53 protein-coding genes (2 of these 53 cut by a window edge) are annotated in these 57671 nt (G+C 51.6%); 13 read left to right on the top strand and 40 right to left on the bottom strand.

Going from position 1 to position 57671, the window contains the following annotated elements; translation table 11 throughout:
• From BHAP_RS06655 to BHAP_RS06635, 5 genes are all read left to right on the top strand, one after another.
• A protein-coding gene (locus BHAP_RS06655; protein WP_094729951.1) for a helix-turn-helix transcriptional regulator crosses the window boundary here: on the top strand, positions 1 to 733 show its final stretch. The gene continues 1211 nt to the left of window position 1, outside the view; the window shows 733 of its 1944 coding nt (coding positions 1212–1944); its start codon lies off the left edge, out of view; it ends in the stop codon at positions 731 to 733.
• 50 nt (positions 734 to 783) lie between these two features.
• Positions 784 to 1101, top strand: coding sequence for a hypothetical protein (locus BHAP_RS06650; protein ID WP_094729950.1), 318 nt, complete (start codon positions 784 to 786; stop codon positions 1099 to 1101).
• Positions 1102 to 1108: 7 nt separating this feature from the next.
• Positions 1109 to 3739, top strand: a complete 2631-nt coding sequence (locus tag BHAP_RS06645) for a DEAD/DEAH box helicase (protein WP_094729949.1) — start codon at positions 1109 to 1111, stop codon at positions 3737 to 3739.
• 85 nt (positions 3740 to 3824) lie between these two features.
• Complete coding sequence (locus BHAP_RS06640; RefSeq protein WP_094729948.1) at positions 3825 to 4172, top strand: RNA polymerase-binding protein RbpA; 348 nt, start codon at positions 3825 to 3827, stop codon at positions 4170 to 4172.
• Positions 4173 to 4331: 159 nt separating this feature from the next.
• Complete coding sequence (locus tag BHAP_RS06635) at positions 4332 to 5051, top strand: HAD hydrolase-like protein (protein WP_094729947.1); 720 nt, start codon at positions 4332 to 4334, stop codon at positions 5049 to 5051.
• Between the two features lie 204 nt (positions 5052 to 5255).
• Here the strand turns inward: BHAP_RS06635 and BHAP_RS06630 are convergent, their stop codons facing one another.
• From BHAP_RS06630 to BHAP_RS06570, 13 genes are all read right to left on the bottom strand, one after another.
• Positions 5256 to 5627 carry a hypothetical protein gene (locus tag BHAP_RS06630; protein ID WP_094729946.1) on the bottom strand — a complete coding sequence of 124 codons (372 nt, stop codon included), beginning with the start codon at positions 5625 to 5627 and terminating at the stop codon, positions 5256 to 5258.
• Positions 5628 to 5650: 23 nt separating this feature from the next.
• On the bottom strand, positions 5651 to 6244 hold the full coding sequence (locus BHAP_RS06625) for a MerR family transcriptional regulator (protein ID WP_094729945.1): 594 nt from the start codon (positions 6242 to 6244) through the stop codon (positions 5651 to 5653).
• A gap of 52 nt (positions 6245 to 6296) precedes the next feature.
• A complete protein-coding gene (locus BHAP_RS06620) occupies positions 6297 to 6734 on the bottom strand; it encodes an FHA domain-containing protein (RefSeq protein WP_094729944.1) in 438 nt (145 codons plus the stop codon).
• Between the two features lie 15 nt (positions 6735 to 6749).
• Positions 6750 to 7583 (bottom strand): DUF881 domain-containing protein, encoded by an 834-nt coding sequence (locus tag BHAP_RS06615; protein ID WP_094729943.1) that lies wholly within the window; start codon positions 7581 to 7583, stop codon positions 6750 to 6752.
• A gap of 2 nt (positions 7584 to 7585) precedes the next feature.
• The gene (locus BHAP_RS06610; protein WP_094729942.1) at positions 7586 to 7918 is read right to left on the bottom strand and encodes a small basic family protein; all 333 of its coding nucleotides are present in this window, start codon (positions 7916 to 7918) and stop codon (positions 7586 to 7588) included.
• A gap of 2 nt (positions 7919 to 7920) precedes the next feature.
• Positions 7921 to 8961, bottom strand: a complete 1041-nt coding sequence (locus BHAP_RS06605) for a DUF881 domain-containing protein (protein WP_094729941.1) — start codon at positions 8959 to 8961, stop codon at positions 7921 to 7923.
• Between the two features lie 3 nt (positions 8962 to 8964).
• Positions 8965 to 9603 carry a CDP-alcohol phosphatidyltransferase family protein gene (locus BHAP_RS06600; RefSeq protein ID WP_094729940.1) on the bottom strand — a complete coding sequence of 213 codons (639 nt, stop codon included), beginning with the start codon at positions 9601 to 9603 and terminating at the stop codon, positions 8965 to 8967.
• Between the two features lie 13 nt (positions 9604 to 9616).
• Entirely contained in the window at positions 9617 to 10468 is an 852-nt protein-coding gene (gene hisG / locus BHAP_RS06595; protein WP_094729939.1) for an ATP phosphoribosyltransferase, read from the bottom strand.
• Positions 10469 to 10560: 92 nt separating this feature from the next.
• Positions 10561 to 10824 (bottom strand): phosphoribosyl-ATP diphosphatase, encoded by a 264-nt coding sequence (locus BHAP_RS06590; RefSeq protein ID WP_094729938.1) that lies wholly within the window; start codon positions 10822 to 10824, stop codon positions 10561 to 10563.
• 46 nt (positions 10825 to 10870) lie between these two features.
• Complete coding sequence (rpe, locus tag BHAP_RS06585) at positions 10871 to 11536, bottom strand: ribulose-phosphate 3-epimerase (RefSeq protein ID WP_094729937.1); 666 nt, start codon at positions 11534 to 11536, stop codon at positions 10871 to 10873.
• Between the two features lie 78 nt (positions 11537 to 11614).
• The gene (lgt, locus tag BHAP_RS06580; RefSeq protein ID WP_094729936.1) at positions 11615 to 12586 is read right to left on the bottom strand and encodes a prolipoprotein diacylglyceryl transferase; all 972 of its coding nucleotides are present in this window, start codon (positions 12584 to 12586) and stop codon (positions 11615 to 11617) included.
• A 10-nt stretch (positions 12587 to 12596) separates the two neighbouring features.
• On the bottom strand, positions 12597 to 13466 hold the full coding sequence (gene trpA / locus BHAP_RS06575; protein ID WP_094729935.1) for a tryptophan synthase subunit alpha: 870 nt from the start codon (positions 13464 to 13466) through the stop codon (positions 12597 to 12599).
• Between the two features lie 44 nt (positions 13467 to 13510).
• Positions 13511 to 15598: a bifunctional indole-3-glycerol phosphate synthase/tryptophan synthase subunit beta gene (locus BHAP_RS06570; protein ID WP_094729934.1), complete on the bottom strand. Its 2088-nt coding sequence runs from the start codon at positions 15596 to 15598 to the stop codon at positions 13511 to 13513.
• 537 nt (positions 15599 to 16135) lie between these two features.
• Here BHAP_RS06570 and BHAP_RS06565 point away from each other — a divergent pair.
• Positions 16136 to 17467 (top strand): MFS transporter, encoded by a 1332-nt coding sequence (locus BHAP_RS06565; protein WP_094729933.1) that lies wholly within the window; start codon positions 16136 to 16138, stop codon positions 17465 to 17467.
• Positions 17468 to 17542: 75 nt separating this feature from the next.
• Here the strand turns inward: BHAP_RS06565 and BHAP_RS06560 are convergent, their stop codons facing one another.
• Positions 17543 to 18871, bottom strand: a complete 1329-nt coding sequence (locus BHAP_RS06560) for a sensor histidine kinase (protein WP_094729932.1) — start codon at positions 18869 to 18871, stop codon at positions 17543 to 17545.
• Positions 18868 to 19560 (bottom strand): LuxR C-terminal-related transcriptional regulator, encoded by a 693-nt coding sequence (locus tag BHAP_RS06555; RefSeq protein WP_094729931.1) that lies wholly within the window; start codon positions 19558 to 19560, stop codon positions 18868 to 18870. Before BHAP_RS06555 ends, BHAP_RS06560 begins: the two co-directional genes overlap by 4 nt.
• A gap of 157 nt (positions 19561 to 19717) precedes the next feature.
• On the opposite strand from BHAP_RS06555, the gene BHAP_RS06550 reads away from it, so the two are divergent.
• From BHAP_RS06550 to BHAP_RS06535, 4 genes are all read left to right on the top strand, one after another.
• Entirely contained in the window at positions 19718 to 21679 is a 1962-nt protein-coding gene (locus BHAP_RS06550; RefSeq protein WP_143248753.1) for a hypothetical protein, read from the top strand.
• Between the two features lie 62 nt (positions 21680 to 21741).
• The gene (locus BHAP_RS06545; protein ID WP_094729929.1) at positions 21742 to 22395 is read left to right on the top strand and encodes an ABC transporter ATP-binding protein; all 654 of its coding nucleotides are present in this window, start codon (positions 21742 to 21744) and stop codon (positions 22393 to 22395) included.
• An 87-nt stretch (positions 22396 to 22482) separates the two neighbouring features.
• Positions 22483 to 22857 carry a hypothetical protein gene (locus BHAP_RS06540; RefSeq protein ID WP_094729928.1) on the top strand — a complete coding sequence of 125 codons (375 nt, stop codon included), beginning with the start codon at positions 22483 to 22485 and terminating at the stop codon, positions 22855 to 22857.
• Positions 22858 to 22896: 39 nt separating this feature from the next.
• On the top strand, positions 22897 to 23484 hold the full coding sequence (locus tag BHAP_RS06535; protein ID WP_169713179.1) for a GNAT family N-acetyltransferase: 588 nt from the start codon (positions 22897 to 22899) through the stop codon (positions 23482 to 23484).
• 132 nt (positions 23485 to 23616) lie between these two features.
• Here BHAP_RS06535 and BHAP_RS06530 read toward each other — a convergent pair whose 3' ends face one another.
• From BHAP_RS06530 to BHAP_RS06445, 19 genes are all read right to left on the bottom strand, one after another.
• Positions 23617 to 24045 (bottom strand): hypothetical protein, encoded by a 429-nt coding sequence (locus BHAP_RS06530; protein ID WP_094729927.1) that lies wholly within the window; start codon positions 24043 to 24045, stop codon positions 23617 to 23619.
• Between the two features lie 315 nt (positions 24046 to 24360).
• Positions 24361 to 24660: a hypothetical protein gene (locus BHAP_RS06525; protein ID WP_094729926.1), complete on the bottom strand. Its 300-nt coding sequence runs from the start codon at positions 24658 to 24660 to the stop codon at positions 24361 to 24363.
• On the bottom strand, positions 24647 to 26203 hold the full coding sequence (locus tag BHAP_RS06520) for a VG15 protein (RefSeq protein WP_476693339.1): 1557 nt from the start codon (positions 26201 to 26203) through the stop codon (positions 24647 to 24649). Before BHAP_RS06520 ends, BHAP_RS06525 begins: the two co-directional genes overlap by 14 nt.
• Positions 26204 to 26358: 155 nt before the next feature.
• Complete coding sequence (locus tag BHAP_RS06515) at positions 26359 to 26775, bottom strand: PIN domain-containing protein (RefSeq protein WP_143248752.1); 417 nt, start codon at positions 26773 to 26775, stop codon at positions 26359 to 26361.
• Positions 26768 to 26935 (bottom strand): hypothetical protein, encoded by a 168-nt coding sequence (locus BHAP_RS11640; RefSeq protein WP_158216446.1) that lies wholly within the window; start codon positions 26933 to 26935, stop codon positions 26768 to 26770. Before BHAP_RS11640 ends, BHAP_RS06515 begins: the two co-directional genes overlap by 8 nt.
• 311 nt (positions 26936 to 27246) lie before the next feature.
• Entirely contained in the window at positions 27247 to 30663 is a 3417-nt protein-coding gene (locus tag BHAP_RS06510; RefSeq protein WP_211279698.1) for a DEAD/DEAH box helicase family protein, read from the bottom strand.
• 73 nt (positions 30664 to 30736) lie between these two features.
• Positions 30737 to 30988 carry a DUF2442 domain-containing protein gene (locus tag BHAP_RS06505; protein ID WP_094729922.1) on the bottom strand — a complete coding sequence of 84 codons (252 nt, stop codon included), beginning with the start codon at positions 30986 to 30988 and terminating at the stop codon, positions 30737 to 30739.
• A gap of 10 nt (positions 30989 to 30998) precedes the next feature.
• On the bottom strand, positions 30999 to 31256 hold the full coding sequence (locus BHAP_RS06500) for a DUF4160 domain-containing protein (protein WP_094729921.1): 258 nt from the start codon (positions 31254 to 31256) through the stop codon (positions 30999 to 31001).
• 334 nt (positions 31257 to 31590) lie between these two features.
• Positions 31591 to 32718 carry a restriction endonuclease subunit S gene (locus BHAP_RS06495; RefSeq protein WP_094729920.1) on the bottom strand — a complete coding sequence of 376 codons (1128 nt, stop codon included), beginning with the start codon at positions 32716 to 32718 and terminating at the stop codon, positions 31591 to 31593.
• Complete coding sequence (locus BHAP_RS06490) at positions 32718 to 34202, bottom strand: type I restriction-modification system subunit M (RefSeq protein WP_094729919.1); 1485 nt, start codon at positions 34200 to 34202, stop codon at positions 32718 to 32720. Before BHAP_RS06490 ends, BHAP_RS06495 begins: the two co-directional genes overlap by 1 nt.
• Positions 34199 to 35644 (bottom strand): chloride channel protein, encoded by a 1446-nt coding sequence (locus tag BHAP_RS06485; RefSeq protein WP_094729918.1) that lies wholly within the window; start codon positions 35642 to 35644, stop codon positions 34199 to 34201. Before BHAP_RS06485 ends, BHAP_RS06490 begins: the two co-directional genes overlap by 4 nt.
• A 166-nt stretch (positions 35645 to 35810) precedes the next feature.
• A complete protein-coding gene (gene tig / locus BHAP_RS06480) occupies positions 35811 to 37211 on the bottom strand; it encodes a trigger factor (protein ID WP_094729917.1) in 1401 nt (466 codons plus the stop codon).
• Between the two features lie 55 nt (positions 37212 to 37266).
• Positions 37267 to 38601: an HRDC domain-containing protein gene (locus tag BHAP_RS06475; protein WP_169713178.1), complete on the bottom strand. Its 1335-nt coding sequence runs from the start codon at positions 38599 to 38601 to the stop codon at positions 37267 to 37269.
• Positions 38550 to 39194: a DUF3000 family protein gene (locus BHAP_RS06470; protein WP_244569324.1), complete on the bottom strand. Its 645-nt coding sequence runs from the start codon at positions 39192 to 39194 to the stop codon at positions 38550 to 38552. Before BHAP_RS06470 ends, BHAP_RS06475 begins: the two co-directional genes overlap by 52 nt.
• Before the next feature lie 300 nt (positions 39195 to 39494).
• Entirely contained in the window at positions 39495 to 40379 is an 885-nt protein-coding gene (pflA, locus tag BHAP_RS06465; RefSeq protein ID WP_094730018.1) for a pyruvate formate-lyase-activating protein, read from the bottom strand.
• Between the two features lie 140 nt (positions 40380 to 40519).
• Positions 40520 to 42892 carry a formate C-acetyltransferase gene (pflB, locus tag BHAP_RS06460; RefSeq protein ID WP_094729915.1) on the bottom strand — a complete coding sequence of 791 codons (2373 nt, stop codon included), beginning with the start codon at positions 42890 to 42892 and terminating at the stop codon, positions 40520 to 40522.
• A 185-nt stretch (positions 42893 to 43077) separates the two neighbouring features.
• Positions 43078 to 43299 carry a hypothetical protein gene (locus BHAP_RS06455; protein ID WP_094729914.1) on the bottom strand — a complete coding sequence of 74 codons (222 nt, stop codon included), beginning with the start codon at positions 43297 to 43299 and terminating at the stop codon, positions 43078 to 43080.
• 64 nt (positions 43300 to 43363) lie between these two features.
• Complete coding sequence (locus BHAP_RS06450; RefSeq protein WP_094729913.1) at positions 43364 to 45061, bottom strand: NAD+ synthase; 1698 nt, start codon at positions 45059 to 45061, stop codon at positions 43364 to 43366.
• Positions 45062 to 45151: 90 nt separating this feature from the next.
• A complete protein-coding gene (locus BHAP_RS06445; protein ID WP_094729912.1) occupies positions 45152 to 46300 on the bottom strand; it encodes a M20 metallopeptidase family protein in 1149 nt (382 codons plus the stop codon).
• 155 nt (positions 46301 to 46455) lie between these two features.
• On the opposite strand from BHAP_RS06445, the gene BHAP_RS06440 reads away from it, so the two are divergent.
• Positions 46456 to 47274: a Cof-type HAD-IIB family hydrolase gene (locus tag BHAP_RS06440; RefSeq protein ID WP_169713182.1), complete on the top strand. Its 819-nt coding sequence runs from the start codon at positions 46456 to 46458 to the stop codon at positions 47272 to 47274.
• A 91-nt stretch (positions 47275 to 47365) separates the two neighbouring features.
• Here BHAP_RS06440 and BHAP_RS06435 read toward each other — a convergent pair whose 3' ends face one another.
• The 5 genes from BHAP_RS06435 to BHAP_RS06415 all read right to left on the bottom strand — a co-directional run bounded on the left by BHAP_RS06435 (position 47366) and on the right by BHAP_RS06415 (position 52442).
• Positions 47366 to 48487 (bottom strand): CPBP family intramembrane glutamic endopeptidase, encoded by a 1122-nt coding sequence (locus BHAP_RS06435; protein WP_094729911.1) that lies wholly within the window; start codon positions 48485 to 48487, stop codon positions 47366 to 47368.
• A 165-nt stretch (positions 48488 to 48652) separates the two neighbouring features.
• A complete protein-coding gene (locus BHAP_RS06430) occupies positions 48653 to 49189 on the bottom strand; it encodes a peptidylprolyl isomerase (protein ID WP_094729910.1) in 537 nt (178 codons plus the stop codon).
• A 63-nt stretch (positions 49190 to 49252) separates the two neighbouring features.
• Entirely contained in the window at positions 49253 to 51595 is a 2343-nt protein-coding gene (locus BHAP_RS06425) for a RelA/SpoT family protein (RefSeq protein ID WP_094729909.1), read from the bottom strand.
• A 77-nt stretch (positions 51596 to 51672) separates the two neighbouring features.
• Positions 51673 to 52149 carry a dUTP diphosphatase gene (gene dut / locus BHAP_RS06420; RefSeq protein WP_094729908.1) on the bottom strand — a complete coding sequence of 159 codons (477 nt, stop codon included), beginning with the start codon at positions 52147 to 52149 and terminating at the stop codon, positions 51673 to 51675.
• Positions 52149 to 52442 carry a DUF4193 domain-containing protein gene (locus tag BHAP_RS06415; protein WP_094729907.1) on the bottom strand — a complete coding sequence of 98 codons (294 nt, stop codon included), beginning with the start codon at positions 52440 to 52442 and terminating at the stop codon, positions 52149 to 52151. The genes dut and BHAP_RS06415 overlap by 1 nt, the downstream gene beginning before the upstream one ends.
• Before the next feature lie 147 nt (positions 52443 to 52589).
• Between BHAP_RS06415 and sepH the strand changes: the two genes are divergently transcribed.
• On the top strand, positions 52590 to 53801 hold the full coding sequence (gene sepH, locus BHAP_RS06410; RefSeq protein WP_094729906.1) for a septation protein SepH: 1212 nt from the start codon (positions 52590 to 52592) through the stop codon (positions 53799 to 53801).
• A 31-nt stretch (positions 53802 to 53832) separates the two neighbouring features.
• On the opposite strand, the gene BHAP_RS06405 is transcribed toward sepH, so the two are convergent.
• Positions 53833 to 55113 carry an alkaline phosphatase family protein gene (locus BHAP_RS06405; protein WP_094729905.1) on the bottom strand — a complete coding sequence of 427 codons (1281 nt, stop codon included), beginning with the start codon at positions 55111 to 55113 and terminating at the stop codon, positions 53833 to 53835.
• Between the two features lie 154 nt (positions 55114 to 55267).
• Here BHAP_RS06405 and BHAP_RS06400 point away from each other — a divergent pair, with 154 nt between their 5' ends.
• A protein-coding gene (locus tag BHAP_RS06400; RefSeq protein WP_094729904.1) for a DNA gyrase/topoisomerase IV subunit A crosses the window boundary here: on the top strand, positions 55268 to 57671 show its 5' portion. The gene runs 329 nt beyond the window's last position; the window shows 2404 of its 2733 coding nt (coding positions 1–2404); it begins with the start codon at positions 55268 to 55270; its stop codon lies off the right edge, out of view.

Below are 57671 nucleotides of genomic sequence, written 5' to 3'. Positions count from 1 at the left end.
TCCATTGTTGCCTGAAGAGCAGCGAGATCAGGCTCGTTCACTCTATGAGCGTCTTCACGCGCATGTTGTGCCGGGGGAGACTCCGTGGTTGAGCTTGACCGGATATGAGCTTGAGCCGCGTAGTTTCTCTGCGGTGAAGCGTGCTATTGCTACTGACTCGTTACTCGATATGGAGTACACCGATGGTGCAGGCCGTACGCGTCGTAAGCTCGTTGCTCCCGCGAAGATTTTCGTGGATGAGGGCGTGTACTATGCGGCTGTGTGGACCGATGTGGCTGATGCGGCTCCGAAAGACAAACAGCATCTTGTGCAAAAGGATACGCGGATTAACAAGGCGAATGGCAAGCCACGCATTTGGCAAGTATTGCGTCTGGCCCGTATTGAGAAAACTGAGCTTGTCAAGCCACTCCAGCCGGTTGTCATACCTGATGTGCCAGTGAATGAACTGCGCAAGTGGAGTTTTGATAACGGTACGGCTGCTGTATTCATTACCGATGAGCCAGATTTGTCCTTCCCGAAGACGCTTTCAGGAGCAACTGTTGAGCCGTACGGAAACGGTCAGAAGGTGCATCTGACTGTATCGTCCGATTCGTGGTTTGTGGCATTCTGTATCGCGCATGCTCGGCATATTACCGCTGTTGCTCCAGAAACATTGCGTACCATGATTATTGCACGCGCGCAGCGTGAGCTGAGTATCAGCCAGCACGAAAATGGTACTGACAGCGAGGATTAAACACAGATTACTGGGCTGTAGACGAGAGTAGACAATAAAGGAGAATGGCTATGCCGTGGTGGATCTGGCTGTTGCTTGCATTGTTCATGATCGCCATGATCGTTGCAGGCGTGGCGTATGCCATTATCCATGCAATGCGCGGCCTGCGTAACGTTGCACCGCTTGGTGCACGGTTCAGTGAGCTGATGAACGCCATGCAGGATATCGGTTCTGTGGATGATAATGCAACGGATACGGTTCCATCATTCGTGGAACCGTTAACCGTGACTGCTGATCGATATGCCGAAGCTCATGCTCGTGTTATCGAACGCCAAGCTGCTACACGAGAACGTCACGTCCGTCAATGGGCCGAATGGAATAACAAGTAGTAGGATCATGCCCCGTCATCATCGCAATACTTCATCTGACGCATCAACGGTATCACTATCTGCGGCACAACGGTATGCTCACTTTCGTAAAAGTCAAGTACGAGCTCGATCATTAGCCGCACAGTTCGCCGCGACGCTACCGTTTGATATTGATGATTTTCAGCAGGAAGCTAACGACGCTCTTGAAGCAGGACGGAACGTGCTTGTTGCAGCGCCAACTGGTGCAGGCAAAACAGTTGTGGCTGATTTTGCCATGTTTCTTGCTCAGGAACGTAATGTTAAAGCGTTTTACACTACACCAATCAAAGCGCTGAGTAATCAGAAATATCATGATCTCGTCGCCATATACGGTTCAGACAAGGTTGGGCTTCTCACTGGCGACACGTCGGTAAACTCTGAAGCTGATATCGTCGTCATGACTACGGAAGTGTTGCGCAACATGCTCTATGAGCACTCGACAACGCTTACCGCACTCGGCTATGTGATTCTCGACGAAGTGCATTATCTCGCTGACCGATTCCGTGGCCCAGTGTGGGAAGAAGTGATTATTCATCTGCCGCAATCGGTGCGCATCATCGGATTGTCTGCGACTGTATCGAACGTTGAAGATTTCTCGCAGTGGATTACCTCAGTGCGTGGAGAGACAACACTGGTTGTTTCCGAGACACGACCAGTACCGCTCGAACAGCATGTACTGGTGCAGGCAGACGATCATACTGAACCAGAGCTTATTGATTTGTATCAACATGATGAGCACGGTCGACAAACGACCAAACTCAATGCTGAACTGGTGAGCCGTCTCGATCAGCTCGATCGGAAAGCAGCTCGGCGACGCGGTGAGGAAAGACCTTCTAAATACAGCAACAAGCATGGTCGCGGTCATGGTGGGCGTGTTCCAGAGCGGCAAGAGCGCAATAAACCGGAACGTCATACTCCGAAACGTTGGGCAGTTGTTGACGAGCTTCATTATCTCGATATGTTGCCCGGTATCTACTTTATTTTCTCGCGTAACGGGTGTGATCAAGCAGTTGAACAGTGCATTAATGCTGGTCTTGAGCTCACTACCGATGAAGAGGTACGTCGTATTCGTCATATTGTTGACGAAATGGTTGAAGGCGAACTGTCAACTACTGATCTTAAAGCGCTCGGTTTCTCCAAGTTCCGTTTCGCGCTCGAAGAAGGTTTCGCCTCGCATCATGCGGGCATGATCGCGCTCTTCCGGCAGATTGTCGAACGTCTGTTTGAAGAGGGACTCGTTAAGGTAGTGTTTGCCACTGAAACCTTGGCGCTTGGTATCAACATGCCTGCACGTTGTGTTGTAGTAGAAAAACTTGAGAAATTCGATGGTACGGGTCATGTACAGCTGACGCCGGGGGAGTTTACTCAACTCACTGGCCGAGCTGGTCGGCGTGGCATTGATACGATTGGTCATGCTGTTGTGGTTGATCATCGTGGTTTTCTACCGTCTACGGCTGCAGCGTTGTCTAGTAAGCGCGTGTACCCGCTTCATTCCAGTTTCCGGCCTACGTTTAATATGGCTGTTAATTTGCTGAACTCAAGTGATTACGAAACAGCTCGTATTACGCTTGATCATTCGTTCGCACAATGGGAAGCGAACGAATCCGCATGGCAGCTTGAATCGCAAATTGATACGCTTGAGAAAGCTCTTGCTGGATATGAGCGCGCGTTCGTGTGCGATCATGGTGATTTTCGCGAATTCATGACCATCCGCATGCGACTGTCTGATCTGGAGAAAACTGGCCGACGTAAACTTAAGCAGACTTCATTCCGCACTGATAAGCAGCGTAAGGCTGCATTCCTAGAGCTTGATCAGCAAATTGCTGAGCTCAAAGAGGCTGATCGTCAGCATCCTTGCCGTACTTGTCCAGATTTGCAGCAGCATCTTAAATGGGGTCATCGCTGGGCTCGTGAGACTCGTGAACTTGAACGGGTGCGGGATCGGTATGATTCGCGGACGGGTTCAGTGGCACGGCAGTTCGACCGCATTTGCGATATCCTGTACCGTCTCGGCTATCTTGAACACGATAATCACACTGATGGTATCGCTGAACAAACTGCAGAATCTGTAACGCGTACTGGATATCGGTTGACTGAACGCGGCCAGTTACTGCGACGACTCTACAGTGAACAAGATCTCGTGCTTGCACAAGCGATTTGTGCTGGTACGTTTGCTATGTTGCCGCCGCAGTGTTTAGCTTCGGTATTGTCTTCATTGATTTATGAAGCACGACGTGGTAGCGGGGGAGAACCGCGTCATTATCCGGGTGGTACGCAAGGGCCGGTAGCTTGGGCGGCTCAAGAGCTGCGTGGTATTCACGGTGAGATTCGCATTGAATGCGAAGATGCTGGCCTTGAAGCACCTGCTCAATTGGATTTCGGCATTGTCGACATCATGTACTCGTGGGCTGATGGTGAAGAACTGTCGACAATCTTACGTGGCACTGAACTGACTGGCGGTGACTTTGTTCGCAATGCCAAGCGCCTGGCTGATATGTTGCAGCAGATTGCTACAGCAGCACCATTGCTAGGGGAGTCTGGCGAGGCTCTGTCTCGTACTGCACGTGAGGCGGCCAATCAAGTTAACCGTGGTATTGTCGCGTATTCAGGCGTTGACTAACCGATGCACACTGATGAACTCGGGAATAGTGTGTGCGTCCCAACTGTTCGATAACGTAGTACGGATCGTGATCTAAGGAGGAATTATGGCGGAACGTAGCTTGAGAGGTATGAGTATTGGTGCGAAGTCGCTGGAGTCTGACGAGAATGTTGATTTCGCGGCGCGCACTGAGGTAGCTTATATCTGTCCGAAAGGTCACCGTACGATTCTGCCGTTCGCAGACGGTGCTGAGGTTCCTGAGGAATGGGAGTGCCGTTGTGGTGCCACTGCGCATCGCGAAGGCGAAGGTGATCAAGAGCCGGATGAGATTACTAAGCCGACTCGCACGCATTGGGATATGCTTCTTGAACGTCGTAGTGAAGAAGAGCTCAAGGCATTACTTGATAAGCGACTGCAAATGCATCGTGAAGGTTGGATTCCCGATTACGAGTGATCAGTGAACGTGCCGCTGTGCCTGTTCTGTGTTCACGTGAGCGCAAATAACGTGTGAACAACACATGAATCAATGCCCGGTCATGATGGCCGGGCATAATAGTAGCCGTTTGCAACCGTGGTGTTGCGCATTGTCCAATCCGAATAGGGGAGAGAACCAATGACTCAGAACCATCCGATGAATGTTGTGCTACTTGATTTGGACGGCACACTCACCCAGTCGCATTTTGGTATTATTGCATGTGTTGTTAAAGCGTTTGAAGAGCTCGGCATGCCTGTTCCAGATGATGCGGAACTTCATCGGTTTATCGGACCGGCAATTCAGGAGTCGATGGCTCGTAATGGGGTACCAGCGGATCGTCTTGACGAGGCGGTAACTATTTACCGCAGATATTACGCTGACGAGAACGTATTTGATGATCCCAATAATCCCGGTCATCTCGTTCCGGGACGTTTGTATAACCGCGTATATGACGGTATACCTGAGCAATTGGCTGCATTGCGCAAGGCTGGTTATTATCTTGCGGTTGCTACCTGCAAGCCTGAATATCAGGCGGTACCGATTTGTGACCATTTCCATTTAACTGACATGGTTGACGGTATTTATGGTGCCAGCCGTGACAATTCTCGTCTTGATAAAGATCAAGTTATCCGCTACGCATTTGAACGGATTGGATTCGACGCGGCAGCTGGCGATCGCGCGTTGATGGTCGGTGACCGTTGGACGGACGCCGATGGAGCTGCAGCGTGTGGACTCGATTGTCTCGGCTGTGGCTGGGGTTATTCCGAACCTGGCGAACTCAAGCAGCATGGATGTTATCGGATAATTGATCATGTTGACGAATTAACGGATGCTGTCAAACAATATTTTGCCCAGTAACATTGCATGAATCTTGTGATTGTGCGCTGTGTGCAGTTGTGATAACCATACAGCGCACAACTGGCATTTTCGTTGCGATAGATAATTGCTGATATTGAAGGCACAATACATATGGGATCAATGCATATCGGTTATTATCCGATAATGTACGTTATGTCAGATTTGATATAGAAGAACTCCATTACCACTTTTGCCTATACTCCTTCACCCACGCTTGCGTCGCAGCACTCGATCAACTTGCGTATGTTCAGCACGTTTGGACTGCACAAACATCAGCAGCCACTCGATAATAATCATGACAATGGAAATAATCGCACCAATGATCTGATACTGGTCGTACCACGCTAACATACGCGAATCAAGATCATCTTGCAGCAAGATCAGCACCATAAACGGCACTGCACAGAGCACGACGGAACATACCTGTGCATAGATTACGTTCCAACTCACCAGTTCAACGTCAGGATGCCGTTCTCGAGACAACAATCGCCCTCGAATCACACATAACACACACACTGCGCCAGCCCATAATAATGAACCTATCCACAGTATGAGCGGCAACAGGTCAACGATCATAGTGGTCTTCTCCCCCGCTGCCCTCAGATCTCTTGTCGTTCAGCACGTTGTGCTTTACGAGCCGCCAACTGTTTGCGCATACGCATCGCTGTTAACTCATCAATCGGACGACGTGCACTCATCGACATCGGCGTAGTGGTCAGATCAACATAGTCCTCATGTTCCAACGCGTTAGCGATCTGGTGCCATAACGAACTGACTGACACAGCAAATACTGCTGTACCGCTGCGTAGCAAATCGAGCATTTGTTCGCTGGTTGTACATTCGTGCACATGTTGGCCATCGCACATAATGGTCACATTCTCCAGCTGGCTTGTCGTGCGTTGAGACAGGAACCCAATTGCAGCCGTCACATTTTGTAAATTAACGCCTGCATCAAGTAACCGTTTTGACACCGCTAGAATTACCACATCTTTAAATGAATACAGTCGACGTGACCCGGAGCCGTGTGACGGTGTAATAGATGGTTCAACGATTTGTTTGCGTGCCCAATAGTCCAGTTGCCGGTACGTAATACCGGCAACCTTTGAGGCGACAGTTCCACGGTATCCGCGTGTTGCATCCTGCTCTTCTTGAGTGGCAAACAGCTCGCCCTGAATCGCCTGCCGTGCACCCATCGCCTGCTCCCCTTGCGAACGTTATCTTGACTATCGAACAAATAATCGCATGTCAGGCAATAACGGCCGATTTAGTGAAGAACACGAGACGGAATTTACCGATCATGATCTCATCGCCATTATGCAAGGTAGCTCGGTCCACACGCTGTCGATTGACATACGTTCCGTTCAAGCTGCCAGCATCGACAACCTCGAACGTGTTGCCTATACGCCGGAAAACTGCATGTGAACGAGACACGGTGGAATCGTCAAGTAGGATATCGGCGCGCGGATCGCGGCCAACCGTGATCTCATCCTCGTCAAGCAGGTAACGCGAACCAGATACCGCGCCACGCGTAGAAATAAGCAGTGCTGTACCATCAGACAGACGCGCGATCGTATCGAGATCTTCCTGCGTGAGCGGGCGATCCCCGGCGGTCGTAATCGGGATAGTAATAGCGGGTAGACCGATGATGGTCGTCTCGCCCGCGGTTGGAATCGGATTAGTCATAACTCCCCATTGTACCTATTCTGCTGGCGTTGCGTATTGATATTGCTGGGCCTGCCGAATTTCATCAATATGAATTTCGTCTTCAGTGGTCACTGTGACATCTGAACCATACTTGACTTTGAGGCGAGAACCAACACCACCTGCGATATTCACTGCGTTTGCCAACGCTTGTGGATCGCCGATTGCTTTGATGACATACGGCGTGTCTAATGCTGTGCCGTCGCAAATGAGACTGCCATCTGTTGACTCGCTAATGTATGTCGAGGTAACTACACGTACCGGGCCAATCGCAATCACTTCGGCGCCTGCGTTGCGTAATTCTTCGAGAAGTGTGAACATAGTAGATGCATCTACATCCGCCTTCGTACCTTGCGTAATGCGGATAGTAACGCCCTGTCCTTGAGCTGCAAGTCTGCCGGATAGGATGCCGTTCGTCTCCTCATTCTGCTTAGCGATCTTTTGAGCGGCAGCTTGCTTATCAGCTGTAGCCTTGAGCGAGTTGAGCTGACTCGTTAACTCACTTTTACGCTGCTCAAGACTTTGTACTTGATTGCTCGTCTCGTTAATTAAGCGCACGAGTTCATCTTCGCTCATTGTTTCGTACGTTGATTTTGTATTGTTGATCTGAATCATGTATGCGAACGACAGTAGAGCACACATGACGGTGACCAACACGCTAGTAAGTAATCGCATGCGTGTCGTGTTCGCGTTAAGCGAACGCTTCCCGTTGCGGCGTTTACGTATTACTGGAAACGAACCAGTTTCAGTATGATCATTCGCTGTATCCTGCACATGTTGTACGTGCAGTTTAGTGAGCACATCTTGCGGTTGCCGTCTACGTCGTGCCATCGTCAGCCTTTGAAGATGAAGCGTCGAATGGCAGACACATTCGAGAAGATGCGGATACCGAGTACGACGATAACAGCAGTTTGTAGCTGGGAACCGACGCCTAACTGATTACCAAGGAATACGAGCAGCGTTGCCGTAACAACGTTGGAGATAAACGAGATCACAAACACTTTATCGGAGAAGCTACGTTCAAAATAAGCACGAGCAGCACCGAGCAGTGCGTCAAGTGCTGCAACCACCATAATGGGCAGATACGGCTGCAACACGATAGGAATGGCTGGTTTGACAAACAAGCCAACAACTACGCCAATAATAAGGCCAAGAACTGCCGCCATCGCTACTCGCCCTTTCTCGTGTAGGAAAGATTGCCTATAGACGCTGCTTCCAGTGTAAGTGATCGTGATTTCGACACCTGCGGATATATACCAGCATCTGACAGAGAGTCATATAGCTGAGGCTGTTGTTTGGCACTGACAGCTTCAGCCAGCGCAGACCGCTCGCCAATCGCCTCAATCCGATATGGGCTTTGCACGGGGTTGACTCCCACCATAATGGTTTGTCCAGCGGTGCGAATTGATGTTTGCACTCCGATGCGGTATCCGTTAATAGCAATGGCTTCAGCACCAGAACGCCATAATAGCGATACAAAGAGTTGCAAATCGAGGTCACTAACTAGTCGTATTTGAGCGGCGGTGGTATCGCGATGATATGTGCCATCAGATGACGATGTGTCTGAGGCAATCGGGTTAGCGAGAGTAAGCGTAATGCCCTCTCCTTTTACTCTCGACAATCCGTTAGTCATTTCATCTTGTACTAATGTGTCGCTTTGTGTGATGTCACCAAGTTGCTTTGATTGATTGGTCACTTGACTTTGCAGGTCAGAAACATCGCTGTTGAGCGTATCAACCTGTGCGTTGAGTTCTTCCAACTCGCTGGCCCAGTTTTGACGAACTGCTTTGCGTGGATCAGTATGCAACTGTTGGACAAACAAGCAACTGTAAAATCCAACAATGACACACAGTATAAACACACTGACACGTGTGATGTACCGCTCCCATGCAGGTACATTGCGTTGCGTAGCGAGACGAGAATCAGAAAACAACGGGTCCATTGGACGATTGGTCAAATCGTCCAACAATTGCAACGAACCATCATGCGCTTTGCGCCGATGACGACGGGATGCTTGCCCAACATCAGCAGACAGTGAAGCATGATGTGAGATGATTCCTGCGATCGAATCCGAGAACACTGCACGTCGACGTACAGAAGCTGACTCTTCATTTACTGGAAATGACTCTGGAAGAGCCTGCTGCTGTACGTCGCTACTGTCAGACAATGGCTGTGCAGACGATGCAAAAATTCTCGGATTATTGTCCATCAACTATGCGGCCTCGCCATCTGTTGTGCGCATGCCATATGAACCGTCGGAGCGTATCAGACTGATTCCCTGACGTAGATAAATATATCCGGCGAGCCAATATAAGCCAATACCCCAAATGCCAGCAGCCAATGCTGCTAAATGCAACAGGTCGACAAGTGGATTTACCCAAATATCGCAGAAAATCAGTGCAGTAATGGAAATCATGAGCATCGCTGTGCCGGCTTTACCAACAAAATTCACGGGCAAAGGACCATAATCATGCTGAGCAAGCCACAATACCTCGATGCCCATCATAAGATCACGCAGTCCGACGATGATAATCATCCACCACGGAATAATGCCAGCAATACCAAGCGCGAGAACGCTACAGAGAATCAGTAAACGATCAGCTATTGGATCGAGAATCTGACCGACTTTGCTTACTTGATTCAGCAGTCGCGCGAGAATACCGTCAACGCCATCCGAAATTGCGGAAATTGCGAGCACAATCAGTGCCTCGATCATGTGATGATGAGACACTAACCCAGCAATGATCGGAATGGAGATAATGCGTAACAAACTGATCATGTTTGGCACGGTCAGAAAAATGTCACGCGCTTCCGGACTGTACTTCTTACTGAACTTGCGTTTGAAATCCATGTGATCAGTGAAACTACATTCTCGAAGCTTGCAAGGCGGTTACAATAATGCCGCGTGCACCGACTTCGTACAGCTGGTCCATGAGTTGATTGACTTTGGCTTTAGGCACCATAACACGTACTGCATTCCACTGCTTGTCGTGCAACGGAGAAATTGTCGGGCTTTCAAAGCCTGGCGTAACATCCACTGCTGCCGCAACCTTAGCAACCGGAATATCGTAATCCATAAGCACATACCGTTGCGCAGTGAGCACACCTTGCAGGCGACGGGAGAACTTCACCAGTCGATCATCATGCTCATCAAGGCGAGGAGAACGAATCAGCACGGCCTGAGAGTGCAGAATCGGATCAGCGAAAATACGCAAACCTGCGTTGCGCAATGTGGTACCAGTCGATACCACATCAGCAATGAGATCAGCTACGCCAAGCTGTACCGAGGATTCTACGGCACCATCGAGGTGAATTGTCTCTGCTTCAATATTGTGCTCGGCTAGGTAATCGTGAACAATCTTGTCAAACGAGGTTGCCACTCGCTTGCCACGAATATCTTCGAGTGTGCTAATGGGAGAGTCATTCGGCGCAGCAAAACGGAATGTTGACGCGCCGAAGCCGAGCTCCATATGCTCTTTAGCTTCTGTACCCGAATTGAGGAGCAGATCATGGCCGGTGATACCGACATCAATCGTGCCACGGCCAACATATACGGCAATATCGAGTGGACGCAGATAGAACAGTTCAATGTCGTTATCCGGATCCTCAACGACAAGCTGTCGTGGGTTGGAACGTAAACGATATCCGGCTTCTGCAAGCATGTTCCAAGCCGGCTCAGACAGCATGCCTTTATTGGGTACAGCGATACGTAACATATGGTTTCCTCTCCCCTCATGCGCCGCCGAATTGCGGAAGGTTATTACCGGTTAGCGTTATATAGGCGGCACATGGTGATAGTGACAATCAATTACAGGTTTTTGTAGATGTCCTCAAGCGTGATGCCACGATCGATCATCATGACCTGCAGATGGTAAATGAGTTGGCTCATTTCTTCAGCAGTGCGCTCAGCGCCCTCATACTCGGCTGCAATCCAAGTCTCCCCTGCTTCCTCAACAATCTTCTTGCCGATGAAGTGGGTACCTTTAGCAAGCTCATCTACAGTAAGTGAACCAGCTTGCTTCGTAGCTGCCTTTTCGCTTAACTCAGCGAACAGCGATTCAAAAGTCTTCATGATGCGTATACCTTTACGTATGCTCGTACCGTATTCACGGGGTTTGTCAGGCGCGGAATGCAGCCTCAGCCTTATCGCGGATGTCGTCAATAGCTTGTGCCGGGTTTTCAGCACCGTATACTGCAGAACCAGCTACGAGCACATCAGCACCAGCCTCGGCTACAATGTGAGCAGTCTTAGGGCTGACACCACCATCAACCTGAATGTGAGTGTTCAGGCCGCGGCGGGTGATTTCATCGCGTAGACGACGTACCTTGGCCATCTGGTTGTCAAGGAACTTCTGGCCGCCAAAACCAGGCTCAACAGTCATGACAAGAATCATGTCAAACTCATCGAGAATATCGAAAATCGGTTCAACAGGTTCAGCCGGACGAACCGCAAAGCAAGCCTTGCAACCCATATCGCGCAGCTGACGAGCAAGGCGCACTGGCGCGTGCGTGGCACCCATGTGGAAGGAAACAGAAGCAGCGCCGAGCTTGGCATATTCAGGAGCCCAACGATCCGGGTCTTCGATCATCAGGTGCACGTCAACCGGCAGATCGGTGACTTGGCAAATACGGCCGACGATCGGCTCGCCAAGCGTTAGGTTTGGAACAAAATGATGGTCCATTACATCAACGTGTACAAGATCAGCGTTGGCAATAGCCTTGAGATCACGCTCAAGGTTGCAGAAATCGGCGGACAGGATGCTAGGTGCGATTTGAATTGTCATGACTGCCATTCTATGTAGTCTAAGCGACGAGCGTAGGCACGAAGTCACGCCCGTCGCAGTTATTTACCGATTGTTTGTTTAATTGCGAATGTCAGGTTCACGAGGCTGAACATTTTGATTGTTCTGATCGTTCTGCTCGTGAGAACGTCCTTCAGCGATCGACTGCCGTTCAAGTTCATCAGCAGTAACTGCCACGAGATTTTCAGACAGTTTGCGAGTATCACTGCCAAAACGCCACAATACGACAAAGAGAATGCAGCCGAGCAGGAAACACAGAATTGCAGTCCACACGTTGATACGCAAACCGAGAATAATCGTCGAATAATTGATACGGATCATCTCAATCCACGTACGACCTAAGCCGTACCACATCAAGTACATTGCAAACTGTTGTCCAGCTTTGAGTACGCCCCACAGCTTGTGTCCGAGCCATACGATAATCGCTGCACCGATGAGGTTCCAGATCATCTCGTATAGGAAGGTCGGATGAAACAGTGTGCCAGTTGGGCATGCTTGACCGTTGTAGCAGATTTCAGTCTTGCCGATTGCGTCTGCATCGTTGAGTTTCAAGCCCCACGGTAAGGTGGTTGGTGCGCCGTACAGCTCCTGATTAAACCAGTTGCCGAGACGTCCAATTGCTTGCGCAACCATAAGTGCTGGCGCGATTGAATCAGCTAACAGTGCAAACGGATAACGCTTGTGTCGGCACCATAAGAATGCGGCCAACGCGCCGACGGAAATACCGCCGAAAATCGCCATGCCACCTTCCCATACTTTGAGAATATTGATCAAAGATCCGGTTGGAGGAAAGTACTGATCAGGCGTGGTAATGCAGTGATATAAACGGGCGCCAACAAGACCGCTCGGCACGGCAACCAGCGTAGTATCTAGCACTTGATCGAATGTGCCGCCGAGTCGCTTCCAACGTTTCGTGAGGATCGCCACGGCGACACAGATACCGATCAGAATGCAGATCGCGTACATGCGAATGGTCACCGGTCCGATTTGGAAGTATGAGAACGTCGGTGATGGAATGTAAGCCAAGTTCATAGGATTCACATTAACGCGCGTTATGGATGCCGTCGGCGAGGGACTCCGCTTTAGCTGCCAGATCCTTGAGTGCTTCGGCGGGATCTTTCGCAGTTTTGTTGTCCTCGTTCAGCAGCGTATGAACCAGTGCAGAACCGACGATTACGCCGTCCGCATATGCGCCTACCTTTGCACCTTGCTCCGGCGTAGACACGCCGATGCCGACGCAAACATTCTGCGCGCCTGCCTTGCGGGTACGTTCCACCAGCAGTTCAGGCGACGCATCCAGCTGTGCGCGTTCACCGGTAACACCCATGCGAGCGGCAGCGTAGACAAATCCGCGCGCATTGCGAGCTACGGTTTGCAGTCGTTCATCGGCCGAATCTGGAGAGACAAGGAAAATACGGTCGAGGCCATGACGGTCGGAAGCCTCAATCCACTCCCCTGCTTCATCCGGGATGAGATCAGGAGTGATAAGTCCAGCGCCACCAGCGTTTTCAAAATCGGTAGCGAATCGTTCCACGCCATAATGGTAAATAAGATTCCAGTAGCTCATCACCAGCGGTACACCGCCTGCATTCGCTACGGTTTCTACCGCTTCAAACACACGCTTAATGGTTTCACCATTCTTGAGTGCAATGGACGAAGCAGCCTGAATAACCGGACCGTCCATAACCGGGTCAGAGTATGGTAAGCCGATTTCTACAGCGTCAACACCGTGCTCGACCATCGTTTTGAATGCATCAAGCGAGATGTCAGGGTTAGGGAACCCGTACGGCAAGTATCCAATGAATGCAGGCTTGTTCGCTGCTTTGAACGTGGCGAACATTGCTTCTGTTTGGCTAGGCTTGTGGCTGATGCCAAGCGGCTGACCGGACGGTGTTGTTACGGTATTGGTCATGATGTATTGTTCTCCTACTCACATTTCTTTACAGATGCCGATAGTCACGCCACGGTATTGCCGTGTGCGCCAGTCACATCAAGAGCCTTAGCTTGATCGTCAGTCAAATAACCGAACCACTTGCCGGCTGTAGCCATATCCTTGTCACCGCGGCCAGAAATGTTAATGATCATTACTGCTTTGTCGTATCCCTTAGCTTTGAGATCAGCAGCAGCCTTGTACGCACCCGCAACCGCGTGTGAACTTTCGATGGCAGGAATAATGCCTTCAGTTTGGCTCAGATCACGGAATGCGTTCATCGCCTCTTCGTCGGTAGCCCAGCTGTAGTTCACACGGCCAATATCCTTCAGCCACGCGTGCTCTGGGCCTACCGAAGCGTAGTCAAGACCTGCGGAAATAGAATACGTATCAAGCGTCTGGCCCTCATCAGTTTCGAGCAGATAACTCTTCGCACCTTGGAACATACCAAGCTGACCGGTACCGGGAGCGAATCGAATGGCATGTTTACCTGATTCAGGACCGTTTCCACCAGCTTCATATCCGTAGAGGTTGACGCGTTCGTCGTCAAGGAACGCGTTCATTACGCCGATAGCATTTGAACCACCACCGACGCAAGCGCATACTGCGTCCGGATGGTCAATGCCATACCAGTCTTGCAGCTGTTGCTTGGCTTCCTCACCGATAATCTTCTGGAAGTCACGCACCATTGCAGGGAATGGGTGCGGACCAGCAACAGTACCGAGCAGGTAATGCGTGTCTTTAACATTGGTTACCCAATCACGCAGAGCCTCGTTAATAGCATCCTTCAAAATCTTGTCACCGAGCGTAACTTCAACTACTTCAGCGCCGAGCATGCGCATACGCGCCACGTTAAGGGCTTGGCGTCGCGCGTCGATCTGACCCATATAGATGCGGCACTTGAGGCCAAGCATTGCGCACACTGTTGCGGTAGCCACGCCATGCTGGCCAGCACCAGTTTCAGCGATCACACGAGTCTTGCCCATGCGCTTGACCAGTAGAGCTTGGCCGAGCGCATTGTTGATCTTGTGCGCACCCGTGTGGTTAAGATCCTCGCGCTTCAAGAAAATACGAGCGTCAAGGCCAGTTTTGTCTTTGACAAGCTGCGCGAAACGTGGCGCTTCAGTCAATGGGCTTGGACGACCAACGTATCGCTGCTGCAAGGTCATGAATTCCTTGTGGAACTCGGGATCAGCTTTGGCTTCGTTGTACACGCGTTCAAGTTCATCCAACGCGGTGATCAGAGCCTCAGGCACATAGCGGCCGCCGAACTGACCCCAGTACGGTCCTTGATGCTCACTTAACGGGGTGGTTTCGGATGCTTTCACTTGTGCTCCTGCCTTTACTAGTCGTTCTACTGCAAGTTCATGATCATCAGCCGTGGCAACGCCCTCGCCTACCAGCACTGCGTCCGCACCGGCTCGACCATAGTCTTCAACCTCGGTCGCACCAAAGACGCCGGACTCTGCCACCTTAATAACGTCATCAGGTAGATCGGCGGCCAACTCATTGTATTTATTCACGTCCACCTTGAGATTCTTCAGGTTGCGTGCGTTGATGCCGATTACTTTAGCCCCAGCTTTGCGAGCGCGTTCGATTTCCTCGCGGGTGTGGGTTTCTACGAGTACGGTCATGTTCAGTTCGTGTGCAAGGTCAAGCAGATGCTTGAGTTTGGTATCGTCTAATGCTGCAACGATGAGCAGTACGATATCAGCACCGTGTGCGCGTGCTTCCCAAATCTGGTAGTCGGTGACGATGAAGTCTTTGCGGAGCAATGGGATATGTACGGCGGCACGAACCTTGTCGAAATCTTCGAGACTGCCAAGGAATCGTCGACCTTCGGTGAGTACTGAAATAGCGCTTGCACCGCCTTTTTCGTATTCGCGAGCGAGTGCGGCTGGGTCAGGAATGTCACTCAAATGGCCTTTGGACGGCGAGGCGCGTTTTATTTCTGCAATTACTGGGATACCGTCAGCGCGCTTGAGCCACGCACAAGCGTCGATCGGGGCTTGAGCCGCTAGTGCGGCTTTTTTCACATCCTCTAGCGATACGGTGCGTTCGCGGGTTTGCTGGTCTTCCAGTGCGCCCGCCACCAGTTCGTCCAAAATCGACATGATCCTCCCTTTGTTGACGGTCGATCATGCGTTACTCTAAGCTACTTACTAGCCAAAATGCTTGTCGTGTCCTACATTCTGGGCGTTGTATTCATAGGTTTACTTGTATGTACGTTGTATTGACGCGCTATGTATTAAGCGTTGTGCGCGTGTTGTGGTGAATACTCATGTTATAGTGATTAGCGAATAATAGTTAAGAACAGTAGTAGCGACGATGCTTCTGTTGGACATATCTGTTGAACATAGTGATGTGGCTTCAGGTGTCGTGGCTCATACCGTAAACAAGGATCGTTTATGTTCATCGTGGTGGAATCGTTTGCATACGATTAATTGGATTGGTTGAACATCTCGCCTATCCATTGTCATTGTTGCGTCCCGTGCATACTGCGGTCGTAACACATTGTTATGCACATATTCCACGTATGTGATTCTGCACAATCCTCGTAGCAGCAAGTACATAGTAAGAATTTTTATGCCATTTATGTAGTGTGCTTGCTGAAGGTTTGATTGTGCTGAATCGTATTGAAACGAGTCATCATGAACGCTAGTAATCCTTCGTATACAACAGATCAAGATCAATCAATCGCACATTCAACACAGCCACGCTCATTATGGCAGTGTCGTGATTACCGTAACTGGTTTGCCGCTGACACTACCGACGTGTGCGCGGTCAGTTTGTTCACGTTCACTATTCCACTTATCGCCCTAGCACTTTCCGGTTCACCGTTCGTTGCTGGTCTGCTCGTTACGCTGTCGTCAACGATTGAGCTCATCCTCATGTCGTTTGGTGGAGCGATTGCTGACCGGCATGATCGGCGTCTGCTGATGATTGCACTAGGTGTGATCGGGTTGGGATTATCTACTATTGCAACAGGACTGCTTACCACCAACACGATGACTACAGTTATATTTGCTGTGTTTGTCGTCTTATTCGCAGTCATGCATGGATTATTGGGACCATCTAACGATGCCATACTCAAATCGATCGTGCCAATGGATCGGTTTGCAACAGCACAAGCGATACGCGAAGCACGAGAATCGTGCGTGGAACTCTTCGGTGGCGTACTTGGTGGGTTTCTCTACCAGCTCGCCCGATGGATGCCATTCCTCGCGTCAGCAGTCCTGTATGGTATTGCGGCAATCACAGCGATACGACTGCCGAAGCGGACTACTGTGCGCACGGCCGATCATGGTGATAGCACCGACATCGCAGATGATGCAACGGCCGATCGTCAGCCATCGTTCTTCACCCAGTTTATTGAAGGATGGCAGTGGACGTTAACTCGTCCTACTATTCTGGCGGCTATCATACAAGGTGCAATTATTAATATCGCTTGTATCGGCAGTATCGTCGGCGTGCAGATTATGCTTGCTGCTCGCGGCACGGATGCTGTTCTTATCGGACTGGTCGGTACCGTTACCGGTATTGCTGCGCTTGCAGGATCGCTGGCTGCAGGATGGTTGGTCGACCATATTCCTACCGGAATAATCATCATAGTGACATTTGCGGTGATGACTGTTGCTATGATTCCGCTGCTGTTTACGACCTCTTATATCGTGATCGTGATATGCATGTCATTGACTACGATACTGTTTCCCGCGCTGAACGCAGGTGAGCTTGGATTCATGTACGGTCGCACGCCCGAAGATAAGCAAGGGCGCGTCTCTACCGTATTTGAGACAACCGTTGGCATACCTGCAGCGCTTACGCCAGCGTTCATCGGATGGCTGCTACAAACTCCCGGACTCGGATTCCGCGCGGTCATGATTGTGGTGGTTGTATGTTCGATGATTGGGCTAGTGCTTGCGTGCGTTACCCGGACACGTCACATTCCGCTGCCAAGCCAGTGGGAGCACGTTGACCTGTGATTGACTAGCGAGAAGTAATCGGCGACTGCGAGCGCATCACACAAAGCCATGTACATGAGACAAATGTTTAATCGTTCACGCACATGGAATTTGCGCTTGCAGCTGCCATATACCTTCACTCGTCGTATGACGTAGCGAACCGCCGAGATGGTGGATGAACGCGGCTTTGGTATGTAATCCCATGCCTATGCTCATAGTCTTGCGTTGCTCTACGTGCGCATCGTGCGCATCAGAAAAAGCTCGAACCTGATTATGCGAAGTCAAGGTCACTTGTGTGCCATCGAAATCAAGATGAATATCGCATACCGTGTGAGGTTGCGCATGTTTGGCGATGTTGTTACCGACTTCATCAATGAGATCATGGAGTGCATTGACTGAAACAATGCGATATTGCTGTGGCAGTATGCCGTTAAGGGCAGTGTCAACAGTAAATCCGAGTGCTTCGAGTCTACGCGACACGTCAGTAAGATGATCGCGTATCACGGCAGTCTCACCAGCCGGATCGCCAGCAGCAGTATCATCAACATTGTCTGCGGAAGACTCAGCAGCATCGGCAGTATTTTGAACCGAGCAATACCCGTTGAGAATACCGATAACATCGCGAGTCTCATCCAACACATCCTGTACAACGCCAGACAAATCAGCCAATTCTGTACGCACCGCAACGCAATCTGGCTGACTGTCATGCCATTGGGCCTGATCATTATCCATACGCAAGATAAGGTATGCCAGACGATTAGTAATACGATCGTGAATACGCGTAGCCGCGATCGTACGTCGCTCCTGCTCACGCATAGCAATACGACGTTGCTGCAATTCGCGTTCAACAGCTTGCGCACGATCAAGCCGCTGCTTCCACGCCATTAGCAATCCCGCTACCGCAGCTGCAGGAAGTACTAATAACACGCCAGCAGCTAACGGTGTGTCAGGTGGTGACAAAACGCCAATCACAACACCTGCCGTCCACGCAAGCATTTGCACGGTAACGGCAATAGCACTATGCCTCGTGTGGTGACGGGCCGCAAGCATGCTAGCAATCGCAACTGGTATTGCCATAAGATTCACGCCATGAGTCAACAATGGCACCAGACAAGCGGCGACCCACAACATCGTATTCACATATATGCTGATCAGAGGATGCCAGTATGCAATCGCAGCCAGTGCGCAAGCGGCAACAATCACCAGCGCAACTGGTATAGTGATCACTCCGGCAATCAACGCCGCACCATCGAACATCACCGTAAGCCCTGTACCAGCAGCGATGATAGCGATAATCGCATAGTTCATAACCGTGCTATCAGCAAACGTCGTACTGTGACCTGCTGTTTCGTCACGCAGATCGCAGCAATTGCTCACAAGGTTGTTCATAGCATCGTCAGATTTGCGGCTGTTCGTGCAACTCATAGCAATCCCCTGCGCTCGCAAATGGCAATAAGGTTGGTGCGGTTGCGAGCGCCGAGTTTGTTGCATGCTCGTTTGATGTAGGTGGTGACGGTGTATCGGCTTAAGGCGAGTGATTGTGAGATTTCGTCGGTTTCCATGCCGTTGGCGAGCATGCGGATGATTTGTAGTTCGCGTTCTGATGGCAGGTTCTCGCTGGTGTCGATGGTGCCGGTGGTGTCGTGAGTAACAGGGTTGGCGGTGTTCGCAGTGTTGTTGACGTTGTGAAAGGTGATGCCGGCCACTGGTGATGGGCTGGCGTGGCCTTGTGCGGCTTGTTGGATGGCTTGTTCCATGCCGGGTAGGTCGGTTTTTGACACGATGGCTTGTGCGCCTGTTGCGGCGGTTTGTGCTGCGTAGGTTTGCAGGGTGAATGAGGTAATGCAGACGACTCCAAGAGGAATACCAGCGGTGCGTATGCGGTGGCATATTTCGGTGCCGGGTATGGGTTCCATCGATAGGTCAACGAGGAGTACGTTGGGTCGTGTGTGTGGGTCGAGGCATAGGTCGATGGCGTGATTGCCGTTTTCGACGGTCCATGCGACGGTTATACCGTTCATACGGTTGAGTAGTGTGCGCAGAGCAGCGAGTGTAAGCGTGTCATTGTCGACTATGCCTACGGTGATTGGTGTTTCGCTTGTATTGGTCTGCATGTGTTCTATTATGCGCTGTTTATTGGCTCGTGCATGCGGTGTCACTCGGTGAGGGACATGGCTGGATGCCGGTTCGTAGGTGATCTATGGTGAGCGCAAATTCTACTGAATGATTCGGTTGACCAATAGTTTTTGTCGTGTTGGTGAGGGGATTGTTATGCATCGTAGGTTATTGATGGTGTCGTCTGCGTTGATGTGCGTGTTGGCGGTGTTTCTTGCGTGGGTGCTGAGTGATTTGCATGATCGTTCGTTGCCGCAGGAGTTTCATCCGTCTGCTGTTATTTCCATAACGTTGCCTGATGGGATGCGTGATATTGATGCGTTCAGTCAGTTGCGTGAACAGAATACGAAGCTTGGTTTGGGTTTGGTGAAGATCGTACCGGATATGGAGCGTGGTACTGATGCGCAAGTGTTTATTCCGTTACCGGGCACCGTATTGCGTGGTTTGATGCCGGGTTCGTTGATTCGTAGGTTTGGTAGTGTGCCGAATGGCAGGATCGCTGATATATCACGGTTGGATAGTGCGTCAGCTGGCGGTCAGTATTTGGTGTGTGGTCGTTGGGATACGTCTACTCGTGAGAGTGTGAACGTATGGGCAACTCGTATAGGTGTGCGGTTGGATTATGACGGCGACGATGCGACGAGTGATTCCCGTATGCTGTTGGGCACGCCGAGTTTTCGGGTTGCTGTAGGCGCGACGATTGCGTTAGTAGCAGTATTGGTGGTGTTTTGGCTGTCGTCTAAGGCTCGTTCGCGTGCGTTGCGAGTCTTGGCTGGGGTGCCTGCGTGGAAGATTCAGTATGATGATACGCTCGCTTTGCTACGGCCTATGTTGTTTGTTGCGTTGATCGTGGACGTGATCGCAGTATTGGTGGTGCTGGCCACGCGCGGATGGGTGTTTGTGCCGTATCTGCTGCGGGTGATAGTGCTTTGCGAATCAGTAGTGTTGGGTTGCTTGCTGATGTTTACGTTTGTCATCTCGGCAGTATGCTGGCCGTCTGCACACATGATTGCGATGCGCTCGCCTATGCCGCAGGGTTTATCTCGGGCGAGTGCGCTGATAAAAGCGATGGTATTCGTTGCCATGCTTGCGGTTATTGCTCCATCAGTGACGTCGTTGAATACTGCGTCTGACGCGGCGCAAGAACAGTCTGTATGGCAACGGTTACGCAATCAAGTATCCGTTTCGTTCGATGCGAATAACGATGACTTGACTACCAACATGGCTGCCATGATACATGCGATGGCACAGCATAATATGATCGCATTATCATATGCGTTTACTGATGATCGGTTGGAGCACAGTGCAATCGATGCGCCGGTGACGGGTATTGTTACTCGATCATGGCTTGATCTCATTGGCATAAATCCAGATACGATGGCAGGTATCACACCGATATCTGATACTCAGTTGCCTGAGCAAGCCCAGCAAATTGTCAGTCAGTTTACGACATGGGCGAATGATGATACGCAAGCTGCACGATTGCGGTCACAATCACACTATTACATGGTTGACGGAGTGACGGTGCCGTTGCTGAAAGGTGGGTCTGATGAGATGCTTTTCCCTCGTCATGCGACGATTATCGTCGTACCTGACGTGAAGAGTTTTTCTGATTCTGGATTTCTTATTCCTGCGCTTTCCTCTCGCAATATTGTTATGTCCGGTTTGGATGGCTCTCGTCGACAGATTGTACGAGCTGGACTCGGTAACGCCGTGTCGGTTCGTTATATTGCTGAGGAACAGATTTTACGTGCGCAATTGTCCGCATACTTCGCATGGATGCAAGCGGCAACGATAGTACTGCTACTTGCAGCATTCGTCATCATCACGGTTGTTGGAGCTGATGTGCGTGCCACCTTGCGAGCTAAACACGATTATCCCCTACTGCTATCTGGATATGCGCCCGCGCGGCTTGCCGCATTGACAATGCTCACGGAAACATTGCTGGCATTGATTGCGACTGGCATACTATGCGGTTTGCTTATTGCGCAACATACCGACAGCACTATCATGATGCTGCTCATAATCGTCGCAATACTGGCTACAGTATTCTCGGCTATGTGTCACCGAGCAGCAGTACGCGCTCGATTCCGTGCTATCAATTACCGCACATTGTAAGACAGACCTGATTCTCATCTTTTATTCATCACGCATGGTTATGCCGACACAAGGAGCACAAATTGACTACTATCACCTGTCGCAATCTCACGACTGGCATTCATGAACAAGCCATCACTCGTGGCATTGATTTGAAGCTCGTACCCGGTACGATCACCGCACTCACCGGACCAAGCGGATGCGGCAAAACCACCCTGTTGCACACGATCGGTCTACTCCTTACGCCCACCGCCGGTACAGTAACCATTGACGGTATAGACGCAACCGGTTGGAATCAACGACAGCGACGCGCATTCTGGCGAGACAAAGCCGCATTCATCCTGCAAGATTACGGCATTATGGATGAGGAAACCGTCAACTTTAACGTCAGCATGCAGCTGAACACACTCGGCTTAGCTGTAGGTGGCGATCATCGACGTATACGCAATGCCCTGCGACTTACAGGACTTGCCTCGCGTGGCAACGAACTCGCGTCACACTTAAGCGGCGGCGAAAAACAACGACTCGGCATCGCGCGTGCTATCTACAAAAACGCGTCCGTAATCCTCGCCGACGAGCCAACCGCTTCACTCGACGCAGATAACCGTGCCAATATCATCCGACTATTGCGTGAACGGGCCAATCAAGGCGCAACCATTATTCTCGCCACACATGATCCCGTACTTGTCAGCGCGTGCGATCAGGTTTACCGAGTCGGCGAACCCGACAGTAAGTGACTTGTAATAATCTCAAACGTTGACTGTGACAAACACATCTTCAATTCATGAACCGTTAGTAACTCATCGTTTCAGGAGTAAGTAATTATGATTAGTAAGTCTCGTCCCCGCCTCGCCATTGTTACTGCACTCATCGCACTACTTGCAGGCGGAATAATTGCTTTTGCACTGATTGGTACCGGTACAGTTACGTTTCACCATGCTGATCGAGTGCCATGCAATAGTCTGACATCTTATGCACAGGTACAAACTGTAGTCAACGATAAAGCTGTCATAATTACACGCATCACCAACAGTGGCACACAGGTAACCGTTACCCCGGTTAAGGCTGACTGCCCCGACTCACACGACCAGCTCGGCTATATACGCATCACCTATACGACAGATAGTGAACGTGACGCAATTCAATCCATCCTCGACCATGAGACGCTCGGCGTGTTTATCACGCTTGATAACGCCTGATAATTATTGGCGTTGCTGCTCATATTACAGGGTGTTACTATGAATCGCATGACAATTCGTGTTGTCCCGATTGAATCGCAGTGGTTTGAGCAAAAAGCGCAAGTCCAATCGCGCACATGGCACGAGTTGAATCAAGGCCATATTCCGCAAGAAATCGTGGATGCAATCACCCCTGAATTTGCACTCAAACTGACGCGAAACGCAGCACATAATCATAATCAAGTGACATTGATCGCATTGAACGACGATCAAGTAATCGGATTTACAGAGCTGTTGCGCACTCCACGACCGCCGATCGATCGGCCTGGCGCAGCGGAATTGGCATCACTCTACGTGTTGACCGATCATCATCACAACGGTATTGGCCGAATGTTAGTTGAAGCTGGCAAACGTGCGATCGGCAATGATCGGCTTGTCTTATGGGTGATGGCATTCAATACAAACGCACAAGGATTCTACCGACACATCGGCTTCCACGAAACTGGCCACACGCAAACTGAAGATATGGGATCAGAACTGGAAATGATCAACTACACACCCTTGAAACGTTCAACCCGTGTAACTACCTCTCAGGTCGCTTCGCGACCAGCTCATCCTGCAATTACGGACGCGCTACACGCGATTTGATATTGATTCGTCTGTCGGCTCGCACAGCACCTAAGCACCCACAAATAGCTTTGCTATTTGATTAACGGCGTTGTTCTGACAAAGGGAAACATTGTCAACGAACTTCTGACGCAGGACACTAGCGCGTAATGCTCATACGAGCGGTTGACGAGCGTCTAATTCGCAGATGATACCGGTTTCTTTACGTATCCATTCGGCAGCTTGCAGCGTAGCAAAATTCCAAAGCGCGTACGGCATGCCACCGAGGCTGGGATGCTCAGCCCAAAACGTCAAATTGTCACTATACGCAATCAAACGTGTTCCTTCGGTAACTGGCATCGCGGATTGATAGAGTTGGTGAGCTAATGTTGCGACAAATTCTTGTGCTGCTCCCAACGTGTCCATAAGATGTTGATCAGCTGTAGCCGGAGGCCCGACAATTTCCCACGATTCAACATCCGCAGCATCCCACTGAATATTCTCGCCATCCACCTTGCTTTCGATCGCCACAAACAGCTTGGCAAACTCGCTCGACGTTAATCCAGTTACCCTACGACGCGTAGACAATTCAATCGGAGTCATAACTCCCCTTCACTCATCAAGTATCAACAATCAGCATCATATCGCGGCTCATATTGGTATTGCCAAGCTTTTGTCATGATTCCACCATTTCCCATCAAGTGAGAGGAAATACAGAACAAAAACTAGAACACTTCATTTCGCTTCCCAGTCGGTCTGTTGTGTTTCACCGTACAATTCCTGCACACCGCGACTGGGCGTTGGTGTTGGCTTCCTCGGCCATGATTCCTCCTAATGGTTGATACGGACCCGTTCCGGGCATAAAAAAACCACCCATGCGGGTGGCTAATAGATAAAAATAGCAGAGCTGTGAAAATGTTATTCGTCAGAAATATCTGCCAAAGTTTTCAACAAATCATCTGCATAAATATACCCGTCAGATGATTCGCATAGTGGAGTCCAAGGATTACCGCGAACCCTATAGGCTTTACCAGTTAGACGATTGACAAACCAATTAGGCGACAGACCATTAAGAGGCAGCTTCGGAAAAGCGTCGTAGAGGCTAGTCGGGACCAGAAACCATTCTGCATTCTCTTTCCCATGTGACTTAGTCAGATGGAATCCGCCGCACTCTTTGCCGACAATGAGGCGAGCATCATGATAACTACGAACTTTCATTGTTTGATCCTTGAGATGTAGTGGAATCGTCCCAGTCCAAGTATTCTTGAAAGTGATCCTGCTGGTTTTCTTCTTGCCATTCTATCGCATTGAGCTTGGATTCGGTGTATTCCTTAGCATTTTTTACTGAAATCACCCAAGGTTTAGCTATTCGCTGCCGACCTGATTCAAAATCGTACTCTCCTTTTCCTAGAATGACGTTAATTGGCTGTATGTCGTCAACTCGAAGAAACTCGAAGGTCCCTTCTTTAAGCCGTTCCACATACTTGTTCGGGTCCCCGTATTTTCTAGGGGTTTGCCCATACTTCGCCAATATTGAAGCTAGATCCCCAGTTTGTACATCATACATTCTCAACGTTTTGCTACCGTCTTCGGTTTGAGTAATTTCCGCGTTCCAAATATGTCCGCCTCCCTTCTCCCACTCGCCCGCAACAAAAAATCTTGATCCAACCGGATACTCCAACATCGCATTTTGTGTTTTCGAATTCGAATAGAACTGAGTAAATCGTCTATGTTTACCATCAGCGGTCTTCCAAAGATCTGCGATCAACCAGTCGAATCCATCGTCATTCTTGTCAAGGTTCCCGACAGCACAAACGTCATAACCTCGCAATCGCAGTTCCATCGCCATAACAACACGCTGACAGTTAATACCCCAAGGGTTATCGGGCAAATCCTCGAATTGGATACCAGATTGGAGTTTTGATTCAATCCATTCATCCCATTGTGGGTTGACTTCTGAATGGGTGATTTCCTTGAGATGCTGGCGGGGCTCCAACGTTTTGAGCTTATCCAGTTTCGGAGAGGAGTCAGTATCAATCGAGTCGGTGTAGCCGCCCATGCGGCGCATGGCTTCGAGAATTTCCTCGAGGGTTGGGTTTTCCTTGCCGAGACTTTCCCACGCTTTGAGATACTTTTGATACAGTTTCTCGGGGTCGTATCCTTCGATTTTGGGGTTGTTCTTGTCCCAGCTGGGGATGATCTCGCAATCGCAGTCGTGATGATACTTGTTCATGTCACCGCCAGCAGCCTCGGCACTCGAGTATACGAAGCCGCGGGATGCGACCATCGAACAGAATGCACAGGTCTTCGCACCTTGGGGTACGCGAGCGTAGCGTGGTTTGCTTGGATCATGACGTGTGACGCGTTCGATGGTTTCGCGTCCGCCTGCTTTCACCCACCTGTCCATTCCTGCGTGCAAACCACGCAGCATGGCATCGGGGTCGGCTGGCGTACCATCATCCTTATCCCATAGGTTGCCAGCCAGTCGACGTACCGTTTGACGCATGGGCACGTCATCGGGATCATACGTGGAATCAACGGTATAGTCCTCTTTAATCCATTTAGCGCGCATCTGCTCATACCATTGAGCAGCGGCAACGCTCCCCACGTTCCTGTATTTGCGGGCGATCGCAGGCACGAGATCAAGCAACGCGTTACGAATAACAGCCGGATCATCGTACAGGCTATACACCGTGTTAAACGTATCCGTGAGTTCACGTTGTGCTGCTTTGACTGCTGACCGTTGCGCCTTGGCTAGGATTGTTCACGTCCGACCGGTTCGGAGTTTGACTGTTGCTGTCCGCCATCGCTGCCTCCCAAATTCAAGCGGGTCAGTATCATCATCATTGACGACGAACCAATCGAACCGAACACAGCTAGCGAACATATACTGACGTGTTACAAACAGCACGCGATCTACCAACCAAGCACGCGCAACAAGTCAGGCGACTCGATACGTGGTACCTTGGAATTAACGAACGCCTTACGGTCACGACTCACGATATAGTCAGCCTCCCACCATTCAGCGCACACACGAATCAACCCATCTTCAAAATCCGGTTCATCCGAAGCCAACGCCGCACGGCACAACAACGAATCAATTGGGAACACGTCAAAACGATCAAGAAACAAGTTCAACCACGCACGGTTACCTTCTTCTGTGCACTCACGACGCGCAATATAATACGCATCCTTGAGACTACCCGCACAAACAGCAACCGCCACACGGTCAGCATTCAACGCGTCAAACACACTCGCCGCAGCATCAGCAAGCGGACGACTAGGCACCATGACGTCAAGCAGAAAATTAGTATCCGCGACTACCTTAATCACGCTTCGCCAGCTCCCGCTTTACATCATCCGGCCCCATAGCCGCAATCGCGGACTTCGCGGGGAACAATGCACGCAACCTATCCAATTCCGCGCGTGCCTGCTGTGCCGTCAACCTATGCGGTGCACGCTCCAAACGCACACCAACATCAACTATGCTCATAGTACCCTCCCTATTTGTGACTTGTAGTGTTAGCTAGCATATCCAACAAAAGTTAAAACATGCTGACCATCGTGCTTACATACTGCCATAAAGACACTATGCAAGCCACTCACATTATTAACATCGCTATGAGCGAGACGAAGTTCAGGGCACACACGCTTATTCAGCGTTGTTTTCTTTCGGACTCGCAGAAGAGTCTTCTCTGCTCATCTTGCCACTGTAACAAGTACCCCCATCATGTGTCATAGCGTCGGCATTACAGCCAAATTGTCCGCGTTTTCACATACTTCTTAATCTAGCTGCCACTCGACTCATCCTCGCGCAGCTGGCGGCATAGCATTGGCTCGAACACGTCTGATGCACAGCACTAAGTCCATTGCCTGCGACGAGTCGAACATTTGGAACAACTGCCTTGGCCGGTCGAACGGTGGTTTCGTCAGCTGCTCAGGCTCAAGATACCCGTTGCGTTCTATATAATCAATAACCTTATGCAAGAAGCCGATCTGCTCTTGATTGAGTGTGTGAGTGTTAATGAAGTCAGCGAACGCATCCATTGCCGCATCATGGTCAAGCTTGGCAATACGCCGTACCAGTAAACCGAATGGTATCGGTCCGTATGACGTCTCATATTCAACACGCGACCCAAGCTCATGGACGAGAATGCGTTCAAGCTCACTATAATCATGCTCATCCAACGGCTTATTGTGCCGCAACTTGAGAATAACCGTGTCATCGCGATGCTCATTAACATAGCGGTTGACTTTGAGCTTGTAATCTTCATAATGTTCGGTAATATCGAATGGCTGATTTTCAGTACGTTCAATAAGCGGGTCAGTCAGATTAGTAACAATAATCTTGCGCGCATTCGCATCTACAATAAACCGAATGAGATCACGTAACTGTACGCGCACCTGTTCCAACTCAACCACGCTCAGCCCTTGAAGGTATGAGTGATCGTGCACAATTGAACTGATAAGCTCTTTGTGCTCATACACTTGTGGTATGGTCATGCGCTCGTTCAATCGAACGGCGAGCGCCCGGATCTGTGTCGGATATGCGGCAGCAGAGCGTCCGGTTGCGCTTGCGACCATGAATCCGTACATGAGTGCGTCGAATCGTAGCGCATATACGTCGGTTTCGTCGTAGTGGGCTAACGGGGCGAGTTCTGTGGTGAGTTCGCGTACGTTGAGTTCAGTGAGCGAGGTGAATGCGTCAGTTTCTCGGTATCGTTCGACGTATTCGCGTTTGAGTCGTACAGCAGCTTTGGTGGTATCCCATGAGTTGATTTGTGCGTGCAGATCGTTGACGAGTGAGTTTCGCCATTGCATAATTTGTTGATTGTCTGCGTATGCACTGGTTTGGAAGGCGTGGATGAGTTCGGCTTTGCGCGCGAAGATACGTTCGCTCACTGTTGCGACTGGTTTGTCGTCGACTGTGTTGGTTTGTTCGCGGAAGAATGCGAAGTTGCCGCAGTAGTCGAAGATTGTGAAGTATTGTTTGCCGAAATATTCCTCGTCGCCGTCCACGCAGTCGAGGTCAGGGCACAGTCTGGTGCCGCGGCCGATCATCTGCCAGAATTTGATTTTGGAGCGCACTTTTTTGAAGAAGACGAGGTTGACGACTTCTGGCACGTCGACGCCAGTGTCCATCATGTCGACGGATACGGTGATGACCGGATTCGGTTTGTGTTTGAATTCGGCGATGATGCTATGCGCATAATCCTCGCTGTGCAGTACGGCTTTGATGAATCCGTTGGATGATTCCTTCGGATAGAGTTGTGCATACCGTTCGACGATATAACGGGCATGCGGTTGGTTGGCTGCGAAGATGATGGTTTTGCCGAGTCGTTCGCCGCCGTCGGTACGGATGCCGTGATCGTGGAGGTCTTGGAGTACGGTGTCGACGGTGGCTGGGTTCATCACGTAAGTATTGATTGCAGCTGCGTCAATGTGATCGGGTATGTCGCCAGTTCCGTTGTCGGAATCAGGGTCGCCGAAGTCTTCTTCGTAGCGTTCTTTATCGCTGTCGGATAGTTCGTCGTAGGTGATGCCTTCGTCGATGAATTTGGTTTTGGCTTCGATGTTGTGATACGGCACGAGTACGTGGTCTTTGAGTGCGGTCGCGTACTCGTATACGTAGGTGGGTACGCCGTGTTGCACTTGGAAGAAATCGTAGGTATTGCGATCCACTTCGTTGCGCGGCGTGGCGGTGAGCCCGACCATAATCGCGTCGAAATGCTCGAAGATCACCCGGTATTTCTTGAAGATCGACCGGTGGGCTTCGTCCACGATGATCAGATCGAAGTGTCCGGACGAGAACACAGGTTTGCCGTCCGCTCCGGCTTCCGTGTCTATAGCGTTGATCATGGTCTGGTAGGTGGAAAAGACCACGCGCGCATCTGTATCGTGTTTGTTCTCGCATAAGTTGCATAGGGACCAGTCGGGATAGTATTCACCGTATGCACTTTTTGCTTGGGAGACGAGTTCGACACGGTCTGCCAGGAAGAGCATGTTTTTGACGAGTTTTGCGCGCATGAGTACGTCGGCGAGTGCTGCGGAGACGCGTGTTTTACCGGTTCCGGTTGCCATGACGAGTAGGCTGCGACGTTGCCCTTGGTTGAGGTTGTCGCATACGGCTTGGATGGCTTCAAGCTGGTAATATCGTCCTTTTCCGCCGGCGACACTCTGGTTGACGGCAACGGTGGATGGGTTGATTGCTTCGTGTCGACGGTTGATGATGCGTTGCAGATCGTCTTGTGCGAAAACGATGCCGACTGGACGGGTGGAACCGTTGGTATCGTCCACTAGGTAGGTACGGTATCCGTTGGATAGGAAGATGATTGGACGGTATCCGCATTGTTGTTCGAGACAGTCTGCGTAGAGGCGTGCTTGTTGCAATCCTTTTGTTGGTTCGTATGAGGTGCGTTTGGCTTCGATGATGGCGAGTGGTTTGCCGTCGCGTCCGTTGAGTAGGTAATCGATGCGACCTTGTTGTCCCGGATTTCCTTCCATACCGGTGACCGGATACTCTTCGATGACGTCGCGCTGCATGTTCCAGCCGACCAATTGCAGGTCAAGGTCGATGAACCGTTTGCGCGTCTCGTATTCGCTGTACTCGTCGGCGGAAAGCTGCGGCATGGCCGGCTGTTCGGCCTTGCGGGCGGCCAGCTGGTCGCTTAACGCGCGGATTCGCTTTTCGAGTTGTGCGATGTGCGCGGTCTGCTCACCGAGTTGTGCCTCGTATTCCTTGCGCGCGGCGTCTTCCTGGGCTTTGCGTTGTTTGGCTGCGAGCGCATGGTTGACGGCGGGTACTTGTCTGGGGTCGAAGGTGCGTTTCGTATAGTGTCGGCCGTAGCTGTAGTCGATCCATTGGATGAAGTGGAAGAGGATTTGCAGGGAGAAGATCGCGTCCTCTGGTTTGAGCTGTGCGTTGCGATGGGCGGCCATGTTGCCGGCTTTAATAATGTATTGCAGTGATTCCCACAGGCGATTGTCCATCAGTGCGTCACGGAAGGTGGGTTCGTGGACGAGGGATTGCAGGTTGTCTTTGTATGGTGGCTTGATGGTGTCGTCGGCGGCGTATACCCATTTGACGGCGAGCTCGAATGCGCGGCGAGCCGCCAATGCGCTGATGGTGGGCGACAGCGACATCGCCCGTTCCGCTTCCAGACACGCCTCGGCGAACATCTCATAATTGCTTTGTCCGCTGAGGAACGAGAAATTGGCCATCACCCGACTCCTTTGCCTGTGTCATTCGTGGCACATTGTTTTCCGCACGATGATGCAGATCGAAAAGGTTGTTCTAGGCAACCTTCATATCCGAGCGAATTCGTTCGGGTGCTATGTCTATGCCGTTTGACCAAGTCGGGGCACCAGCGACAAGCCGCACACTGCGGAACAGGCTAGGATTTCGCAATGCTTGGAATGCACCTTGATCGAGATATTTCGTCATATCGAAGATTCCTGAAGCGCCATCCGAACATGTCACACGGAGCTTGTAGCCGTCCAACGGTTTCACTTCGGTTACCTCACACAGATAATCAAGGAATGACATGACTCCGCTCCTATCGCAATGGTTCGATTCGCATGGGCTGTTCTCCTTCATGGCACACTTCCCAAGAAGCCTGCAATTCTTCTTCGTGAATCACTGCCCATGCCTGCACCAGTCGATGCTGCTTACGAGGCAGCTCACCGGAAAGAAGCTCACCGTCCAACGAGTACACAGCTTTTGACCCTTGGTATTCCACATGCATATGTGGCGGATTGTGATCATCGGCATACATGCGAACGATGATGCCGAAGAACATGCTTACAATCGGCATGTCACCCCTCCTCTTGGCTCGATGCGAGACTCCCTTGTACTAGATCATCATACTATCGGATTCGTACGGGCAAGTACGAAAGAATAGACAACGAGCTTATCGACGCAACACAAAATGAGCTCCTGATACATGCTCTGAAAACAGCACAGGCGCGTTTCCCCGAGGTCACTTGGAAATATCAACTTGATGCAGATTTGGACTACACCATTTCGCGTCATATCAACGACAAAGACAAAGCCAAACAGCTGCTTGCATGGAAGCCGTCAAAACTCTGATAACTATTACTGTGGCGTCGACCATCGTTCCCGTAAACATGGAAGCGACACCACTGTTGCTATTCGGCGAAGTAGCGTTGGGCTAGGCTCTCGTAGAGGGTGTTGAGACGGTCGAGCTGCTGGCGGGCGGTGGCCTTGAGTGATTCAACCTGCGTGACGAATTCGGCGAACTCGTTTTGGAGGGCAAGGGGCACCAACACAACTGGCAATTGCATCAAATTCGGTTTGGTGATGTTGGCCATGCTGCTATTCGCACCAGTCGCCATCGCACTAATCCGACGATGCACAGAACGATTCACCAGCAACTGCCAAAGGAAGATAGGATTACACGTAGTCTCATCGAGATTGGCTTTCCATAGCAAATCTGATAGATACATATTCTTCGGATATTGCCACACGTATCCAGTAGATCCCACCAATTGAACCGTGTTCTTTCGATTGATGATCACATCACCATGTTTGATCTCATGGTCAGGATTCGGAACATAATCGAAAGGCAAATATTTGACCTGCGTTTCATCGAAAGTATTCGACGCCACGGCACTGGTTTTCAAGACAAGATTGATGCAACGCTCTTTACTTGCGAGACTTTTCCCAGATGAAAAACTCTTCACGTAATGCGTCACTGTTGTTCGCTCTTGAATATCGCCAAACATCTCGACGAAGCGGGATTGGATGAGTTCGTCGGCTTTGGCGAGCATCTGCTTGGCGAAGGTAATTTCATTATTAACCGTTGTTAAAACATTAATAATCTTCCGTTGCTCTATAAGAGACGGCAATGATATCGTAATGTTATTCAGCACCTTTGCAGACAGATGCTTAACCGTAACATAGGATGTTTGCGATTCAATATGCTTCAATTCGCCTGAAAGGCTATATGATAAAAAAGATTGAAGTAACTCGTCAGTACATGATTCGATTTTGCAGACTCGTTGATTAAGTAGTGCATGTCCGCCATGCCATTCAACAATATTGAATTCACCATCCATGCCGATAAGAAGATCGCCATTATAAATATGATATTTATCATCACACTGCTCATCGGTATAGGTATTTGATTTACCTTGCTTAAGATCACGAATACGAATAACCGGCAAACCAGCTGACGAGTCTAAAGCAAAGCGTTTTGAATCAAACGCATAGCCATATGTAATGTTGCTTATCTCTTTGAGAAGTCGTTTCCCCATCACTCACCATCCTTGGCGAGCATGGCGTCGAGGGTGTTAAGTCCGCTCACGAACTTATCGTTCAACTCGCGTAGTTCGGCCATGAGCTGGCTGGTTGGCGGATATTCCTTCTTCTCGTATTCGACCTTCACGTACTTGTTGAAGCTGAAGTCGTAATCCTGTTCGGCGATGTCGTCACGGGTGACGAAGAAGCTCTGCTCGTTGCGCTCGCGCGAGTTCTCTGCATCCAAGTGCGACCAGCGTTCGAGAATATCCGGAATATCGTTGTGGCTCACGTCCTCATCACGCTTGTCGTCCAGCGTGAAGCCGTCATGCTCCATGTTGTACAGCCACACTTTATCGGTGCTGTTCGGCGCATCGGTTTTCGTGAACACGAGAATCGCGGTGCTCACACCCGAATACGGTTTGAATACGCCCGACGGCATGTAGATGATCGCTTCCAACCGCTGATGGTCCACCAGTTCGCGACGCAGCTCACGATACGCTTTCGCATTGGAACGGAAGAGCACGCCGTTCGGCACGATGCACGCGCAACGGCCACCGAGCTTCAGCATGCGCAGGAACAGTGCCACGAACAAGAGCTCCGTCTGTTTGGTTTCAACAATCGCCTTCAACGAATCATCGATATCTTCCACGTCCAGCGACCCGGTGAATGGCGGGTTTGCCAATATCACGTCGAATCGGTCACGAATCGTATTCAGTCTCGACAGACTGTCTTGGTTACGCACATCAGGGTTTTCCACGCCGTGCAGTAGCAGGTTCATCGCGGAAATACGCACCATCGTCTGATCGGTATCGAATCCGGTGAACTGTTCACCCTCGAACAGATTCCACTCATCGGCGTTCATCGCGTCGCCGTAATGTGCGCGAATCGATTCGGCGGCGGAAATCAAAAAACCAGCCGTACCGCATGCCGGATCACCGATCAGCTGGCCGGGTTTGGGATCAAGCAAGCCGACCATGAGATCGCGAATATGCTTAGGCGTGCGGAACTGGCCGTTCGCGCCTGCAGTATTGAGTTTGCTCAACATGTATTCATACAAGTCACCCAAATCATCCTGATCTTTGACCACGTTCGTCAATAGATCATCAATGCCACTCACCGCTCGTTCCAACGTTTTCGGCTTATTGAACCCAAACGACGCATCCTCCATGCTTTCCGCGAACGCGTTGCCGGTGTGCAAGGTCTTCAGGAACGGAAACACCTTTTGCGAAACAGTAGCGAACATTTGTTCGGCAGGTTCGTTCTTGAACCTGCTCCATCGCAACTCCTGACCCTCAGGCGTCTGCGGGAACGTAAGTTTTGCAGCAGGCACACCGGTTAACTGTGCCATCTGCTCAGCCGCAAGTTCCTTATCGTCAAGCGACTTCATGAACATGAGATACGTGAGCTGACTGATCACTTCAAGCGGATTAGTGATGCCGCCTTCCCACATGCGCTGCCAAATATCATCAACCTTACTTTTCGCAGCTCCAGTGATCATGCTTGCCCTTTCCCACGTTCCATCACAATACGCATCTCCCCCACTCTACCGGAATCACTCCGCCTTTCACTACTTGCTTGACTGAGGATTCGTTTAGAGACGAGCACTGAGACGGCAACGCCAAGGGCAACGGGCACGTAGAAGGCGCTGGGGGCGGCGGTGAGTTCTAGGACGAGACACATAGCCATGAGCGGGGCTTGTTGAGAGGCACTCAAGAGTGAGGCAGCACCGATCAGCGCACAGGCGGTCACCGAGTCGGCAGGGAATGCGAGCGTCCACAGTACGCCGATCATCGCGCCAAGCGTGGAACCGAGCGCAATACCGGGCTGAAGCACGCCACCGGACGCGCCGGAGCGAATCGTGATCAATGTAGCCACGGCTTTTGCAACGAACGTCACCGCTAAAACCAGTAGCACGATCGTCAGTTGAGACTGCCGATCGGACAATCCCAACAGTGTCCACGGTGAAACTGGCATCTCCCCCGCGCCAACAGATTGTTCCACACTCACCGCCGCATTCATGCTCGGACTGCCATCCGACATCAGCGATACCGTACTCAACCCAAGTTGCGCAGCGGCACGACCGTTGCCCATAATCTGCGGCAAACCAATAGCAATCACACCGGTAATCACACCGGCTAATGGCATTTGCCATAAGATGGCTGTACCACTTGGCTGATGCGATTGCGCCCACGTCGAACCGCGACGAAACCACGCGCCAACCACGCCACACGCTGCGCCAATCAGCAACGCCGCAAGCATAATCGTTGGCGTCAACGAATTCTGCATCAACGCAATGTCATAAAACACATGCCGGCCCTTAATCGACGCCGCTACGAACGCAGCCACCGCCGACATGCCAAGACCAAAACCAACACGTTCAATCGCCACATCAGCCAGCAAAATCTCCACGGCGAAAAACATGCCAGCAAACGGCGCGTTATAGACGCCGCCCAAGCCAGCGCCAGCCGCAACCGCGACAACCACCCGCCGATCGACAGCATCAAGTCGGAACAGGTCAGCAAATCGTTGAGCGAGCATCGCACCAAGTTCACGCGGAGCCACTTCACGACCAATCGACGCACCAGAGCCAACGATGACGATCTGCAAACACACGTGCACAAGCGTCTGCCACCACGGCATGCGCTCCCCTGCAACCGCCTTTTTAACAGAAGGCACCTTCGTGGTTTTCGTGCGCAGCAACCACCAGACCACGCCAGCAAAGGAAAGTCCCACCGTCATGGAAATCGCACGGCGCACGCCTGGCACTGCAAATGGACCGGGCGCAGTAGCGCCTTCAATATAACCGAGCATGAGCTGTTCGACGCCGTACAGCAATAGGGTGAGTAATCCGGCTCCAGCGCCAATAATCGCACCAAGTACGAGAATCGCCGCTGCCATCCACCACAATCGCCGATTGTCTACTTTCTGCTGCTCACCCATCGCACTTCTCCAACTCACTTCACGAACAGTGCTGTTCTCTCATGCATTTCTCATAACAGCATAAAACAAATCAGGCTTGGAACCCGTAGATTCCAAGCCTGATCATCACGTTACCCTATACCATGTTTCCGTTGCCGGTTATTCCGCCAGCATCATGGGCATACGCTCACTCAGCGTTCTCAGCCGGAGCTTCAGCAGCCTTATCTGCAGCGAGCTCGTCGGCGACAGCGGCAGCAGCGGAAGCGGCTTCAACGCTTTCGTTCTCGGCAGCATCTTCAGCAGCCTCATCATCACCGAGGAACTTGCTCAGATCGAGCGGTTCACCAGCGGAAGTGAAGGACACCGCGCGCATACCAGCGAGCAGACCCTTGGAACGACCGACCTCAGCCACAGCAGAGCCGAGCTGACCGTTCTTCACGATTGCGTTGATAAACGCGTTCGGGTCCATGCCGTACTGCTGAGCGATGGAAGCGAGGAAGTTGAACACGTCGGACTGAGACACCTTGACGTCGAGCTTCTCAGCGAGGGTGTCGAGCAGGATCTGATCCTTGAGTTCCTTCTCAGCAGCTTCCTCGGCCTGAGCCTTCTGCTCGTCGGTGGCCTTCTCCGGATCGGCAGTCAAAGACTTGAGGTGCTCGGTCACAGCGTCGGCCTTCACGCCAGCCGGCACAGGGATTTCAACGCCTTCAGCCAGCTTGGCGAGGAAAGCGTCGCGAGCCTCGGTGGCCTGACGGGCTTCGCTATCCTGCTCGATCTGCTTGCGAATATCAGCCTTGAGCTCGTCCAGCGTGTCGAACTCGGAAGCATCCTGAGCGAAGTCGTCGTTCAGCTCCGGCAGTTCCTCAGCCTTAACGGTGTTGACCTTCACCTTGACCTGAGCCTTCTGGCCTTCGTGCTCGCCGGCTTCCAGCGTGCCTTCGAAGGTGGTTTCTTCGCCGGCGGACAGGCCATCGAGAGCCTCATCAAGACCATCGAGCATGGTGTTGGAACCGAGCTCGTAGCTCACGCCTTCCTGAGATTCAACAGTCTCACCGTCGATCTCGGCAGTCAGATCAATGTTGGCGAAATCACCCTTGCTTGCCGGGCGGTCAACACCCACGAGGGTGCCGAAACGCTGACGCAGGGTCTCGAGACGCTTTGCCACGTCTTCGTCGGTAACTTCCGGCTTGGCCACGTCAATGGTCAGACCTTCGAGCTCCGGCAGTTCGATGTCGGGGCGACGCTCCACGGTGGCAACAAACTTGAGCTTAGTCTCATCCTTAGCAGAAGACGGCACTTCCTGCACGTCGATCTCCGGCTGGGCCATCGGACGAATCTTCTTCTCATCGAGGGCCTGAGAGTACAGCTCCGGCACGCCGTTGTTCACAGCTTCGCCAGCAACGGCTGCAAAGCCGATGCGCTGGTCAATGATCTTGCCGGGCACGTGACCCTTACGGAAGCCGGGGATATTCACCTGCTTGCCGATCTCCTTACGGGCCTGATCGAGGAAGGGGTTGAACTCCTCCGGCTCAACGGTGATGGTGAGCTTCACCTTAGTGGGTTCGAGGTTCCTGACGCTGATCTTCACGCTTAACGCTCCTGAACATTCGTTACTGTCATAGTTCTGCCATAATAGGCAACCGTTATATGATAACCCTACTCACGGACGCCGCAACTAAATGGACTTGCCAATCGCGCGCACCTTGCTGTGAGAGAAATTCGGCAACATCCATTGAAGCGGGATCTTCGCTCCAACATAAGCTGCGAATAATCTGCGGCTTAATAATGATTTCCGGTGGTGTGCGCGTGTCTTCAGCGATCTGATTGATGACTTGACGCACCCGTTGCAATCGCTCATATCGTTCAGGATGTCGCTCTGCCCAGACTTTAAGTGAACGCGGACCGCTACCGCTACTTTCATCTGATGGAGGCGCGGCAAACGTTGGCCACTGTGCTGGTTTCAAGGCAAGCGCTTGACGAATAGTCTCACGCCAAATAGAAGGTTTGACTTTACGCTGAATCGGCGCGTAGCGTTCAAACATTTTGTCTTGCTCGCTGCCAGTTGTCATGCGTACACGTTCGTTAAGGCTGCGAATCATACGAAACTCGCGCGCATTACGTGGCTTTTTCACTGCTGCTTCAATGATAGACGCGTCGGTAAGTAACAACATTGATGAAATATCGTATCGACGAGCGAGTCGATCACGTTCTTCCCACAATGCTTTTGCTATAGCAAGACCCTGACGGTCACGACTGAGCGTACTGATATGAGAAATACGCATCCACGGCACAGGGTGAGCTTTACGCGGTCCCATTCCCTCAGCTAGCGCGTGGGCGAATTCTTCCTCCGCCCATTCCTCTTTGCCATGTGCTTTCAAATCGGCACGCATCAGTTGTTCAAGTTCGATAAGCAGTTCAACATCGAGTGCTGCATAATTGCGCCAGTCACGTGGCAATGGCCGGTACGACCAGTCTGCTGCAGAATGCTCTTTAGCTAACGTAATGCCGAGATAATGCTCTGTGACGGCTGCTAATCCAAAACGGTGCATGCCAAGCAATCGTGCAGCGATTTCAGTGTCGAACAGTGCGGCAGGCTTCAAGCCTAGATCGGCAAATCCTGGCAAATCTTGCAGTGAGTCATGAATAATCCACGTTGCATCACGCACTGCATCATTGAATTCACTCCAATCGACACCGAGCGTATTCAACGCGATCGGGTCGAGCAATACAATGCCAGCTCCCTCGCGTTTAAACTGGATAAGCCAATCCTCATGACCATAACGAAAACCGGAGGCCCGCTCTGCATCAGCTGCTAGCGAACCCGAGGCAGATGCCAATCGTTCACATACCGCACGATATCCGGCGATTGTTGACGTGACGTCCGGCACGCCGCCGCGTGGTTGAGACTGCAACCTCGGTTCCTCGGTCAATGGAACGCTTCCTCCCTTTGGACGGCAGATGCGACAAACTGAGCCCATGCGTTTACCTGTTTGCCAGCATCCAATACACCTGCATGTTCAAGCGGCGTCCATGATACCCGTATCTCGCAACCGGCTGCTACATCTGGTGCTGATATGCCGAAAGCAACGTCATGAGTAATTGTCACTGTGCCGCGTGGCCCAGCAATGTCGCTCCCTTTGTTGGCAATAGTATTGCTGCCGTTCACAGCCACATTTGAGAGAGTGGCAAGCACATCATCCCAGATCATATTCGGTGCAGAATCATTATCCTCAACAGGATGTAACGGTATACGCGCGAACGCAACACAACGCCATTGTGTATGCCTATGACGTTGTGTTGCTCGTTCGCGAAGAATCGTAATCCAGCCGTATACATGCGCACTATCAGCACCATTGCACACGAGCGACACGCCAATACCATAGTCAGCATCATCCAGCGGAACAGACATCTCACGATACTGTACGCCAGGTATGCGCTTCATTGCACGCACTGACTCCACGGCATGCCATACGTTGTCAGGCACGTCGTGTGGCCGACTGGACGATGCGACGGCGCAATCCGGCATCGTCGCCGTCCGGCCGTCCTCCGGAAATGCGAAGATTTCAGCCATAGTTCAAGGCTACGGCACGTTGAGCGCTGTACGCGACATAGCCACGCGTATAAACGCAAAAAGATTCGTAGGCAACGTGCTCGCCGACAGACGAGCTAGTAAACTGCGCGCGAAGCACGTCCTTAATTGCAGGACGGCCTGTCGTCGTAGACGACTGAGGGGTAGTCACACCCTTGGAATGTTCCGAAAGTGTAACTACCCCTCAGTCAGCTGCGCTGACAGCTCCCCTGGCAAGGGGAGCCGAGAACAGGGGAACAGTCAGCTTCGCTGAGAGCCCCTATGACGAGGGAAACCACGCCACTAGTACACGGTCAGTCCGTATGACTCAAATTGTTCGACGACACGCTTTTTGAGCGCGGCGCTCGGGCCTTTCTGATCTTCGAGCGGATACGGGATACGTAACTCATGCCACTTCGGCCGGCCAAGCTGGTGGAAACCGAGCACGTCAACATGCTCAACCGCGTCGCCAAACGATGCACAGATTTTCGCCACATTGTCAACATTGTCTTCAGACGAGGTGAGTCCCGGTACAAGCACAAACCGCACCCAAATCTTCTTACCAGCCTTCGCAAGACGATGACCAAAATCGATAGTCGGTTGCAGTAGGCCACCGGTAACTTTGTGATATGTTTCCTCATCGCCGGATTTGACGTCCAGCAAACACAAGTCAATATCATCAATCATTTCATCGGTGTAGTTCGTGTTGAGAAAACCAGACGTGTCAAGACATGTATGCACGCCCATTTCTTTCGCTGCACGGAATACGCGCGAAACGAATGCTGGTTGCATCATCGACTCACCACCAGAGAACGTGATGCCACCATGCGTAGCTTTGAACAGATCAGCGTATCGTTCAACTTTTTTGATCATCGCATCCAAATACACCGGCTGGCCGTCGCGCATTTTCCACGTGTCCGGATTCTGACAATATTGGCATCGCAATGGGCAACCGCTCATGAAAACCGTCATGCGCGTGCCTGGCCCGTCGACGGAGGTGTTGATGTCCCACGAATGCACAAATCCGATATCGCCGGTTTTGAGTGCAGCAATGCGATCGCGACGGTCAAGACCAATCGGCGATTCAAAACCGGATAACCCACCCATGAGTGTCTGTGACGCGTACGTCTTCGACTCCCTGAGCATGTGTCGGGTTGTAGTACGAAATTGTGTGGTGATCTCGGGCATCATTGTCCTCCTCAAATTCTCAAGCCGCATAGTATATGCACATGTCGCACACATATGTGCGGTGGCCATACAAAAGGGGCGGGAGTATGTATCCCGCCCCTTCATCTAGTTACCGCGTATTGTTACGGTTTCAAGTTGCGTCACGCAGTGACTGCACCCTGATGGAACGTACGGGAGATCACGTCGAGCTGCTGTTCCTTGGTGAGCTTGACGAAGTTCACCGCGTAGCCGGAGACGCGCACAGTCAGATGCGGGTACTTTTCCGGATGCTCGACAGCATCTTCCAGCTGCTCCTTGCGCAGCACGTTGATGTTCGCGTGGTACAGACCGTGGCCGTTACCAGCGTCAAGAATGCCAACGAGGTTGGAAACACGCTCATCCTCATCGCGGCCAAGACCGTCAGGAGTGATGGTGTTCGTCAGCGAAATGCCATCCAGTGCGTCGTTGTAATCAATCTTGCCGACAGAGAACATTGACGGGAGCATGCCGTGGGAGTCCATGCCGTTCTCCGGGTTTGCACCTGGAGCGTACGGAGTGCCCTTCTTGTGGCGGGATGGGAAGGAACCAGTGTTCTTACCGTATTCCACGTTGGAGGTGATCGTCAGGATGGACTGAGTCGGTACAGCACCACGGTAGACCGGCAGGCGCTTGACCTGACCCATAACCGTGGAAACAACCCACTTGGCGATGTCGTCGGCACGATCATCATCGTTACCGTAGACCGGGAAGTCGCCTTCAGTACGGTAACCGACAACCAGATCGTCCGCAGCACCCTCAACATACTCGTACTCGTGACCGGGCAGGTCCTTAGCATCCTTGTTGTAGATCGGGTACACCTTAGCGTACTTGACTGCGGATAGCGAATCAGCAGCGATAGACAGGCCCGACATACCGCAACCGAGAGTACGGTACACTTCCTTGTCGTGCAACGCCATCTCGATGGACTCGTACGCGTACTTATCGTGCATGTAGTGGATGATGTTCAGCGCTTCGACGTAGGTCTCGGACAGCCATTCGAGAGCCTTCTCATAGTTGGCCTTGACCTTCTCGTAGTCGAGCGTGCCGTCAGCTTCAGGAGCGATCGGTTCGATCACGCCCTTGTCAATAACCTGCATGCCGGTCATCTCGTCGCGACCACCGTTGATTGCGTACAGCAGAGCCTTAGCGGAGTTGACGCGGGCAGCGAAGAACTGCATCTGCTTGCCAACACGCATCGGGGACACGCAGCAAGCGATAGCTGCATCATCGCCCCAGTGAGAGCGGATTTCCTTATCGGACTCGTACTGGATTGCCGAGGTGTCGATGGAAATCTTGGCACAGAAACGCTTGTAACCTTCTGGCAGCTTCGGGTCCCAGAAAATCGTGATGTTCGGCTCCGGGCCAGGTCCAAGGTGCTCAAGGGTCAGCGTGTTGAGCAGACGGAACGAAGTCTTAGTAACCATCGGGCGACCGTCGTCAGCAAAGCCAGCGTCAGACCAAGTTGCCCAGTACGGGTCACCGGAGAAGATGTTGTCGTAGTCCTTAGTACGCAGGAAGCGCACGATACGCAACTTCATGACGATATTGTCGATAAGCTCCTGAGCACCAGTCTCATCGAGCGTACCGTTGTCAAGGTCACGCTGAATGTAGCAGTCGAAGAACGCGGAGTTGCGGCCGAACGACATAGCTGCACCGTCTTGGCTCTTAACGGAGGCGAGGTAGCCCATGTACGTCCACTGCACGGCTTCCTGTGCGGTTTGTGCCGGACGGGACAGGTCGAGGCCGTACTCATTGCCGAGGTTGATGAGCTTCTTCAAAGCCTTGATCTGCTCGTCGTGCTCCTCACGGAAACGAATCCAGTGCTCGATCTCCGGCTCAGTGAAGTCGTTGCGGTACGGTACGGAATCCTTGTCGCGCTGCTTGAACTTGATCAGCGTGTTGACGCCGTAGAGAGCAACGCGGCGGTAATCGCCGATAATACGGCCACGGCCGTAAGCATCCGGCAGACCAGTGAGAATCTTGTTGTGACGAGCGATCTTGATCTGCTTGGTGTAGACGCCGAACACGCCGTCATTGTGGGTCTTGCGGTACTTGGTGAAGATCTTCTTAATCTCCGGATCTGGTTCCTTGCCAGCTTCCTTGATAGCCTGTTCGACCATACGCCAGCCACCGTTCGGCATCATAGCACGCTTGCATGGCTCATCGGTCTGCAGGCCGACAATCACGTTGTCAATCTCCGGAGACTCAATGTAGCCAGCCGGGAAAGCGTCGATATCAGCCGGCGTATGAGTATCCACGTCGTAGACACGCTGCTTACGCTCGACCGCCAGATAGTTGTCGTCGAGATACTTCCACAGGTGCTTAGTCTTCTCGGTGGCGTTCGCAAGGAACGACTCATCGCCAGTGTACGGAGTGTAGTTCTTCTGAATGAAGTCGCGTACGTCAATATCTTTCTGCCAGTTGCCCTCGGTGAATCCAGCCCAAGCCTTCGCTTCGAGCTCTTCCTGAGAGACTACGTTCTCAACTGCTGTCATGTCACTCCTTGGTGTCGGGGCGGTGCAACGCTTCCTTGTCGTTGCTTATGTTCAGTTATGAATTGTAGTTGAACAAATCTGAAAAAGCGCTGAAATTAACAGTGAGGTATATCACATTATTCGTGATCGCTCACAAATCAATTTCAGCGCTTCCATATCAATCGGCGTGCGTATAGCGTATACGTTTACGACCGCGAATCGTCGCCGCTCACAGCACTTTTGTCGCCCCATTTATTCCATTCGCGAGTCTGTTCATCCCACACAGTGTTGCGCTCCTTGACGATTTTCCACGCGTCCAACGCGTCTTGTTTCGTTTTGTACGGTCCCATACGTTGTCCGATCGGTGAGAGCTTGCCTAGTTCTGGCTGTTCCGTGACAGTATTGAAATACCACTGTTTGTCATCCATGATTCTCCCCTTACGATCAACGAAACTCTTGATATTCTTCTGTGAGGCGCAGAATGCTTACCGACTACTCGCGGAACGCGTTCGTCACTGGAAGGCGACGATCACGACCGAACGCAAGTGCGGTGACTTTCGGGCCGAGCGGATACTGACGACGCTTCCATTCGGCACGATCAACAAGCCGCATCACCGTGTCGACCGTGTGCTCATCGAATCCGTCTGCGAGCAGATCGGCACGGCCGTGAGCATGCTCAATATATGCAGCGAGCACCTTGTCAAGCAGTGCGTATTCAGGCAGGGAATCGGAATCTTTCTGCCCGGGGCGTAATTCTGCACTCGGTGCTTTTTCAATTGAGCTCACCGGAATCATTACGCCGTGTTTCAACGGTGTTCCAGCATCACCCTGCTCGTTACCAACGATATGTAGCCCGCCAATACCCATGCCAGCGGCGGCTGCACGGTTACGCCAACGAGCCAATTCCCATACGCGTGTCTTGAGCAAATCTTTGATCGGCGCATAACCGCCGACTGCGTCACCGTAAATCGTTGAATATCCGCAAGCGAGTTCAGACTTGTTGCCTGTGGCTACAGCCAGTAGACCCTTCGAGTTTGAGTATGCCATGACAATAACGCCGCGGATACGAGCTTGCAGATTTTCGGCTGCAACACCTTCGAGATGCAATTGATTCTGGTACGCGTTAAACAATGGTTCGATAGGCTGAATATCGTATTTCGCGCCAATATTAGCAGCCAAGTCGGCAGCATCATCCTTAGAACCATCCGACGAGTACATGCTCGGCATGGAAATACCCTGCACGTTAGCACCGCCTACCGCATCAGCGGCCATTGCTGCAACGAGCGCGGAGTCAATACCACCCGACAAGCCAAGACATACACCGCGGAAATGGTTCTTAGCCATGTAATCTTTAAGACCAAGCACACAAGCGGTATACACTTCCTCATCCGCGTCCATTACCGGTACAATCGAGCCGACTTCTTGATGCTCTGCTTCAGTGTTGAGATCAAAGAAGTCAAGATGCTCCATGAACATCGGCGAGCGCACGAGCATGGTTCCGTCTGCGTCTATGACGAAGCTGCCGCCGTCGAAGACGAGGTCGTCTTGGCCTCCGACTTGGTTGACGTAGATGACTGGTGCGTGGACTTCGGCGGCGCGACGTACGGCTAATTCGTGGCGTACGTGTGTTTTGCCTTCTTCGTATGGTGAGCCGTTCATCGTCATCAGGACGTCGATATTGTGTTTGGCGAGTTCGGCGACTGGACCGCCGTCTTGCCAAATGTCTTCGCAGATTGCGACTCCGATGTGTACATTGTTGACGTCGAGTACTACGCAGCGATCTCCAGCTGCGAAAATACGGAACTCGTCGAATACGCCGTAGTTGGGTAGGAAGTGTTTGTCGTATCCAGCCCACACGGTTCCGTCATGGAGGACTACCATGCGGTTGCGTGGTTTATCGGATGCGTGATCGGTGCCAACGGTGCCGACTGCCACATAGAGGTCGCCGAGTCCGTCTGCTTCGAGTTCGGTGGCGAGCCAGTTGGCTTTGTCCCATGCGGCTTGGCGGAAGGTGCGGCGTAATGCGAGATCTTCGATTGGGTATCCGGTGAGGGTCATCTCTGGGAACACGACTACTTGTGCGTGTTCTTTTGCGGCGAGATGCGTGTATTGGATGATTTTGTCGGCGTTGGCGTCGAGGTCTCCTACGCAGGTGTCGATTTGGGCGAGTGCGAAACGAATCTGTGTCATGGCATCCTAGTGTAATGCGTGCGACCGCCGCTTTTGTGACGTGTGCTGTGTAAGACACATGTATTGGCGTGCCGCACGCAGTGAGTTCGGTTATTGCAGTTCGTTAAGGACGCGTAGTGCCGCGTTGACGTAGAATTCAACAGTTGGTTTGACTGCTTCATCTAGTCCGATAAAGTGTGGGCTATGCCAGTCGGCGCAATGTGGTTGCCCGTTTGACCCGATGAATGCGAACACGAGTCGTGATTTGGCGCCGAATTCGACGAAGTCCTCCCCTGCCATGCTGGCGCGAATTGGTTTGAGCGTAGCGTATTGCGGTACGTCAGCAGCTACAGCTTCAGCGAGCGCGGCATCGTTGACGAGTGGCATTTGGATGCACTGCCAATCTACGTCTGCTTCGATACCGTATGCTTCGGCTGTATGGTTTACTTCGGCAAGGAATCGATGGTGTACGAGTGTTTCGTCGTCGCGTTCAAAGAAGCGGACTGTGCCTTGGAATCCTGCTTCAGCTGGTACGACGTTCCACACGTGTCCGCCGTGTACTTCGGTAATGGAGAGTACGACTGCGTGGAATGGTGATACGTTGCGGCTGACGATGGTTTGCAAGGAGAGAATCATTGTGGCGAGTGCTTCGATTGGGCTGGTTCCTTTTTGTGGGTATCCAGCGTGTGTGCCTTGCGCGTGCAGCGTAACTTTGAACTTTACGCAACCGGCCATCATGGGTTCTGGACCAATAGCGATCTGTCCGGGTGCGTAATTGGGGTTGTTATGGGTGCCGATAATGGCTTCGACATCGTCTACGACGCCTGCGCTGACTACTGAACGTGCGCCGATGCCGAGTTCTTCAGCTGGTTGGAATACGATTTTGATACTGCCTGCAATCTGGTCGCGATGTTCAGCGAGCCAGAATGCGGCACCGAGTAGTCCACTCATATGCAGATCGTGACCGCATCCGTGCATTACCCCCTCGTTGAGTGAGGTGAATGGCAAGCCGGTTTCTTCTTGGATTGGTAGGCCATCAATATCGGCGCGCAAGGCGATGCGCGGTCCGGGCTGAGTGCCTTCGATCAAGCCTACTAATCCTGTGTCAAGCGACGTATCCAATACGTCAATGCCGTGGGAACGTAGTTGGTTTGCGAGATATGCGGTGGTGTGATGTTCTTCAAAACTGCGTTCAGGATGTTCGTGTAAGTAGTGACGGATGGCGATCAGATCGTCGCTGACATTGATGTGTTCAGTCATGTTGTTCCCCTTATAGTGTGACGGTGTCGCAATGGTTTACATCATACGACGTGCCGTTCAAAGTAGCGTGGATGACTGGCCGTACACTGGACAGTGACGATGTTCTCTCGCATGAACGTGAGGTTACCATGACGACGATTGATGCTACTCATGCTATGCCAGTGCAGCTGCCGTCTGGAGATAACATAAAGGCTGCGTTCTTCGATATTGATGGCACGCTGACGAGTTTTGTGACGCATGTCGTGCCTGAATCGACGATTTGTGCGTTGAAGAAACTACAAGAACGTGGAGTGAAGATTTTTATTTGTACTGGACGTGCACCGTCGCATATGACTGTTGTGCTAGAGACGATTCCTGTGCATTTCGACGGAATAGTTGGGTTGAACGGACAGTATTGTTTTGACGATCATGGTTTTTTGGAAAAGCAGTCATTAGGCTCAGATGATATTCAAACGGTGATCGGCTGGTTAGACGCGCATCCTGATGTTGTTGCGAATTTCTGTGAGAAAGATTACGTGTATTTTAATCAGATCACTGATACGATGCGTCGTACGTGGAAGCAACTTGGTAAAACAGCACCAACTGTGTATATTGATGATCCACATAAGCGGGTGTTGTCGCATGAAACATTCCAGATCAGCCCGTATATTACGCTCGAACAAGAGGCTGAAGTCACTGCATTATGTCGCAATGTGAAGGGTGTGCGCTGGCATCCTGACTTTACTGATTTAATTCCAGCGAATGGTGGCAAGCCGGAAGGTATGAAACGGTTTATGCGTCACTATGGTTGGACACGTGAACAGACGATCGCGTTCGGTGATGGTGGCAATGATGCTGCAATGCTTGAGTTCGCGGGTATTGGGGTGGCAATGGGTAACGCTACAAAACCCGCAAAGGAAGCCGCAGACTATATCACTGATGATGTTGATCATAACGGTATTATGAACGCGCTCATGCACTTCGGCGTGCTATGAACACAGCGTTAGCTTTTGCAATAACAGTTGCGCTAAGTGGCTCCCCTTGTCAGGGGAGCCACATCAATAGCAGTTTAGACAGAGCGAATTGTTAAGCAGTGACGCCGAGCTTGCGCTTGCGAATGAATGCGGGCTCTATCATTCGACCTGTCATGTGCAAGTGAATCAGCAGTGCGATAGCGAGACCGCCGAGCAGAATCACGGGAACAATACTGGCTTCCAAACCGAACGTTCCTCCAGTCAACCATTCTGGGCCACTCCACTGAGCTACCAGCCATGAACGTTGCGCACCATTGCCAGATACAACTGAGCCATAGATCGGTCCTTCAGCAATATTCCACATGAAATGGAATCCAATGCACCACCACAAGGAACGCGTCGCCAAGTAGATCGCGCCAAACAACAGACCTGCTTCAATGGCGATAGCAATGCCGCCCCAGAGAGTGCCGTCCGCGTTGCTCAAATGCATTAGGCCAAATACTAGCGCGGAAATCACTACTGCACCCCATGATCCTAGCCATTCTTCGATAAGCCGCAATAGTATGCCGCGCATCATCAGTTCTTCGGAGATACCAGCTACCAATCCCATAACCAGCAGATCAATCCACGGACTGTATGTAGCGTCAAATCCGACAATGCGATAACCACCGAGCAGTGCGATTATACCAATGGATACGCTGATGCATACTAACGCAGCGATAATTCCACGTACTACGTCAAACATGCGGCTTGGGGCAAGTTCAAGTGGATGCCGACGCTGTTCCATAACCTTGACGACCACCATGTACGCAATAATCGTGGCAAGAAGTTGCGCGACAGACGAGATCACCATCGGCGGAGAAGTTGGCGAAAGTCTACTCCCCTCATTGAGCGCCGATATCCACGACTCATCCAGCACGCTGGGAGCAAAGGCAAAACCGGCTATGATAGCTCCAACAAAACCCAGTACTAGCATGCCTGCGGTAAGAAGACCCACGAACGATAATCCTCGCAACCATGCTTTGAACTGTAACTGTTCGCGCTTGTCAAACCAACGATATGGATGATCGTCAGTAAGCAAATCATATGTTCTGATTGATACTGGTTGACCGAGCAAGATGCGATGGAGTCGCTGTATGTTAGTGCGTTGCGACGACGATGATGCTGTGTCGGTAGGTGACGGCGATGTCATCGGCGGTGATGACACGTATGGTGACGGAGTTGAGTTGCCCATGATGATTCCCTTCGTAGTGTAGCGTGTGTGCTGCCACTACTATTGCATCATATGCGTGAGGGACTCAATTGATTTGGTAGTCATTCGTTGACAGCTCCCCTAAAGAAGCTGTCAACTCAACGACCATGGCACAAACCACGCATGTTTTGTACCGTTTTGTACCGATTACAGCACGTCGATGGACTCGATCATGGCCGGTTCCAGCGGTGCATCAGAACGATTGGTCGGTACCGCTTCGAGCTTATCAACAACCTTCTTAGACTCATCGTCAGCGACTTCGCCGAAAATCGTGTGATGGCCATCAAGCCACGGCGTCGGCACAGTAGTGATGAAAAACTGCGAGCCATTCGTACCGTGAATCTGACCGTCGCGGCCGCGACGCAAACCGGCATTCGCCATAGCCAGCAGATACGGACGATCAAACTTGAGCTCAGGAACGATCTCATCGTCGAAATCATAACCCGGGCCACCCGTACCGTTGCCGAGCGGGCAACCACCCTGAATCATAAAGTCCTTGATAATGCGGTGGAACGTCAAACCATTGTAGAACGGTTCGTGCGACGGCTGCCCAGTGAACGGATCAGTCCACTCCTTGGAACCAGTGGCAAGACCCAAGAAGTTCTCAACCGTAACCGGAGTCTGCTCATCGAATAGGTTGATAGTGATGTCACCTTCAGAGGTGTGCATAACAATAGTACTCATAACGTCTCAGTTTCGCAGAAGCCGACGACTGCGACGCGACGCACACCTTCTCGAAGTCCTACGTCATTCTTGCATCTTGCGCAGTCGTGGCTCTTGCGATTCCTTCGCACCGGTAATACGGTACACGTCAAACACGCCGTCAATCTTACGCACAGCTGCAAGTAGTCGGTTGAGATGCTGCGGATCAGCCATTTCAAAACTGAACTGGCTAATCGCTACACGGTCTCGACCGGTAGCCTGTGCGCCAGAAATAATATTGACACCATGATCGGCAAGCACACGAGTTACATCAGAGAGCAGATGCTGACGATCAAGCGCTTCAACCTGAATCTTGACCATAAACAAGCCCTTGGTGCTCGTCCACTGCACGTCTACTACGCGCTCAGGTTGACGTCGCTTCAAATCAATCATGTTCTGGCAATCCACGCGATGCACAGACACACCTTGATTACGCGTGATAAAACCGACAATAGGATCGCCTGGCACTGGCATACAACAACGTGCCAGCTTCACCCACACATCGCCAACACCCTTAACTGAAATACCCAGAGAACTCGTGGTTTTCTTAGTGGACTCAACCTGTCGAAGCGGCAGTGCCTCCTGCTCAACTTCCTCATCCACTTCATCGCTACCCGCATCTTTGACCAGATGCGCAATAACATTCTGCGTGGAAATCTGACCATCGCCAATCGCAGCGAACAGATTATCTGGACTAGAGAAGTTGAGCTCATCAGCAACCCCGACGAGTGCGCTCGCAGTGAGCAATGTCGCGATTGGCAGATTACGCTTACGCATCGCACGCGTCAGCTCATCGCGTCCCTCTTCAATCGCTTCAGTACGACGTTCCTTCGAGAACCACTGGCGAATCTTATTACGCGCTTTCGGGCTTTTGACGAAGCTCAACCAGTCACGAGAAGGACCAGCAGTTTCCGATTTTGAGGTAAGTACCTCAACGGTGTCACCATTTTCAAGCTTGGTATCAAGAGGTACAAGACGACCGTTCACACGGGCGCCCATCGTACGGTGACCAACTTCAGTATGCACTGCATACGCAAAATCTACAGGCGTGGCAGCCGCAGGCAAAGACACGATCTTGCCTTTCGGCGTGAACACATACACTTCCGCCGCGCCAAGATCTTCTTTCAGCGAGCCAAGAAACTCGTTCGAGTCGGGCGTCTCCGACGTCCAATCAGCAAGCTGCTGAATCCACTTGAGATTATCAGCTTCACTGAGCTCCTGATTGTCGGCATTTTCACCGCCACCACGTTTGAGATCAGATTTATCCGGCGAACTGAGCGCGCGGCCTGCTTGACCGTTCTCCTTGTACTTCCAATGCGCGGCAATACCAAATTCGGCACGCCGATGCATATCCCATGTACGAATCTGAATCTCAACCGGTTTGCCGCCAGGGCCCACAACCGTCGTATGCAACGACTGGTACATGTTGAGCTTCGGCATGGCGATGTAATCTTTGAATCGGCCAGGAACCGGACTCCATCGCGCATGTACTGCGCCAAGCGCAGCATAACAGTCTTGAATCGTGTCAACGATAATGCGCACGCCGACAAGATCGTAAATATCAGTGAAATCATGGCCGCGCACGATCATCTTCTGATAAATCGAGAAATAATCTTTCGGCCGACCTGTCACATACGCCTTGATGTGTTGTACGCTAAGATCCTCATTAATTTCCGCGAGAATCTGCTTGAGATACACATCACGCTGGCCAGCTCGGCGAGCTACGAGCACTACAATCTCGTTGTATATCTTCGGATAAAGTACCTTAAAACTCAGCTCCTCAAGCTCAGTTTTAATAGCGTTCATACCGAGACGATTGGCAAGCGGCGCATACACGTCAAGCGTTTCGCGCGCTTTCTTCTGTGCGCCAGCAGTCTTCACATAACGCCATGTGCGCGCGTTATGTACACGATCAGCAAGCTTGACGACAAGTACTCGTACGTCACGGCTCATAGCGACGACCATTTTACGGATCGTCTCTGCTTGAGCAGAATCGCCATACTCCATCTTTGACAGCTTGGTAACGCCATCAACCAATCCGGTAACCGTGTCACCAAACTCAGCGCGACATTCGTCGAGCGTGTAATCGGTGTCCTCGACCGTGTCGTGCAATAATCCGGCTGCGACCACAAGCGGTCCCATGCCCAGATCAGCGAGAATCTGAGCAACAGCTAACGGATGAATAATGTATGGTTCACCCGATTTACGCCGTTGTGTCGCATGTTGAGTGACAGCTCTGCGATACGCGCGCTCGAGAATAGACAAATCCTCACCGTTATGATGAGCACGACACGCCTCAAGAATCGGCTTAAGCGGGTTGACGGGATCATCGCTGATTTCACATCCCAGCTTACGTGCTGCAGCATATTCACTTTCTGCGTTCGCCATGATCCCACCTACTCTCGTGTATTGTGCCCATCCTACTCGTCTCAACCGCCCTGCGCACCTAGCGCACACTCACATGGTCATGACGACACGCCGGTTGACCCGAATCCGCGTTCCGCGCGTTCAGAACCGGGAAGTACCTGCGCTGGTACGAAGGTCGCTTCAACATAGCGTTGAATAACCAACTGTGCGATACGATCCCCAGGCTTAAAAGTCACCGTATGCTCCGGGTCAAGATTGATAAGCGGTACCTTGATCTCGCCACGGTAGCCAGCGTCAACAGTGCCAGGCGCATTCAACACGGTAACACCTTGCTTGACGGCCAGTCCTGAACGCGGATGTACGAGCGCAACATAGCCAGCAGGCAATGCAATAGCTACACCAGTTGGCACAAGCGCACGCTGGAAGGGCTGAAGCGTAACCTCTTGCGTGGTTACCAGATCAGCCCCAGCATCACCGGCATGCGCGTAGAACAGCGTAGCCGGATGGTCAGCGTTCAGAGACTTAACCAGTACCTCAACGTTTTCCGGCTCATTGTATGCTTCATCGTACGCCATCAGGCGGCGCACTCCTTGCACACTGGCTGTCCGTCCTCAGTGGTGTACGCGAGCTGGCTGCGATGCTTGACTAGATAGCATTCAGAGCAGATGAACTCGTCACCCTGCATCGGGATAACAGTCACCGAAGCGTCCTCGTTACTGAGATCAGCGCCGGGCAGCTCATAATCTTCAGCGATGGCGTTCTCATCGTCATCAATATCACTAGAGGTGTTCTGCGAGCTCTTACCGAGCGCCTGCAGAGACTCCTCATCTTCATCCTTGTTACGAGGCGAATCGTAATCCTGAGCCATCTTGGTCCTTTCTCGAAGTGACTTCTTCTGCGCATAGAATACATGACTTTTACTCGCCATAGGATACACGAGTCGAAATACTCGTAAAATACGACACGTGGGGCACAATAGAAACATCGTCTCCATTGGATGAGGAAAGTGGTGCGCATGCCTGAAAATCCGCTAGAGCAAGCCCGTTTCGACCATGTCGACGGCGCGGGTGACCTCGTGTTCGCGGTCGGGAATTTACAATTTGCCGTGCATGTCGACGACACGCTGGAACGCGCCATTCTTGAGGCTAAACAAATTCGTTCCGAAACGCGGCCCGCACAGCCAGCCAGCACGACATTGCCCATATCACAGATTCAGTCGTTGATTCGCGCTGGAGCAGATCCCGTAAACGTCGCGCAACGCTACGGGCTGGCAGAAGCGTTAGTCAGACGGTTCTCTACGGCGGTAGAAACCGAAAAACAGTACGCAATTGAACAGTTCCTTGCAGTTCCTGCTCCGAAAGACACGCGTTCGCACACGTTAGCTGAGCTGATCGAACGTACACTAGCGAGTGCCGGTATTGGCATGGAAGCTGTCACATGGCAGGCGACACGCCGAGGATTAGAACCGTGGCGGATTGTTGCCCGTTTTGATTCTTCGGGTCGTCACATGCGTGCCGAATGGACGTGGAACATGCACGGTAACGCTGTGTCGTGCGTGAATGCGACGGCAAAACGATTGCTTGGCGAGCGCGATGAAGACAGCAATACGGGTTCACCGTGGAGTGATAGCGATCGTTCCTTGTCGCTGCCAGGTGACTCATTGCGATCAGCGCGCATCGAGCGTGCGGTGTCGCAATGGGTTCCACCGGTTGGCGACCATGATGTGGACAGTGAACCGCAGCCGCGCGTGTCACAACCATTGTGGAATCCGCTTGCTCACACTACGACGGCTGCGTCACGTTCTGCAATTCAGACGAATAACGAGACTGCAGTTGCAACATGGGTTGGCGATACTGTTTCGCCAGTAGCATCAGCGTCGGTTTCATCACGCTCGTCAACACAGTCAGATGCGTTGCATGAGTCGCCGTCGTCTTCAACTTCTGCGACTCCAGTATCATCATTGACGTCTGCTGATCACAGTGCAACAGCCATGCCAGCCACTTCGATAACAGGCAGCACGGCTCAAGTCAATGGACATACTGATGCGCATACTCCAGCGACAGACCACACATCTCAGCCAGCCCAATCGGCGTCAACGAACACGCAAACGACATCAGAACAATCATCTCCATCTCATACTGGAGCAACAGCAACTGTGAGATCAGAAAAACGCAAAACTGGCCGCTCCCCTATGCCAAGCTGGGATGAAATCCTGTTCGGTGAATAATTCGGTCGCACACCACGGTACGCTTTGTCGATTACGCTACGTCGATAAGGCAGGGAATATCAGACTCTAGCCAACTGGTCGACCCATGTACGCTCGGTAAATGCGTCGCTTTATCGGACTGAATGCGTGAATCCACGATCGTAACCGCGTGTGTGGCTGTAACGATAACATCGCCGAGCATTGGCTGAATACGCGTATCGACTGGACCGAAGAGTCCCTGTGCGATCGCTTCATCACGAGTGCGTACTGTGGCAAGGTCTGCCAGTCGGTCGCGCCAACGAGCGGCAATCAGATCTGTTTCCTGAGCATCTTCGGCATACAGCATTACCGCTCGTGGCTCTCCACCGACCATGCGTACGCCACGTTGCAGTAACGGTTCCTCAGCAAGATCAATCCGTTGCTCTGGGTCTGCCATGATCATGCCATGATCGGCAGTGATGATAATAAGCGTTCCTCGCGGAGCACTACGTTTGAGGAGTGCAAGTTGCGCGTCAATACGTTCAAATGTGGCGATCCACTTGTCAGAATCCCAACCGTGACCGTGCCCAATTTTGTCAGCGTCGCGAATGTACAAATATGTTAATCCTGGAGTTTGTGCCGCTTTGCATGTTGCGAGTACACGATCACGCGGGGTGACTTCACCAATATAGTCACTTCCGCGCAATGCTGCTTCGGTCAGTGGTGAATTCTTAAACTTTGGCAGACCACAACTGGTGACACGCACACCTTGATCTTGTAATTGTTCAAACACCGTGGGTTGGCGTTGCAAATCGGACGGTGGAATCGCATCAGTGAACTGGATAAGTTGCGATAGCTTACCCGTGTGTGGATTGAGCTGCGTATAGCCAGCCATGCCAGTCAATCCCGGGCAAGTACCAGTACCAAATACGGCCATTGCTGCGCTCGTTGTGCTCGGCGCGCATGTTGCGATTGGTCGCTGATTTACTGCCTCGTTCATCAGCGAGCGCAAGTATGGTGCGTGGCCGAGTCGCATGGCGAGATTCCAATATCCAAGTCCATCGATCAGTACGACGATTGCTGATGATACGTGGGGAAATCCTAGTGTGTTACATAACTTGGTTGGGTTATGGTGGATGGCGGTGGGCGCTGGATGGCCGATTGCGGCAGACACTGCTGGTAGTACGGCTGACAGGTGAAGTGTTCCGCCGCGTTTTGTCGATTGTTGACTGTCGGATATGGTTGTGACTGTTTGTGTCGTTGCAGTTTTGCAGCCCTCAGTCATTTGATCACCATACTGTGCGATTGGGGCGCAACGCAATAGTTCTTCCATGTCTGGCACATCCACACTCATGGTCCCCATTCAATCACTGTGGGGTGAACATTGCTTATATCCGCTGGTAGAGCAAACAGTTTGACGTGCGGTTTCGGTAGTATGGTGCGGTTGTTGATATCTTTCAACTCATCAACACAGCTGGTTTCATCGACACAGTGGGGAGCACGCACGTATGGCATCGCATCGCAAGCCGTCACAGTCTGCCTATGATTTGCGCACGGTCAAAGAGCATATTGTCGAAACGCCGCTCAACGAGGAAATGAGTAAATCGTTCCTTGAGTATGCGTATTCGGTGATTTATGCGCGCGCGTTGCCTGATGCTCGTGATGGTTTGAAACCGGTGCAGCGGCGCATTATTTATCAAATGGGTCAGATGAATCTTAATCCTGACCGTCCGTACATGAAGTCGGCACGTGTGGTCGGCGAAGTGATGGGTAAGTTGCATCCGCATGGTGATTCTGCGATTTACGAGGCGATGGTGCGTCTTGCTCAGCCGTTTGCTATGCGACTGCCATTAGTTGATGGGCATGGTAATTTCGGTTCGTTAGATGACGGACCGGCAGCATCTCGTTATACCGAAGCACGTCTTGCACCGGCAGCACTTGGTATGAACGCTGATATTGACGAGGATACGGTTGATTTCACGCCGAATTACGATAACAAGCTCAAAGAGCCGACTGTACTGCCGTCGGCTATTCCGAATCTATTGGTGAATGGCGGTTCGGGTATTGCGGTTGGTATGGCAACCAATATGGCCACGCATAATCTGGGCGAAGTAGTGGCTGCCGCGAAACATTTGATGAAGTATCCAACTTCATCATTAGAAGAACTCATGCGTTACGTGCCTGGACCAGATTGGCCGGGCGGCGGCATTATTATCGGCCGCGCCGGTATTCGAGAAGCGTACGAGACTGGTCGTGGCTCATTGACTACACGGTCGAAAACGCATATCGAAAACATAACCGCGCGTAAAAAAGCGATTGTAGTGACTGAATTACCGTTCATGGTTGGTCCGGAGCGTGTATTAGAGCGTATCAGCGAAGGCGTGAAGAATCATCGTCTCGAGGGTATTTCCGGTGCAATCGACTTAACGGACCGGCATAATGGCACTCGACTAGTCATTGAAGTCAAAACAGGATTCGATCCTAACGCAGTGCTCGCACAGCTGTTCCGCAACACGCCATTGCAAGACAACTTTACGATGAACAATGTGGCACTCGTCGATGGTCGACCTCACACTATGGGGCTGAAAGAAATGCTCGAAGTGTGGATTGAACATCGACGTTCTGTAGTGCGTCGACGCAGTGAATTCCGGCGTACGAAAGCATTGGAACGACTGCATTTGGTTGAAGGTCTGCTACTGGCATTGCTTGACATTGACGAAGTCATTCAGGTAATTCGTACATCGGATGATGCAGACGCTGCGAAAAACCGATTGATTGCCGTATTCGATCTCGATGATATTCAAGCGCAATACATTCTCGATCTACGGTTGCGTCGATTGACGCGTATGAGCCGCATTGAGTTGGAAGCCGAACGTGATGAGCTGAAACGTCGTATTGAAGAATTAGAGCGTATTCTTGCCTCCAGCGAGGAACTAGACCGCGTAGTAGTACAGGAAATGGATGCTGCGGTAACCGCATATGGTTCACCACGCCGCACTGTACTGTTGGATGAAAATCCAGATGGAACACTCACCCCAGTAGCAGCGCATGGTGATGATAGCGTATCGGCTGCTGCACTAGCAGCTGCAGCAGCGGCAACCACATTATCCTCGACAGCCGCTGATGTAGCTGCCGCCACGGCAGCCGCACGTAAAGCCGGCGAAGAAGGCGCGGCAGCAACTGCAGCAGCATTGCAGATCGATGATGAGCCATGCGTCGTCATGTTAAGCGCATCCGGTTTAATCGCACGTACTACACCATCGGCATGGGACGTGTGGCAAGCCCATTCCTCAAGCGAAACGCGCAGTGGAGACGATCAGCTTATATCCGTGTTCCGCACGTCAACACGGTCATCATATGCGCTGATTACCTCAGCCGGACGCCTCGTACTGGAACATGTCGTGGAACTTCCGGTACTCGCTGCAGCAACATCGCTCAGTACAACAGGAGGCGTACGCGCCGACGAACTACTAGGCGCTACGGAAAGCACCGAACCGGTATCTGGTGAACATGTTGTTGCAGCTATTGCCATGCTTGGCACGCTCAACGGTATTGAACAGCCAGAACATGCTGCTGGAACAAATGCAGACGGTACAGCCATCACGCAACTGCCACCATTGGCGATCGGTACTCGCGATGGCATAGTGAAACGGTGGAATCGTGAATCGCCGACCACAATGGACTCGTGGACAATCATTGATTTGAAAGACGATGATCGCGTCCTCTTCGCAGCTAACGCAGCAGACGATGATCGACTCGTGTTCATATCATCCGATTCGTCATTGCTCACATTCGAAGCACGTAACGTGCGTCCGCAAGGTCGTACGGCCGGTGGTATGGCAGGCATACGCCTAGCAGAAAACTGTGCTGCAATATCGTTCAACGTAGTGCCAGCAGGCAATATTGCATGGA

The organism is Bifidobacterium hapali (genome assembly GCF_002259755.1).
GTDB lineage: Bacteria > Actinomycetota > Actinomycetes > Actinomycetales > Bifidobacteriaceae > Bifidobacterium > Bifidobacterium hapali.
The sequence above is the reverse complement of the archived record's forward strand: the minus strand, read 5'-3'. Positions and strand labels throughout refer to the sequence as shown.

What these genes read in the sequence shown, in the direction of transcription:
- pflA (WP_094730018.1), bottom strand. Translation starts at nt 40,379, where the DNA reads ATGCCCGAGATCACCACACAATTTCGTACTACAACCCGACACATGCTC.
- BHAP_RS06550 (WP_143248753.1), top strand. Translation starts at nt 19,718, where the DNA reads ATGCATCGTAGGTTATTGATGGTGTCGTCTGCGTTGATGTGCGTGTTG.
- BHAP_RS06600 (WP_094729940.1), bottom strand. Translation starts at nt 9,603, where the DNA reads ATGGATTTCAAACGCAAGTTCAGTAAGAAGTACAGTCCGGAAGCGCGT.
- pflB (WP_094729915.1), bottom strand. Translation starts at nt 42,892, where the DNA reads ATGACAGCAGTTGAGAACGTAGTCTCTCAGGAAGAGCTCGAAGCGAAG.
- BHAP_RS06570 (WP_094729934.1), bottom strand. Translation starts at nt 15,598, where the DNA reads ATGTCGATTTTGGACGAACTGGTGGCGGGCGCACTGGAAGACCAGCAA.
- BHAP_RS06405 (WP_094729905.1), bottom strand. Translation starts at nt 55,113, where the DNA reads ATGAGTGTGGATGTGCCAGACATGGAAGAACTATTGCGTTGCGCCCCA.
- BHAP_RS06470 (WP_244569324.1), bottom strand. Translation starts at nt 39,194, where the DNA reads ATGGCTGAAATCTTCGCATTTCCGGAGGACGGCCGGACGGCGACGATG.
- BHAP_RS06615 (WP_094729943.1), bottom strand. Translation starts at nt 7,583, where the DNA reads ATGGCACGACGTAGACGGCAACCGCAAGATGTGCTCACTAAACTGCAC.
- BHAP_RS06625 (WP_094729945.1), bottom strand. Translation starts at nt 6,244, where the DNA reads ATGGGTGCACGGCAGGCGATTCAGGGCGAGCTGTTTGCCACTCAAGAA.
- BHAP_RS06430 (WP_094729910.1), bottom strand. Translation starts at nt 49,189, where the DNA reads ATGAGTACTATTGTTATGCACACCTCTGAAGGTGACATCACTATCAAC.
- BHAP_RS06455 (WP_094729914.1), bottom strand. Translation starts at nt 43,299, where the DNA reads ATGGATGACAAACAGTGGTATTTCAATACTGTCACGGAACAGCCAGAA.
- BHAP_RS06435 (WP_094729911.1), bottom strand. Translation starts at nt 48,487, where the DNA reads ATGGGCAACTCAACTCCGTCACCATACGTGTCATCACCGCCGATGACA.
- BHAP_RS06500 (WP_094729921.1), bottom strand. Translation starts at nt 31,256, where the DNA reads ATGCCGATTGTAAGCATGTTCTTCGGCATCATCGTTCGCATGTATGCC.
- BHAP_RS06555 (WP_094729931.1), bottom strand. Translation starts at nt 19,560, where the DNA reads ATGCAGACCAATACAAGCGAAACACCAATCACCGTAGGCATAGTCGAC.
- lgt (WP_094729936.1), bottom strand. Translation starts at nt 12,586, where the DNA reads ATGAACTTGGCTTACATTCCATCACCGACGTTCTCATACTTCCAAATC.
- BHAP_RS06445 (WP_094729912.1), bottom strand. Translation starts at nt 46,300, where the DNA reads ATGACTGAACACATCAATGTCAGCGACGATCTGATCGCCATCCGTCAC.
- BHAP_RS06530 (WP_094729927.1), bottom strand. Translation starts at nt 24,045, where the DNA reads ATGACTCCGATTGAATTGTCTACGCGTCGTAGGGTAACTGGATTAACG.
- BHAP_RS06440 (WP_169713182.1), top strand. Translation starts at nt 46,456, where the DNA reads ATGCCAGTGCAGCTGCCGTCTGGAGATAACATAAAGGCTGCGTTCTTC.
- BHAP_RS06590 (WP_094729938.1), bottom strand. Translation starts at nt 10,824, where the DNA reads ATGAAGACTTTTGAATCGCTGTTCGCTGAGTTAAGCGAAAAGGCAGCT.
- BHAP_RS06565 (WP_094729933.1), top strand. Translation starts at nt 16,136, where the DNA reads ATGAACGCTAGTAATCCTTCGTATACAACAGATCAAGATCAATCAATC.
- BHAP_RS06650 (WP_094729950.1), top strand. Translation starts at nt 784, where the DNA reads ATGCCGTGGTGGATCTGGCTGTTGCTTGCATTGTTCATGATCGCCATG.
- BHAP_RS06485 (WP_094729918.1), bottom strand. Translation starts at nt 35,644, where the DNA reads ATGGGTGAGCAGCAGAAAGTAGACAATCGGCGATTGTGGTGGATGGCA.
- trpA (WP_094729935.1), bottom strand. Translation starts at nt 13,466, where the DNA reads ATGACCAATACCGTAACAACACCGTCCGGTCAGCCGCTTGGCATCAGC.
- BHAP_RS06490 (WP_094729919.1), bottom strand. Translation starts at nt 34,202, where the DNA reads ATGATCACTGGAGCTGCGAAAAGTAAGGTTGATGATATTTGGCAGCGC.
- BHAP_RS06415 (WP_094729907.1), bottom strand. Translation starts at nt 52,442, where the DNA reads ATGGCTCAGGATTACGATTCGCCTCGTAACAAGGATGAAGATGAGGAG.
- BHAP_RS06425 (WP_094729909.1), bottom strand. Translation starts at nt 51,595, where the DNA reads ATGGCGAACGCAGAAAGTGAATATGCTGCAGCACGTAAGCTGGGATGT.
- BHAP_RS06645 (WP_094729949.1), top strand. Translation starts at nt 1,109, where the DNA reads ATGCCCCGTCATCATCGCAATACTTCATCTGACGCATCAACGGTATCA.
- BHAP_RS06630 (WP_094729946.1), bottom strand. Translation starts at nt 5,627, where the DNA reads ATGATCGTTGACCTGTTGCCGCTCATACTGTGGATAGGTTCATTATTA.
- BHAP_RS06560 (WP_094729932.1), bottom strand. Translation starts at nt 18,871, where the DNA reads ATGAGTTGCACGAACAGCCGCAAATCTGACGATGCTATGAACAACCTT.
- hisG (WP_094729939.1), bottom strand. Translation starts at nt 10,468, where the DNA reads ATGTTACGTATCGCTGTACCCAATAAAGGCATGCTGTCTGAGCCGGCT.
- BHAP_RS06540 (WP_094729928.1), top strand. Translation starts at nt 22,483, where the DNA reads ATGATTAGTAAGTCTCGTCCCCGCCTCGCCATTGTTACTGCACTCATC.
- BHAP_RS06605 (WP_094729941.1), bottom strand. Translation starts at nt 8,961, where the DNA reads ATGGACAATAATCCGAGAATTTTTGCATCGTCTGCACAGCCATTGTCT.
- BHAP_RS06640 (WP_094729948.1), top strand. Translation starts at nt 3,825, where the DNA reads ATGGCGGAACGTAGCTTGAGAGGTATGAGTATTGGTGCGAAGTCGCTG.
- BHAP_RS06450 (WP_094729913.1), bottom strand. Translation starts at nt 45,061, where the DNA reads ATGACACAGATTCGTTTCGCACTCGCCCAAATCGACACCTGCGTAGGA.
- BHAP_RS06535 (WP_169713179.1), top strand. Translation starts at nt 22,897, where the DNA reads ATGAATCGCATGACAATTCGTGTTGTCCCGATTGAATCGCAGTGGTTT.
- dut (WP_094729908.1), bottom strand. Translation starts at nt 52,149, where the DNA reads ATGGCGTACGATGAAGCATACAATGAGCCGGAAAACGTTGAGGTACTG.
- BHAP_RS06510 (WP_211279698.1), bottom strand. Translation starts at nt 30,663, where the DNA reads ATGGCCAATTTCTCGTTCCTCAGCGGACAAAGCAATTATGAGATGTTC.
- BHAP_RS06505 (WP_094729922.1), bottom strand. Translation starts at nt 30,988, where the DNA reads ATGTCATTCCTTGATTATCTGTGTGAGGTAACCGAAGTGAAACCGTTG.
- rpe (WP_094729937.1), bottom strand. Translation starts at nt 11,536, where the DNA reads ATGACAATTCAAATCGCACCTAGCATCCTGTCCGCCGATTTCTGCAAC.
- BHAP_RS06495 (WP_094729920.1), bottom strand. Translation starts at nt 32,718, where the DNA reads ATGGGGAAACGACTTCTCAAAGAGATAAGCAACATTACATATGGCTAT.
- sepH (WP_094729906.1), top strand. Translation starts at nt 52,590, where the DNA reads ATGCCTGAAAATCCGCTAGAGCAAGCCCGTTTCGACCATGTCGACGGC.
- BHAP_RS11640 (WP_158216446.1), bottom strand. Translation starts at nt 26,935, where the DNA reads ATGAGCATAGTTGATGTTGGTGTGCGTTTGGAGCGTGCACCGCATAGG.
- BHAP_RS06610 (WP_094729942.1), bottom strand. Translation starts at nt 7,918, where the DNA reads ATGGCGGCAGTTCTTGGCCTTATTATTGGCGTAGTTGTTGGCTTGTTT.
- BHAP_RS06525 (WP_094729926.1), bottom strand. Translation starts at nt 24,660, where the DNA reads ATGAAAGTTCGTAGTTATCATGATGCTCGCCTCATTGTCGGCAAAGAG.
- BHAP_RS06635 (WP_094729947.1), top strand. Translation starts at nt 4,332, where the DNA reads ATGACTCAGAACCATCCGATGAATGTTGTGCTACTTGATTTGGACGGC.
- BHAP_RS06620 (WP_094729944.1), bottom strand. Translation starts at nt 6,734, where the DNA reads ATGACTAATCCGATTCCAACCGCGGGCGAGACGACCATCATCGGTCTA.
- BHAP_RS06475 (WP_169713178.1), bottom strand. Translation starts at nt 38,601, where the DNA reads ATGGGCTCAGTTTGTCGCATCTGCCGTCCAAAGGGAGGAAGCGTTCCA.